Genomic DNA, 56,804 nt, shown 5'->3' with positions numbered 1-56,804 from the left:
GCAAGCTGGCCTCGCTGGGGCGGCTCACCGCCAGCATCGCCCATGAAATCCGCAATCCCCTGAGCGCCATCAACCACGCCAGCCAATTGCTGGAGGAATGTCCGGGCCTGGGCGGCAAGGACCGGCGCCTGGTCCAGATCATCATCGAACACGCCGCCCGCCTCAACTCGGTGATCGAAAACGTGCTGCAACTCTCCCGCCGCGGCGAGGCGCGGCGGGAAACCCTCCCCCTGGTGGAAACCCTGGCGGATTGGCTACGCGAGTTCGAGGCGCGGCAGGGGCTGGGACCGGCCCAATTCCTGCTGGATGTGAAAACCCGCCCGCCCCAAATCAGCGTCGATCCCACCCATTTCAAGCAAATCGTCGAAAACCTATGCTCGAATGCGCTGAAATACGGGCATCCCGAACTCGGCCCCATCGTCCTGCGCGTGGGCCGGGTCCAGGGCGAGCCCTATGTCGCGGTGCTGGACCACGGCGCTCCCCTGGACGCCGAGACGGTCCAGCACCTGTTCGAGCCGTTTTTCACCACCTCGTCCACCGGCACGGGCTTGGGGCTGTATATTTCCCGTGAACTGGCCGAACTCAACCAAGCCCGGCTGGAATACGGGGCGATCAACGGAGAAGCCCGTGGTTTCCGGCTATATTTGCCGGATGCAGAGAAAAACAGCGTTGCCCTATGAACAAATCGACCGCCCTAGTCATCGACGACGAACCCGCCATCCGCGAACTTTTGGAAATGACCCTCGAACGCATGGATATCGATGTCCGCGCGGTGGGCAGCCTGGCCCAGGCCAAGCAATCCTTGCAGTCCGGGAGCTTCGACATCTGCCTCACCGATATGAAGCTGCCCGACGGCAACGGCCTGGACCTGGTCGAATATATCCAGGCCCATTGCCCGGCCCTGCCGGTGGCGGTCATCACCGCCCATGGCAGCATGGAAGCCGCCATCCGCGCCATGAAAAGCGGTGCCTTCGATTTCGTCAGCAAGCCCCTGGACCTCGGGGTATTGCGCAACCTGGTCCATACCGCGCTCAAGCTGCGCGGCCAACCCCGCGAGCGCCGCTCGCGCCAGGTCCTGCTGGGCGAATCCGAGGCCATGCGCGAGATCCGCGCCAAGATCGCCAAGCTCGGGCGCAGCCAGGCCCCGGTGTTCGTCAGCGGCGAATCCGGCACCGGCAAGGAATTGGTGGCCCGCCTGATCCACGCCATGAGCCCCCGCGCCGACCAGCCCTTCGTGCCGGTCAACTGCGGGGCCATCCCCGAGGAACTGATGGAGAGCGAATTCTTCGGCCATAAGAAAGGCAGTTTCACCGGCGCGGTGGCGGACAAGCAGGGCCTGTTCCAGGCCGCCAACGGCGGCAGCCTGTTCCTGGACGAGGTGGCCGATTTGCCCCTGAGCCTGCAAGTCAAGCTGTTGCGGGCCATCCAGGAAAAATCCGTGCGCCCGGTGGGCGAGGCCAAGGAAATCCAGGTCGATACCCGCATCATCAGCGCGACCCACAAGAACCTGGCGAAACTGGTGGAGGAAGGCGCGTTCCGGCAGGATTTGTTCTACCGCATCAACGTGATCGGGGTGCATGTGCCCTCCCTGCGGGAACGGCGCGGCGATATCCCCATCCTGGTCGACCATGTCCTCGACAAGCTGGCCGCCATCAACCACGAACCCCGCGCCCAATTGGCCCCCGAGGCGCTCGACGCCCTGATGGGCTACCGCTTCCCCGGCAATGTGCGCGAATTGGAGAACATCCTGGAACGGGCCGTGGCCCTGTGCGAGGACTGGCGCATCATGGTGGGCGATTTGGACCTGCCGGAAAGCCTGTCCAGCCGCCCCGCGCCGGGCGGGGAGGACGCCCCGTCCCCGCCCCTGCCGGAAGAAGGCGTCTCGCTGGAAAACTATATGGACGAAATCGAAAAACAGGCCATCATCCGCGCCCTGGAGAAAACCCGCTGGAACCGGACGGCGGCGGCGAAACTCCTGGGAATCACCTTCCGCGCCCTGCGCTATAAACTGAAGAAACTGGATTTGGAATAATCGGCCAGGGTATCGCAATCCATAGAAAAGCCCCGTTCCAGGGGCTTTTTAGCGTTCGGGAAAACCCGGATCAGGCGTGGTATTTCTCGAGGTGGCGGAATTTCTCCAGGGCTTCCTTCACCACCACGGCACCCGCCCCGTCCAATTCGCTGGGCTTGTAGATATGGTCCAGCAAACCCTCCTCGACCAGGGCTTCCTTGAGCCATTTCTTGGCGAAACGGTAGTTGGTCGGGAAAGCCGCCGTCTCGCCGGTGGCGGGATTGCGGAGGTTCGGGCCGCGCTCGGGCAAACCGGCCTTGGCCGGAGCGGCGGGGGCGGGTTCGGCGGCGGAAGCCGGCCCGGTCGTGGGTTCGGCGATTTCGGGTTCGGCGGCGGCCTGGACCACGGGCGCGGGTTCGGCCACGGGCGTGGGCGCTTCGATGTCTTCCGCCACGGCGACCACCGCTTTTTCCTCGCGGGCGGCGGGTGCCGGATTTCCAGGACAAACCTGCCCGCTTTGGATTTCCGCGACGGTTTTGAATACCTCGCGGGCGACATATCCCAAGAATGCCAAAGTAAGCAAGAATAATAACTCGGTCATAACATCCCCTCTTCTTGTAATTATCGCGGCCGGTGCGCCAGCCGGGTATCGGACCGCGCAGCCGATAACCTTCGGCTCCGCGCCGGTCCCGCACAACATAGGCGGAATCACCCAAAACCGCAATATGGCGACCCGCCCGGCGCGACGGCCCGGAAGATTCAAACAGCCGGGCTGCCGAACTGCATCCGGTACAAATCGGCGTAATAGGAAGGCCCGGCCAACAATTCGGCGTGGGTGCCGGCTTCGACGATACCGCCATCGCGCATGACATAGATGCGGTCGGCGTTCTGGATGGTGGACAGGCGGTGGGCGATGACCAGGGTGGTGCGGCCCCGCATCAGGAGTTCCAGGGCATCCTGGACATTGCGCTCGGACTCGGCGTCCAGGGCCGAGGTGGCTTCGTCCAGGATCAGGATCGGCGCGTCCTTCAACAGGGCGCGGGCGATGGCGATGCGTTGGCGCTGGCCGCCCGACAGCACCACGCCTTGCTGGCCGACCTGGGTATCGAAGCCCTGGGGCAGGTTCTCGATGAAATCCAGGGCGAAGGCGGCGGCGGCGGCGCGGCGGATGTCCTCGCGGCCGGCGTCGCGCTTGCCATAGGCGATGTTGTTCGCCACCGTGTCGTTGAACAGGGTGACTTCCTGGCCGACATAGGCGATATGGCGGCGCAGGCTACTGAGGCTGAAATCGCGGATATCCAGGCCGTCGACCAGGATGCGCCCTTCGGTGGCCTCGTACAAGCGGGGCAACAGCCGCGCCAGCGAGGTCTTGCCGCTGCCGGAATGGCCGACCAGGGCGATGGTCCGGCCCGGCTCGATGGCGATGTCGATGTTGCGCAGGGCGTATTCGCCACCGTCGCGATAGGCGAGGCCGACGCCTTGGTATTCGATGCGGCCCTGGGTGGACAGGAGCTCCAGCTTGCCGGTGTCGCGTTCGCGGCCCGCGTCCAATACCTCGAAGAGGCTATCGCCCGCCGCGATCCCGCGTTGCAGGATGCTGACCAACTGGGTCACGCGCTTGATCGGGCTTTGCATCATCGCCATCGCCGCCACGAACGACACCAGGCTGCCGGGGGTCAGGCTGGAACGCACCGAATCCAGCGAGGCCACATAGAGGATGGTGGCGATGCCGCCGATGTAGATGAACTGGATGATCGCGCCGCTGATGGCGTCGGTGGCGATCAGGCGCAACTGGCGGCGCTGGTTGCTCTCGTTCTCGCGCTTGAACTTTCCGGTCTCGTAGTCCTTGCCGTTGAAGACCTTGACCACGCGCTGGGCATCGAGGACTTCCTGGGCCACATGGCCGACATTGCCCATGGACTCCTGGATGCGCATGGAAATCTTGCGGAAGCGCTTGCTCACCTGCCGGGTGCCGATGCCCAGCAACGGCCCCACCACCATCATCACCAGGGACAACAAGGGATTCTCGTACACCATCAGCGCGGTCAACCCGACGATGCTGAGGCTGTCCTTGAACACGGTGACGATGCCGGTGCTGAGCGAGGTCGCCACCTGCTCGGTGTTATAGAGCAGCTTGGACAGCAATTGGCCGGAGGAGGATTGGTCGTAATAGGCGCAGGGCAGGTTCAGGAATTGGTCGAACAGGTCGCGGCGCAAATCGGCGATGACCCGGCGGCTGACCCAGCCCGAGTAATAGTCGCTGAGGAACCCGGCCACGCCGCGCAACACCGACAGCCAGACCAAGGTCCAGGCCGCCTCGCGCAGCACCTCGGGACCGCTCTGGATGAAACTGCCATCGACCAGGGATTGGGTCAGTTTGGCGAAGGCAGGACCCATGCCGGCGTAGACGATCATCGCTACAATGGAGACGACGAACATCCGCCAGTGCGGCAAGGCATAAGCCCACAGCCTGCGATAGACCACCCTGCCATCGGCCAGCGTCTTGCGTTGGGGATCGGTTTCACTCATCGGCGGGTCTCGGTAGGGCTGGATACGCGGGCGGGCCGCCCGCGCTGGGCCGGGGGTTGGTCAGGTGGCGAATACTAGCAAACATAGGAGAACACCATGAACGTCCAAGAAGAACTCGGCAAATTCCGGGATGGCTTGCTGCAACAACGCGATGAGCTGGTCGTGCAATTGAACTTGGCGAAATTGGAAGCGCGGGAGGAATGGGAACGGGCCGAAGCCAAATTGGAGGAATTCTCGACCAGGCTGGAAGGGGCCGCCGCCGAGGCCAAGGACGCCTCGGACGACGTCTGGGCCAGCGCGAAGATGCTCGGGGAAGAACTGAAAAGCGCCTATGAGCGCATCAAAAGCCGCCTGTAAGGCCAGGAGGCATCCCGCCGCGACCGGCGGTGGGGTGCCCGGCTAACAGCAACGCTTGACGCCGCTCCAGCGGCGTTGGACTTCGGCCTCGTGGAACGCCTTGCGGCTCAGGGGTTCGCCGCCCTCGTGGGCGTGGCGGGAATGCCAGTGGGACAGATAACGCTCGTAGGCGTCGTCCCCGGTGGCCTCCCGCAGCCACCGCCAGCAGCGTTCGAGGCCCGGAAGGCGCGGCGGCATTCCGAAACCCAGGGATTACTTGATCTTCGCTTCCTTGTACATCACATGCTTGCGGACGACGGGATCGAATTTCTTGATCTCCATCTTCTCCGGCATGTTCTTCTTGTTCTTGGTGGTGGTGTAGAAATGGCCGGTGCCGGCGCTCGATACCAATTTGATTTTGTCGCGCATGATCTAAACTCCGAAACCCTTAGACGCTTTCGCCACGCTTGCGGATGTCCGCCAAGACCGCGTCGATGCCCTTCTTGTCGATGGTGCGCAGACCCTGGGTCGAAACCCGCAGCTTCACCCAACGGTTCTCGCTCTCCACCCAGAAGCGGCGGTCGTGCAAGTTGGGATTGAAGACCCGCTTGGTCTTGTTGTTAGCGTGGGAGACGTTCTGGCCTACAATACGGCCCTTGCCCGTCACCTGGCATATTCTGGACATGGTTAACCTCTGCTCGCCTTGGCTGACACGAAAAAACCACGCTTTATAAAGGATGGCCGCGCCCCAAGTCAAGCCGGAACCCGGCTTCCCCTTCCCTTCAGGAACCGCACCATGAGTATCAAGCTCGGGATCGTCATGGATCCCATCGGCAAAATCAAAATCCACAAGGACACCAGTTTCGCGCTGCTGCTGGAAGCCCAGGCGCGGGGCTATGAACTGTATTACATGGAATTGAACGACCTGTACCTGCGCGATGGCCGCACCCACGCCCGGATGCGCTCCCTGAGGGTCCAGCGCAACGAACTGTCCTGGTTCAGCCTGGGCGACGGCGAAGACCTGCCGCTGGACCGCCTCGACGTGGTATTGATGCGGAAAGACCCGCCGTTCGACCAGGAATATATCTACGCCACCTATCTCCTGGAATGCGCCGAGAGCCGGGGCGTATACGTGGTCAACAAGCCGCGTTCCCTGCGCGATGCCAACGAAAAGCTGTTCACCGCGTGGTTTTCCCACTGCTGCGCCCCGACCCTGGTGGCGCGGGAAGCCGGCAAATTCCGCGAATTCCTGCGCGAACAAAAGGAAATCGTCCTGAAACCGCTGGACGGCATGGGCGGGGCCTCGATCTTCCGGGTGGCGGAGAACGACCCCAACCTCAGCGTGATCCTGGAAACCATGACCCGCCACAACACCCGCTATGCCATGGCCCAGCGCTATCTCCCGGCAATCGTGGACGGCGACAAGCGCATCCTGGTGGTGAACGGCGAGGCCGTGCCCTATGCCCTGGCGCGGATTCCGGCCCAAGGCGAAAGCCGCGGCAACCTGGCGGCGGGAGGCCGGGCCGAGGGCCGCGAACTCACCGCCCGCGACCGCTGGATCGTCGAGCAAGTCGGGCCGACCTTGAAGGAACGCGGCCTGGTGTTCGTGGGCTTGGACGTCATCGGCGACTACCTCACCGAGGTCAACGTCACCAGCCCGACCTGCGTGCAGGAATTGGATAAATTCTTCAACCTCAACATCAGCGCCAAACTCATGGACCATATCGAAAGCGTGGTCCACCGCCCGGTTTGATCCGCCCCATGCACGACCGCACCGCCAACGACCGTTTCCTCATCGCGCTGCTGCTCGCGGGCTTGGTCCACGCCGTGGCGATCCTGGGCATCGGTTTCGAGCCGCCTAAATCCCCGCGGGCCAAACCGGCCTTGGCCGTCACCCTGGCCCGCAACCCGAGTTCGGCGGCCCCCAAAACCGCCGACGCCCTGGCCCCGGAACACCAGCTCGGCGATGGCGCGGCCCCCCGGAAAACCCTCCCGGACCCCGAAGCCGCCCATCCCGCCGCGACCGGCGAGCCCCAGGCCGAACAACCCCCCCTCCCCGCCCAGGACTCCAGCGCGGCGGCCCGGCGCAAACCGGTCCTGACCCAGGCCGAATCCGAAAAAGCCATTCCCAGCGCCGATGACGAACCCCGCCCGCCGCAACCCCAATCCGTCCAGGCCCAGGCCATCGAAATCAACCCGCCGCGGGATACCGAGGCCGAGGGCCTCCGCAAGGTGTTCATCAATTCGGTCAATGCCCAGAAATACAAGGCCGCCGCCTATGAACGGGCTTGGCAGCGGGAAATAGAGCGTATCGGCAACCTGCATTATCCCGACGAGGCCCGGCGGCAAAAACTGTCCGGGAGCTTGGTGATGGTGGTGGCGCTGCGCCAGGACGGCACGGTCCACGATATGAAGATCACCCATTCCTCCGGCCATGCCGTGCTGGACGACGCCGCCAAGCGCATCGTCGCCCTGGCCGCGCCGTTCAGCCCGTTTCCGGCGGAACTCCGGCAGGAGGCCGATGTGCTGGTCATCACCCGGACCTGGCGGTTCTACAATGATTCGCGGCTCCAAACCGAATAGGATGCCACGCGCGCGCAAACCTGCCCCATGAGCGGAGCCCTCAACCATCCCATCGGCCAAGGCTTGATCGTCCTGCTGGTGGTCGTCGTCCATGCCCTGGCGTTCCTGGAATTCACCCCCGAACCCCCGGGGCCTCTGAGGATCGCGCGCCCGCTGGATGTCGCCTTGATCCAAGCGCCCCGGCCCGCGATCCCGCCAAACCCGGCCCCGCCCCCCGAACCACCGCCCCCGCTGGAAGCCACCACGGCCCCCACGCCAAAAACGCCGCCCCAGCCCGCCCCACCCCGCCCGGTACCGCCCCAACGCGCCGGACACGCTCCACACGCTCCGGTCCCGGCTCCCGCCCCCGTGCCCGTGGCCAAGCCCAAACCCGCGCCCACACCGCAGCCGAAGCCCGTCCCCAAGCCCGAACCCAAGCCCACGCCCGCGCAGCCCAAAGCGCCCAAACCGACCGTGGAAGCCCACCACGAACCCGCCCCTTTGCAAGCCCCACCCAAGCGGCTCGACCTCGGCTCCCTGAGCCAGCAAATCACCGAAGTCAGCACCGACCTCAACCACAAGCGCACCGCCCAGGCCGATGGACTCCGCTTCCTGCACATCAACGCCACCAACGCCGCCCAGCACAAAGCCGCCGACTACCTCTACGGCTGGGAACGCAAGCTGAGGGATATCGGCAGGTTGGGTCCGGGTTCCGCCAAAACCGGCGGCGGGGACGGGTCGGGCAGCGTCCATTTGCGCATCGCCCTCCGCGCCGATGGCAGCCTCTACAAAATGGAAAAAATCCACTCCTCGGGCGATAGGGACCTGGACGCGGCGGCGGAGGGCATCGTCCAACGGGCGGTGCCCCTGCCACCATTCCCTAAGGGCTTGCGCGAAGAATGCGATGTGTTGGTCAACGACCGCGTATTCCAGTTCGAGAACGGCAACCTGTTGGAACAGGACCGTTGAGCGGAACCCCCGGAAGCCCCGTCCCACACCCTCCAGTCGGCCCGCCCGGTCCGGCCGGCCCGGCTTGCGCCCGTCCACCCCGAAGGCCGATACTATCCCCATGATCGAAACCACCGCCAACCTCACCAACCATTTCCTGATCGCGATGCCGGGCATGACCGACCCGCTTTTCGCCAGGACCGTGACCTACCTCTGCCAGCACAACGAGGAAGGGGCGTTAGGCATTATCGTCAACCGCCCTTCCGAACTGACCCTGGCCGATATCATGGAGCAAATGGAAATCGACGTGGCCGCGCCCACGGTCGGGCAAATCCCGGTCTATTACGGCGGTCCGGTCCAACCCGAGCGCGGTTTCGTGCTACACGGGCCCATGCCCGGCCAGCAATGGAGCTCCTCCCTCAAGGTCTCCGACCAAATCTCCCTCACCACCTCCCGCGACATCCTGGAAGCCATCGGCCAGGGCGAGGGACCGCACGACGTCCTGATCGCCCTGGGCTACGCCGGTTGGGGCAAGGGCCAATTGGAACGCGAGATCGTCGAGAACGCCTGGCTGAACGCCCACGCCGACCCTTCCATCCTGTTCCAGCGCCCGGCGGCGAGCCGCTGGAAAGCCGCGGCGGAACTGATGGGCGTGAACATCGCCCTGCTGACCACGCCCGCCGGGCACGGCTGATCCGATGCGCGAAGAATCCCAAGTCCCCGAACTCGGCGGCGGCACCTACCTCGGCTTCGATTACGGCGCGCTCAACATCGGCGTCGCGGTGGGCCAAAGGGTCACCGCCACCGCCACCGGGCTCGAAACCATCCGCGCCACCAGCGAACAAGCCCTCTGGGGCGCCGTGGCCCGCCTGGTCAAGACCTGGCAGCCCTCCGCCTTCGTGGTCGGGATGCCCTACCATCCCACCGGCGAGGTGAACCCCATCGTCCAGCCCATCCTGAAATTCTGCGAGCAACTGGAAAAGCGCTACCGCCGCCGGGTCTACATCATGGACGAAACCCTCTCGACCAAGGAATCCCAGGAAATCTTCTACCGCGAACGCTCCAAGCGCTCGGTGCAGTTCGCCGATATCAAGGACGAACTCGCCGCCCAGCTCATCCTGCAAACCTGGCTGAAACACACGGCCCAACGCGAAACCCCCGATGCCTGAACCCACCCTGGAAGTCGCCACCCTGCTGGACCGGCTGGAAGCCAGCCTGCGCCAAGAAATCGCCCGCCGCCCCCTTAGAGACCCCGCCATGATCGGCATCCACAGCGGCGGCACCTGGGTCGCCGAACAACTCCACGCCCGGCTCGGCCTCAAGGAACCCCTGGGCGTGCTCAACATCGCCTTCTACCGCGACGATTTCTCCCAGATCGGGATGCACCCCCAGGTCCGGCCCAGCCTGCTGCCGTTCCGGGTCGAGGGCCGCGACATCCTCTTGATCGACGATGTGTTCTACACGGGCCGCACCATCCGCGCCGCGCTCAACGAGATATTCGACTACGGGCGTCCGGCCCAGGTGGTGTTGGGCGTGCTGCTGGAACGCGATGGCCGCCAGATTCCCCTCCGGCCCGATTGCATAGGCGGCGAACTGGCCCTGGAACCCGGCCAGCGCATCAAGCTGACCGGACCCGATCCCCTGCGCTTCACCCTACACCGTGTGTAAACCATGCTCCCCAACCACGACGCGCTACAGTTGGACGCCCATGGACGCCTGCGGCATTTCCTGACCCTCGAAGGCTTGGGCCGTCCGCTGCTGGAAAACATCATGGACCGGGCGGAATCCTTTTCCAGCGTCACCGAACAGACGGTCAAGAAAGTCCCGCTGCTGCGCGGGAAGACCGTGGTGAACCTCTTTTTCGAGAACAGCACCCGCACCCGCACCACCTTCGAGCTAGCGGCCAAGCGCCTCTCCGCCGACGTACTGAACATCAATATCGCCACCTCGGCCACTTCCAAGGGCGAGAGCCTGCTCGACACCGTCCGCAACCTGGAAGCCATGCACGTCGATATGTTCGTGGTGCGCCACGCCGCGAGCGGCGCCCCGCATTTCATCGCCCGCCATGTCGCCCCGCATATCAGCGTCATCAACGCCGGCGATGGCCGCCATGCCCATCCCACCCAGGGGATGCTGGACGTGTTCACCATCCGCAAACTCAAGGGCGGTTTCGCGGGGCTCAAGATCGCCATCGTCGGCGATGTGCTGCATTCGCGGGTGGCGCGTTCGGAGATACAGGCGCTCAACATCCTGGGCGTCCGGGAAATCCGGGTGATCGGCCCGCGCACCCTCTTGCCCGCCGCCGTCGAAACCCTGGGCGTCAAGGTGTTCCACACCCTGGAACAGGGCTTGGAGGATGTGGACGTGGTGATGATGCTCCGGCTGCAAACGGAACGCATGAGCGGTGCGTTCATCCCCAGCGTGCATGATTATTTCGCCCGCTTCGGCCTGACCGAGAAGCGCCTGGAACGCGCCAAGCCCGACGCCATCGTCATGCATCCGGGTCCGGTCAACCGCGGCATCGAGATCGACCCCGAGGTGGCCGACGGCCCGCGCTCGGTGATCCTGCAACAAGTGACCCATGGCATCGCCATCCGCATGGCGGTCATGTCCATGGCCATGAGTCCCGACGGCGGAGACAAAACGGCATGAGCCCACGCATCCTCATCAGCGGCGGACGGGTGGTCGATCCCGCCTCCGGTGGCGACTCCATCCAGGATTTATATATCGCCGGGGGCCGCATCGTCGGCCTGGGCGCGAAACCGGACGGCTACGCGGCGGATTTGGAGATTCCCGCCCAGGGCCACATCGTCAGCCCCGGTTTCATCGACCTCTGCGCCCGGCTCCGGGAGCCCGGCCAGGAACACAAGGGCACCATCGCCAGCGAGGGCAAGGCCGCGTTCGCCGGGGGCATCACCACCCTGTGCTGTCCGCCCGATACCAGCCCGGCCATCGATTCCCCCGCCGTGGTCAACCTGATCCTGGAAAAAACCGAAGCGGCGGGCGGACCCCGCATCCTGCCCATCGGCGCCCTGACCCCCGAACTCAATGGCCGCGACCTCAGCGAGATGGGCGCCTTGAAAAACGCCGGCTGCCTCGCCGTCGGCAACGCCCACGCGCCCATGGCCAATACCCTGGTGCTGCGCCGGGCCATGGAATACGCCGCCAGCCACGACCTCCTGGTCGTCGTGCGCCCGGAAGACCCCTATCTGGCCGACTCGGGTTGCGTCCACGAAGGACCGGTCAGCACCCGGCTGGGGCTGCGCGGCATCCCCTACGCGGCGGAAACCGTGGCCGTGGCCCAGGTCTTGGCATTGCTGGAACCCACCGGCGCCCGCGTGCATTTCGCCCAGATCAGCTGCGCCCGCGCCGCCCGCGCCATCGCCAGGGCGCAGGACAAAGGCGAGCCGGTCAGCGCCGATGTCGCCGCCCATCAACTGCATCTGACCGAGGCCGATATCGACGGTTTCGACGCGCTCTGCCATGTGCGCCCGCCCCTGCGCGGCCTGGGCGACCGCGACGCCCTGCGCCTCGCGGTGCGGGATGGGACGCTCGCGGCGATCTGCTCCGACCACCAGCCCCACGAGCCCGACGCCAAGCTCGACGCCTTCCCTTCGACCGAACCCGGTATCTCCAGCCTGGAGACCCTGCTGCCACTGACTTTGGCCTTGGTGGAACAGGGCGCGATGGCGCTGCACCCCGCCCTGGCGGCCTTAACGTCGCGGCCTGCCACCCTGCTGGGGCTGGATGCGGGGAGTTTGCGGGTGGGCGCGGTGGCCGATATCTGCGTGTTCGATCCAGAGGCGGAATGGACCGTGGGGGAAGGGAATTGGCTGAGCCGGGGGCGGAATACGCCGTTCTGGGGGAAGAACCTGAAGGGGCGGGTGGGTTATACGCTGGCGGCGGGACGGGTGGTTTTCCAGCGCTGACACGCCCTGCTTGCGGGGAAGCGGAAGCAGGGCTTCCGCGCTTCCAAACCGCGCTGGGGAACGAGTGGGTCTCCTTTACTCGGGTCCGGCCTCCAGCGGCACCACCATCACCTTATCCACCCGGTTCTTGTCCATATCCACCACCTCGAAGCGGAACCCCTCCCACTCGAAATGATCGGAAGCACGGGGCACGCGGCCTAGCTGCACCATCACGAAACCGCCGATGGTGTGGAACCCGCCCGCAGCCTCGTCGGGCAACTCCTCCACATCGAAGATTTGCTTGAACTTCTCCACGCTGAGGACGCCATCCAGCAGCCAGGAACCATCCTCGCGGCGCACGGCCTCGGGTTCGTCCTCCGCCTCGCTGTCGGAGGGCAGGTCGCCGACGATGGCCTCCAACACATCCTTCAGCGTCACCAGCCCGGCGATTTCACCGTATTCGTCCACCACCAGGGCCAGCGCGGTCTTGGCACGCTTGAACTCCTCCAGCAATTGCACCGGACTCAGGGTCTTGGGCACCGAATAGGCGGGCCGCGCCGCCCCGGCCAGTTCCATGCGCTCGCCGCGCAAGGCCCGCCGCAGCAAATCCTTGGCCTGGATGAAGCCCAGCACGTTATCCAAGCCGCCCTTGCACACCGGGATGATCGAATAAGGACTCTCCACCAGCTTGTGGCGGTTCTCCTCGAAGCAATCCTCCACGTCCAGGTAATAGATATCCATGCGCGGCGTCATGATCGCGCCGATGCGGATATCGTCCAGCCGCAGCACATTCGACACCATCTCCTGCTCGCGCTTGTGGAACACGCCGGCCTCGGTGCCCTGGTCGATCATCAGCCGGATTTCCTTTTCCGTGATCTGCGGCTCGTCGGTCTTGTGGGCGCGGAACAGCCGCAGCACCACATCGGTGGAGAAGCTCAACATCTTGACCAAAGGGTAGGCCAGGATCGACAACCCGTTCATGGGCCGGGCCATCACCATGGCGATGGACTCGGGCCGGTGCAGGGCCAGCCGTTTGGGCACCAGTTCGCCGATGATGAGCGAGAAATAGGTGATGCCGAACACCACCACCGCCAGCGACAAGCCATGGCTATAGGGCGCGATTTCCGGGAACTGGGCCAGATAATCCGCCAGCTTGCCGGACAACGCGGCCTCGCCATAGGCGCCGCTGAGGATGCCGATCAAGGTGATGCCGACCTGGATGGTCGAGAGGAAGTTGCTGGGTTCGTTCGCCAGTTTGAGGGCGAGCTTGGCGCTTTTCACGCCATCCTCGACGGCTTGTTGCAGGCGGATTTTACGCGAGGAGACGATGGCGATTTCCGACATCGCGAACAGGCCGTTCAGGATGAACAAAAGGGCCAGGATCAGGATTTCCATTCAAGGGATGGGGGTAGTGGACTTTGGAAGCTAGGGTAGCGAATCCCCGGTGTCGATGCAAAAACATCGCGTGGGGCGCGAGCCCGTCCACGATGAAAGACAGGCGCGAAATACGGATAGGCCAGTAAAACCAAGATGATACGGTGCACCACCCCACCCAGGCACCTGGGCGGAGACGGCGCGCCGCGACACTTCAACGGGCCAGGCCACCGACCAGCTTGGCCTCGCGTCCAACCGCTTCCCGTGCCAGCCGATAACGCCGGTCCGCCGCCGAGCACAAGCCCCCGGCCATCATCAGCACACCGCCCAACCAAATCCAGCGGATGAACGGCTTGTAATAGGCCCGGACGCTCCAGGCCCCGGCCTCCATCGGCTCGCCCAGGGCGACATAGAGATCGCGGGTCAGGCCGGGATCGATGGCGGCCTCGGTCATCATATTGCGCTGGACCTTGTACACGCGCTTCTGCGGCGACAACCGGGCGGCTTCCACGCCCTCGCGCAGCACTTGGAAATCGCCTTCCCGCGCCACGAAATTCGGCCCCTGCACATCGGTCACGCCCTGGAACACGATGCGGTAGCCGCCCACTTCCACGGTCTCGCCCGGTGCCAGCTTGACGATTTTTTCCTCGCTATAACCATTCGACAGCACCACGCCGACCAGGAACACCGCGATACCACAATGGGCCAGGGTCATGCCGTATACGCTGCGCGATTGCGAGCGCCAACCCTCCGCCAAGCCGCCGCGCAGCCGGAGCCGGTTCCACAGGGTAAAACCCGCGCTGCCCGCCAGCCAGAACGCCATCGTCAATCCCGCCAGCGCCTTGATATCGGCGATATTCCAGAACACGGCGGTGAAGACTATGCCGAGCAGCAAACTCGCCAGGGCCAGATAACGCACCCGGAACAACAACTGGCCGATCCTCGCCTCGCGCCAGGCCAGCATCGGCCCGATCCCGGCCAGCAGGCAAATCGGGGTCATCAAGGGCGCGAACACGCTGGCGAAATAGGGCGAACCCACCGAAATCTTGCCCAGTTTCAAGGCGTCCAGCACCAGCGGATACAAAGTGCCCAGCAGGATGCTGGCACTGGCCGTGACCAACAGGATGTTGTTCAACAGCAAGAGGTTTTCCTTGGAGACGAAACCGAATTGGGCGGTATCGCGGATGGCCGGGGCGCGCAGGCCGTACAGCAGCAAGGAACCGCCCACCACCAGCGCCAGCAACATCAGGATGAATAAGCCCCGCGCCGGGTCCGAGGCGAAGGCGTGGACCGAAGTCAGCACCCCCGAACGGACCAGGAACGTCCCGAGCAAGCTCAGGGAAAAGGCGAAGATCGCCAGCAACACCGTCCAGGCTTTGAACGCGCCGCGCTTCTCGGTCACGGCCAGCGAATGCAGCAAGGCCGTCGCCACCAGCCAGGGCATGAACGAGGCGTTCTCGACCGGGTCCCAGAACCACCAACCGCCCCAGCCCAGTTCGTAATACGCCCACCACGAACCCAGCACGATCCCCGCCGTCAGGAACACCCAGGCGATCAAGGTCCAGGGCCGCGACCACCGCGCCCAGGCCGAATCCAGGGAACCACCCAGCAAGGCCGCGATGGCGAAGGCGAAGGCCACCGACAAGCCCACATAGCCCATGTACAGCATGGGCGGATGGATGGTCATGCCGAAATCCTGCAACAAGGGATTGAGGTCGTTGCCGTCGGCGGGAGCCGGGACGATGCGCTCGAAGGGATTCGAGGTCAGCAGGATGAACAGCAAAATCCCGACGCTCACCAGCCCCATCACGCCCAAAACCCGCGCTTGGAATTCCAGCGACAAGCCCCGGCTGAACGCCGTCACCATCACCGTCCACAGCCCCAGGATCAAGGCCCATAGCAGCATGGAACCTTCGTGCGCCCCCCAGGTGGCCGAGATGCGGTAATACAGCGGCAGGCTGCTATTGGAATGCTGGGCCACGTACATGACCGAGAAATCATGGTTGACGAACGCCGCCACCAGACAGCCGAAGGACACCGCCAGGAACAGGAATTGCGCCCGCCCGGCGGCGGGTCCCACCGCCATCCAGGCGGGCATGCGCCGCGCCGCGCCCAGCAAGGGATAGGTCGCTTGCATCAAGGCGGTCAGCAAGGCCAGGATCAAAGCCAGATGTCCGAGTTCGGGACTCATTTCTTCCACCCTTGGTAATCGATGGGCGCTTGCCCATTCTGTTTGAGGGAATCGGCGACTTCGGGCGGCATGTAGTTCTCGTCGTGCTTGGCGAGGACTTCGCTGGCCTCGAACACGCCGGCCGGGTTGAGCTGGCCGATGGAGATGATGCCCTGCCCTTCGCGGAACAGGTCCGGCAGGATGCCGGTATAGACCACCTTCACCGTGGCCGGGCCGCCGTCGCTCAGGGTGAAATGGACGGTCGTGCCGTTGGCTTCCCGCTGCACCGTGCCCGGCACCACCAGCCCGCCGACCCGGAACGGATAACCCTTCGGCGCTTCCCCGGCGGCGACCTGGCTGGGGGTGTAGAAATACAGCAGGTTCTTCTGGAACGCGGTGAGGGCCAGGAAGGCCGCGACGCTGACCCCCAGAAGGATCAGCCCCACCACGGTCATGCGTTTTTGGCGTGGAGTCATCATGACGGCTTCCGTTGCTCTTGCTTGAGGCGGCGGGCGATGGTTTTCAGCACCCCGGCATGGCGCTTGAGGGGTGCCAGCAGATTGAGGATCAGGATCACGGCCATCAGGCCATAGGAAGTCCAGACATAGAGGGCGTAGCCGCCCATGGAGAAGAATTCGTTCCAGTTCATTGCGATAGCGGATGTGGATGGAAGGAGAGACCGGCGCGGAGCGCTTGGGGAACCGCCCCATCGGGGGTTGGGATGCGAGGCGGGATATTCTAGCGGTTTGGCGGGGGGTTGGCTGTGAAATGCTGGGCGATCCGTGGCTGGATGCGGCACGGCGGAACATCCCACCGCCCCCGCATCCGACCCGTTGGAGCCGCTTATCCACCCGCCTTCTCGAACCCCAGCACCCTATACCGCAACACCCCCCACCGGCTCGCCCATTCGGCGAACAGGGTCTCCGCCGCCGCCGACACGCTGGGCAGGGTGAACTCTTTGGCCAGTTTGCGGATGAAATCGTAGGTCGGCAGGGTCTCCTGGGTAATATCCCGCTCACAGCGCACGGCGAACCCGGTACTTTGCGCCAGACGGCGGTAATCCTCCAAACCATGGCGGAAATCGCAACGCCCATAAAACCCCAAGGTCGCGGGCCACATCCCCGCCAGGCCGATGAACGGCTTCAAACCCACCGTCGGCAGGAAATCCGACAAGGCCAGCCGTCCGCCCGGCTTCAACACCCGGAAAGCCTCCCGGAAGAATCGCTCCCGGCTGGGGAAATGGAAAATACATTCCACCGCCAGCACCGCATCCAAACTGGCGTCCTCGAACGGCAGGGCGCAGGCATCGCCCTCGATCCATTCCAGGGTATTGCCGGGCCGGGCTTGGATGCGGCTCCCGGCCCTTTCGAGTTGGCGCGGATCGATATTCAGCCCGGCCAGGGCCATGCGTTCGAAATTCGCATTCAAGCTGGCCGTGGTGCCGCCGAAACCGCAGCCCGCATCCAACACCCGCATCCCATCGGCCACGCCCGCCGCTTGGTACACCAGCCGCGACAAGGCTTCGGCGGCTTGCGCGAAATCCTCCGGCGTGCCGGTCGCGCGCTTGGGTTCGGGCCAATAGCCCCAATGCACATGGTGGCCGAACACTTGTTCCAGGACGGGATGCCCCTCGTCCAACAGCTTGAGCAAGGCATCGAAATACGGCAGGCGGATCGGGCTGGACATGGGTTTAGGCTCCTTTGGATGGCGTCGGCACCGGGTGGCCTGTCAGAATACCGGAAAAACCCCTGTCATCCCCATCGCCCGAGTACCCGTATCCCATGGCTTCCCCGCACGATCCCCGCGCCGCCGCGCTCGCCAGTTTCATCGACCGCCACCCCGGAATCCTGGCGGGCGGCGGTCCCGCCGCCGTGTTCCGCGCCCTGCCCGGCGATTATCTGGACGCGCTCGCGCCGCGCCCCGTCCATTATTACCAAACCGACAAGCCCGGCGCCGACGCCCTGGCCCGGCGCGGCCTCGAAGTCCGCACCGACGAACCCGCGGCCCCCGCCGCCCTCTGCCTCGTGTTCGCCACCAAGCACAAGGAAGAAGTCCTCTACCACTACGCCCGCGCCGCCGGATTGCTGGACGAAGGCGGCAGCTTGGTCGTCAGCGCCGCCAACGACCTGGGCGCGCCCTCGCTGGAACGCCGCTGCGCCGAGCTGATGGGCGGCGTCGAAACCTATAGCAAGCACAAATGCCGGGTGTTCCTGGCCCGGAAGGATTCGGCCAAGCTGGATCGCGGCCTGTTGGATGCTTGGTTGCAAGGCGGGGATTGGCATGGTATCGCGGACACCGGCTTGATGAGCCGGCCCGGCTTGTTCAGTTGGAAGGCGCTGGACCTGGGTTCGCGCCTCCTGGCCCGCCACCTGCCGGACGATCTGGCCGGGCGCGGGGCCGACCTGGGCGCGGGCTATGGCTATCTGAGCCGGGAAATCCTGGCCCGCCCGCGCCGCATCGCCGAATTGCACCTGTTCGAATCCGAACACAAGGCGCTGGACGCCGCCCGCCGCAACCTGGAAGGACACCCGGCGGCGCAATTCCATTGGGCCGATGTGACCCTGGGCCTGCCGGTGTCGCGGCTGGATTTCGTGGTGACGAACCCGCCGTTCCACACGGGGCGGGCGGCGGTGTCGGCGCTGGGCCGGGCCTTCGTGCGGGCGGGACTTGCGGCGCTCAAACCGGGCGGCCGCTTGTTCCTGGTCGCCAACCGGCATCTGCCCTACGAGCCGGAAATCGAAACACTGGGAGCGCGGGCGGCAACCCTGGCGGAGGCCGAGGGCTTCAAGGTGATCCTGGCCCTAAAGCATTGATTGCGCGATGGAAACCGGCCCCGCCGCCCCACCCGGCGCGGCTAGAAAAGAGTTGCAAGATCATCGGCTCTTTGGCACTCTCTCAAGCCCAGGCCGGGGGTCCAAGATAATCGCGATGAAACCACCCCGGCGACCTTTTATCCAGGGTGCCTTCCGACCTTGGCAAACCCCGTACGCCGGGGTTTCGGAAAAAGGCGTTTATGGACGGCGACGACAAAACCCATCGGACCGCGAATATGCCGGACCCCGTTTATCGAAACCCTCCGTAATCACCGGAAACTGGCCGCTGGCAAGGCGTCCCAACCCCGCCGCCGCCAAGCATTGGTTTACTCCATGCGGGATTCCGCCCTTACAACAACCACCTAATAATGATTATATGCTAACCGCCATAGCCGTTTTATTAGTCCTAGCGCTGGTTTATCTCATATATAGGCTCGCATGGTCCCCCCAATCCACCCGCCACCACGCGGTGGACCAGCCGCGCCCCGATATTCCGCCCCGGCCCCAAACCCAGGCCGAACCCGCCCCGGAAACCCCGGCAACCGCCCCCCAACTCCGCGCCACCGAACCGCCGCCACCGGCCAGCGAACCCGCTCCCGCAGCGGCGCAAGTGGCCGAGCCTCCCGCCGTGGCGGCGGTGCCGGTCGAGGCCGCCCCCGCGCCGACCCCGGCACCGCGCCCGGCCTGGGTGCCGGAGGATTCGGTGCTGCGCCGCCATTTCCTGCACCACACGGCCCTGATGGCGCAGACCGTCGCCGGTCCACGCCCCAGCGATAGCGTCCTGGTCCGCCATCATGGGCAATTGATCCAGAGCCTCGTCGACGCTTGCCTGCGCGATGAAGCCAGCCTGCTCAAGCTGCGGGCCGACTACGCGGCGCGTTTGGCGGCGTTGGCCGCGCCGCCAGTCCCGGTCGCGCCAGCCGCCACCGTCACCGAAGCGCCGACGCCGGTCGAGGAACCCCTTGTTGCCAACACCGCCGCTCCGATCCCGGTCGAAACCGCGCCGGTCGCCGCCCCGCCCGTCCGTGCCCCACGCCCGGCCTGGGTGCCGGAGGATTCGGTGTTGCGCCGCCACTTCATGCAGCACACGGCCCTGATGGCGCAGACCGTTGCCGGGCCGCGCCCCAGCGATAGCGTCCTGGTCCGCCATCATGGGCAATTGATCCAGAGCCTCGTCGACGCTTGCCTGCGCGATGAAGCCAGCCTGCTCAAATTGCGGGCCGGGTACGCGGCCCGGATCGCAGCGCTGGCCGTGACCGCGCCTCCGGCCCCGGTCGGGGAACCCGCCCACCTTGTCGCCGCAGCGGACGCGGCCCCGATCCCGGAAGAACCGCCACCGGCCGCGCCGGAACCCGCCGCCGCCCCGGCACCGCGCCCGCCGCTGATTCCCCAGGATTCCGTACTCCGCAGGCATTTCCTGCACCACGTCCTGTATATGCTGAAATCGGTCGCCCCGCCCCGCCCCACCGACAGCGTGTTGATCCGCCATTACGAGCAATACCTCGATAGCGAATTCAACGCCTGCCTGCGCGACCCGGCACGGCTGGAACGGCTGATCGCCCGCTATGGGGCCAGCAGGACGGCCAGAACCGCGTAAACCCAGCACCGGGCAGGGACGCCCGGCCCCTTCCGCGCCAGGGCGGACCCAACCCGGACGGCCCCGGTCTCAAGCCCAGACATCGAGGTTATGGCCGAGCGGCCCGGAAGGCGTGGCCGAGGCGATGAGCTGGAGCGCGTCCTGCCCCTCCCGCTTGGCTTGGTCGTTCGCCATCTTCATCACCGAAGCGCCGATCTTCTCTTGCAGCTTGCTGTCGTTCATGGCCTGGGCCAGGGCCATCAGGCCCGAATCGGAAAGACCCGAAATATCCATGGATGCCCCCTTGGGGTTGGTTCATAGGCTAAGGCTAGCGGAAATCCCGGCACTCCACCGGCCCCGCTCATTCGCCATCCGCCGCGCTCAGTATCGGGAGCCGCCAGCGGCGGGGGACGAGTCCCGCCACCACGTACAGGACCGCCATCAGCACATACACCAGATAGCTGGCATGGGGGCTGTGGAAGGCGATGGCTATGCCCAGGGCGTAGAACGGCGGCCCGACCAGCAAGCGGCGGTTGGCCTGGCGGATGACCTCGGGACCGAGGTCGGGTTTGACCAGCCGGTGGTTGCGGACGGCGTAGAGCCAACTGGCATGCAGGGTCAGCGAAGCCAGGATCATATTGCAGCCGTAGATGATGCTGGCCACGGCGTATTGGTGATGCTCGCCGAGCATGGCCGCGGAGAACGGCAGCAGCGAAATCCAGAACAGGAAGAAGATATTGATCCACAAGAAGCGGTTGTCGGTGTGGGTCAGGTGGTGGAGGTCGGCGTGCTGGTGGACCCAGAATACCGCCGCCACCGCGAAGCTGATAGCGTAGCTCAGCACCTTGGGCCACAGTTCCAACAGCGCCTTATGGAGTTCGGCGGCGGAAGCGGCCCCCGTGACCTCGTCGGCGATGATTTCCAGCACGAGGAGGGTCATCACGATGGCGAACACGCCATCGCTCAGGGATTGCAAGCGGCCTTTCTCGAAACCACGGCCATTGTGTTCGGACATCGGAGGTTGCTCCTGGGAGATTGAAAGAAATATAGGGAGGTGGCGGCGGGACCGATCCGGGCGGGCGGACGCCTCCGCCACGATCACGGAAGCAATTTCAAAGCGATGGCTTTGGAGAGCCTCATGCTCATTGTTTCCACCGCGAGCAGATACCGGCTGATTACCAAGCATATCATGGCGGTCGTGACCAATATCATACCCGCCGTCATGGCTTTTCCCAGGCCCAATCCCGGCAATGCGATAAGCAAAAAGGACGACCACGAGCATATGACAACGATCTGTATCAGATAGAGGGGGAACGATATTTTCCCCAGGAAAAGCGACCAACCGGAGGAAAGCAGCGCTTTGAGGCGCGGGGATAGGGCCACCGCCAGCACGATACTATCGCCATGAGGCACATCACTTTCGGGTGATTCTCGAACCCCCTATGCCAAGTCGATATATACCCATCGATGGCGATGATCGCGAATGCCAATATATCCGATCCGATGGAATCAAGATCGCGCTTATCGAAGTGCGATTTATTGAGCTCGCAGAGGAGATAGCCCAGCCAGAAGCAAGCCAGCTTTTGGCTTTTCAGATAGAGGAAGGCCAGCAAAATAAGAGCGATGGGCCAGTTGGCTTTGCCATGGCTCCTATAAATGGCGATGAACGAATAAAGCATATACGAACCCAGCAGTTCGGTCTGCATAGTCCATAAACTTGAGTTATAGCTGGTTTTCGGCTGATATTCGAAAAAGCACTCGTAGAAGGCAAACGTCAGCATTCCGCCCAAACTGGGCTTGGTATGGAAGTGGTCGCCGATCCAATTATAGGTAGTGGTATCCCACCCCCTCACGGTGGCCAAATATCGGGCCGCGTCCTGGTTGAAGATCAAATGCGCCTTCATCAACAAAAACGCGATCAGGGAGGCGACGGATACCGGAATAGCCAGCCTGAAATATCTCGATGTGGTGGCCACGAGCAAATCGCCGCCGTCCCCATAAACCCCTTTCACGCTCAGGGCGAAGCCGGAAATCACGAAAAAGACATATACCGCGAGGCCGCCATCGGTGATGAACAGACTCCATGGGCCGTTGTATTCTGGAATATATTCCAGTAGGAAAGCGCCGACCAAGTGGTGTAGGAATACCACGACACAGGCCCATCCCCTCAGCCCGTCCAGCCATTCCAGTCTTGTTTTGATGGGCATGGATTGCATTAGGTTGTCGGATTCTATAAATATCGGTTTGGAAACCACTGCGCGCTTTATGGTTCGTAGCTTGTGATTTGTAGTTTGATCAGGTTTTTATCCAAGGATATTGAAAGCCATGGCACGGGGAAATTTCAACGGCATAATCCCATCGCTCCCACGGTCCCCGTGGGAATGCGGCCCGCGCCACGGGAGCGGATTCGGCCCGGTGCCCATCCACACCACGGAATCAGGGGCATTGGCTGGTCAAGAGCGTGCCGTTTTGACCCGCGGCCACCCATTGGCGATGGCCCCAGGCGGCGGTGACCAATCGGTTCACCGTCCCCGAAAGTTGGCCGGTCCAGTTGGTGCCGTCCGGGCTGGTCAGGATCGTGCCCCCTTCGCCCACGGCCACGAACCCGCCATGGCCCCGTGATACGCCGAAAAGCGCGTTCGAGATTCCCGAGTCGCGCCGGGTCCAGGTCGTCCCATCCGGGCTGGTGAGGACGATCCCGCCCTCGCCGACCGCGACGAAGGTGGTTCCCCCCCAGGCGATAGCGCTCAAGGCGGAGGTCGTACCGGAAGAATGCGCTATCCAATGGCGTCCATCCAGGCTGGATAGGATCGCACCGCCGCCCCCCACAGCGACGAACCGATGCCGACCCCAAGCGATGTCCGCGACGGAACCGACACCGTTCAGTGGATATTGCCGCCAGCGTCGGCCATTCCGGCCGATCAATACGAAGGCGGTTTCGGTCGTGCTGTTGCTCCCAACCGCGACGAACTTGCCGCCCCCCCAGGCAATGCCGGTGGCTTGGCCGATGGATGGATCGGAAAACACCTGCCGCCACTTGAGTCCGTTGGGGCTGGCAAGCAGGACGACGTCCTGCGGGGAATTTTCCCCATTGGCACCTATGGCAACAAAACCATGGACGCCCCGGGCGCTGCGGTAGAGATGGGAAGCCGGGGCCGGGGTGCGCGATGCCCAAGCGATACCGTCGGGGCTGGACAGGATCGCACCATTGTCGCCGAGGGCGACGAAGCGCCGCGCACCCCAGGACACATTGTTCAACGCATAGGTCGGGCCGGTGGAACGCGGGCTCCAAGCGATGCCGTCCGGGCTGCTCAGGAGGGTGCCGCCGTCTCCGACGGCGACGAACCGGCCACCTCCCCGAGCCACCCCGTTGAGCCGGGCCTGGGTACCGGAAACACGCTGGGTCCAGGCAACGCCGTCCGGGCTGTCCAGGATCGTCCCGTTCTCCCCCACGGCCAGGAAGCCGCCGCCGTTCGCGATCACCCGGTACAAAGGATTGTATCCAGACGGGGGAATATCGTAGCCAAAGGTTCCAATAGCGATGTACCAATCGGGTAGACCGGAAGTCCGCTGGGTCCAGGTCGCCGCGTCCGGGCTGGTCAGGATGGCGGCGAAATAATCCGTGGCATAGGGATCGAAACCATTGGTGGTGTATCCCATGCCAACCATCGCCAATTGCTGGCCGTTCCAGGCCACGCCATAGGGGAAGATCGATGTGTTATTAGTTGGATGGAGCGCTGTAGGCTGTTCGGTCCAAGTGATTCCGTCCGGGCTGGTCAGCACCGTCCCACCCACCGCGACAAATTGGCCGCCGTCCCAAGTCACGTCGGCGAGGGCGTTCCCGGTATTTTGGAGGCGCGTGGTCCAGTCAAGTCCATCCGGGCTGGTCAGGATCACGGTGGATTGTGTGGTTTGGTCATAGCCCACGGCGACGAAGCGGTCACCGCCCCAGGCCACCCCGTTCAGCACGGCCTGGGTGGGCAGGGCGGTCCAGGACGTGCCGTCTTGGCTCGCCAAGATCGCCTGCACACCCACGGCGACCATGCGGCTACCGTTCCCAGCGATGGCGTTCAATGTGGCTTTCGAGTTGGAAGATCGCGGGGTCCAGGCCGTGGCATCCGGGCTGGTCAGGATGGTACCGCCCTCCCCCACGGCGACGAACTGGGTGCCGCTCCAAACCACGCTGTTCAGTGGGTTGCCCTGGGGCAATGGGTTGCGCCAAGTCCAGTCTGCCCCGCATCCGGCACCGAGGGCGGGCAGGGATAGCAATAGCCAAGCCAGCCGCCAGACCAGCCATAAAGCGATAGGCCTGTTCCGGGGGTTTGTGGGGTATGCAAATGGGGAAAGCGGCGAGGGTGGGGCGATGGGTTGGGACATGGCTTTGCTCCGGTTTCAAGCGGGTGGCCTATGTTCAACCTATTTGTCGATGACCGTGCATGACCAGCAGCCGGGGTTATGTGCCTGCCCCAACAAGTTCGAGATTCATAGCGCCGCGGGGCGGGAATCGGCATGAAGCCAAAACATAGGCGGTGACTGTCCCTCAGTCTAGCACGCGGTTCAGTCCGGTTTGGCCGCAGGGGTGGCGGGAGCAGGCAGGAAGATCGTATTTGGTGTGGCGGGTAAATACAGCACGCATCCACCCGCCAAAGCCTATTTCCTACTACTCCGAATACCTCTCATACAACCGCATCAACATCCCCAACTCCCCTTCCTGCGGCACGCACCAGCCCTCCAACTGGATATCCTTGAGGATTTGCCGGCCCTGGTCGTCCTCCGCCATATTCAAGAAAGTCTGGGTGATGCCGTCCTTCTGCGCCGCGATGGCCGGATCGATGCACAGCAAATGGAAGGCGAACTGGGTGTCGCTCTCGTCCACCACGCGGGTATTGCCACGGGTCAGCCCGGACAGCCCGTAATAGGTCTTCTTGAGCATGAACAACACATCCGCCTGCTGCTTCAACAGCATTTGCAGCGCCTTGATCTCGTTGCCCGCGAAATGCTGCTGGAAACGCGAGGAATCCAGCCCGTTCTCGTCGCACAGGAACCGCCCCAGCACATAGACGAAACTCCCCTGCGAAGCCGTCACCGCCTGCGCCTCGGGAAGATCGGCCAGCGCCCTGGGATCGTCGGCCCGCATCACGATCACCACCTCGTCGGCCTCGCCGACCGGCCGCAGCAGCGGGATGAAACCCCGCTTCTGCATCATCGCGCACGCCTCGAACGGCTTGGCGAACAACAAATCCACCACTTCCTGGCCCAGTTCGCGCCCGGCGGGCAATTGCTCGAAATGGATCGGCTGCTGCAAGCGCCGTTGCAGATAGGTGTTCAGCAGATACCAGCCGCTCAATTGCGCCCCCACTTGCAGGCTGGCGACGAAATTCAGCTTGCCGCCGGCGGGCGCGGCCTCGGCGGGTTTCGCCGCCGCCCGCACCGCGCTCACCACCGCGGGCTGGGCACCGCCGCCGCGCTCGGACGGCAGTTTCACGTCCGAAGTCAGGAACCGCCCCAGCCCGGTGATCTTGAACAGCATCGCCACCATGCGGTTGGGGTTCTCCACCTCGATCTTGATGCCGCGCTTCTCCCATTCCTCGAACAGCTTCAAGAGCAAGGACAAACCCATCGAGTTGACCCGCTCCACCTTGACGAAATCCAGCTTCACACGGATGTTGGACTCGACCCCGCGCAATTGGCTGAGCGAGGGGGCCGAATGGGCGTCCACCGAACCGATCAGCTCGTAGCAACGCAGTCCCGCTTCGCTGGCGGGCAAGGGATTAATGGAAAGTGAATCTGCTAGCGTCATGGCTGACGACCTCATCGTGTTCGCTGTGGTAAAGGAACTGGAACCCGGTACGCAGGCCGATCTGCGGCGACCTGTTCAAGTCCCAAAGCGTGGTGATCTGGGTGCTGCGGTGCGGGGTGACGCGCACCTGCAGGTAATCCGACATACGCCACATCAGATACAAGCCCGCGCCGCCGATGCCGGCCTCGACGCCCTCGGCCAGGGTGTGGGTGAGATGGTCGAGGAAGATCGCCGGGGTCAGGGTGCCCCAGTTGTCGGTGACGGACAGGCCCACGGTTTCCGGGCCGACCGCGACATTGATCCTGACCAGCTCGTTCTCGGCCAGGGCGCGTTCGGTGCCCTTGATGAAGAACGGGCGGCTCTGGCCGTCGCGGGGGGCGCCGTACAGCGAATTCTCGACCATTTCGTCCAGCACGATGGGGATGAAGTCCAGATGCTCCTGCGGCAAGACGCCGAGTTCCGCCAGCCAGGCGCGGATTTCCTCCATGAAGAACAGCTTGTCGTCGCTATGGGTCAGGAGGAAGGAACGCTCCATCATCCGGTCGGGGACCAGTTGGTAGATATCGTCGTCGGGCGTGGTTTGGTGCTGGGCCAAGAGGTGTTCCCAACCCAGGCGGTGGTAGAACTCGTCGTCGCGCGGCAACACCCGGCGGATGCCGTCGGCGCTGAGGCGGGGCAGGAGGTCGTGGAACTCGCCCTCGCTCATGAACACCACCAATTGCCGCGAGGTCGGCGAGGTGAAATGGTCGGACTGCGAGCGGTAGAACCCTTCGGTGACGCGCACCAGCTGGTTGGATTCGCCCGCCCCGGCCTGGGCTTCCACCCGGTCGGAATGCTCGATCACGGCCAGGGTCACGTCGTCGTCGAAATGCTCGCGGCCACAATGGGCGCGGAGGGTGGTCAGGATTTGATCCTGCAACACCTCGGGCGGGGCGTCGGCATATTCGCTCAGCACGGCTTCCAGCCTATCGAAGCCGAAGGGCTGGCCGCGGGGCGATTCCTGCTCGACCAAGCCGTCGGTGAACAAGAACAAACGGTCGCCGATCTCCAGTTGCAACTCCCGCTCGACCGCCAGATAGTCGGTGTCCAGGGTCTTGCCCAAAGGCAGGCCGAAGCCTTCGATCATGCGCCATTCCTGTTCGCCACGGCGGCGTAGATAAGGCAGCACATGGCCGGCGTTGGCGAAGCGCAAATGCCCGGTGCGGCTGTCGAGGCTGAAACAGCCCATGGTCATCAGCAAGGATTGGTGCGCGGTCGCCACCATGGTTTCGTTCAAGGAGCGGAGGATTTCGGCGGGACGGGTCACGCCTTCGTTCACCAGCGGATAAAGGCCGGCCTTGGCCGCCGACACCATGGTGCCCGCCGCCACGCCGTGGCCGCTGACGTCGCCGATCAACAGCACCGAATAATAGCCACCCACCTTGTAATAGTCGTAGTAGTCGCCGCCGACCTCGCTCGAAGTCAACAGCGTGGCCTTGCCCTGCACGCCGGGGAGGACGATGTCCGGGCTGGGCAGGATCGAGTGCTGCAAGGTGGCGGCGAGGTTGATTTCCTCCTGCAAGCGGCCACTGAGGGCTTCGAGTTCGACCAGGGTGGCCTGCAAGCGGTCCTCGGCGCGTTTGCGCTCGGTGATGTCGTCGCCGGTGATGAGGAACAGCGTCGGCAGCTTGGTCGCGGGATCGCGCACCACGGTGGCGTGCCAGATGATGTCCACCAATTCCTGGGTGCGGATCATCAGGGGGATTTCCGCGCCGCCCTCGCCGGCGTGGCCGCCCTCCATGACCTCCAGGAACAAGGCCCGGATGGTGTCCTGCTGCTCGGGCGCGAACAAGGTGTCGAAGAAATCGATCCCGCGCACCTCGTCCTCGGCCCAGCCCGAGATTTCCTGGGCGTAGCGGTTGAACAGGTTGATGCGGCCGAAGGGATCGAGACCGATGATGAGCGCCTGGGCGGTGTTGATGATGTTGTCGTTGAAGTCGCGCTGCTCGGCGAGGCTGGCCATGCTGTCCTTGAGCCGGTTCACCAAGGGATTCAACAGGAAGGTGCCGGAAAACACGATGGCGCCCAAGAAGAACACCAGCGACACGGCCTGGAGGTTCTGGGTGTTTTGCAGGCGGAAGTCGGAATCCTTCTGGTAGAACGCCACCACCTTGTCGATGCCTTCCACGGCCTTTTCCGGCGCGGTGGACAAGAGGTATTGCAGGCCGGGGTTGTCGAGATCGATTTGATCCACCGGCTGCGACAGGAGCTTCTTGACGGCGGAGATGTAGCTCTGGACCTGCTGGTCGAGGTTGATGGGATCGGCGAAATAGATGGTCCTGAGTTCCGGAGACAACTCGCCCGGCTCCGCCAAGAGGCGCGGACCCTGGCGGATGAGGCGGTCGCCGTTGCGGAGATAGCTGTGCATGTTGTCGAACAAGGTCACGGTTTCCACCATTTGCTGGCGGATCTTCTGGCGTTCGGCGTGGGTCTCGGCGTGCTGCATCTTGAGCGCGAGCAAGACGCCGCGCTCGATCAACATGCGTTGATGGCCGGCGAGGTTGAGGGCGGCGGCGCTACCTTCCTGGCTGCGCAGGTCGGCGATCAAGATGGCGTAGGTCACAAGGGCGGTCATGGCGAGCAAGGCCAACACCGTGACGTACTGGTCCAAGGCCCAGGCCAAGGCTTCCCGGAAAAAGCCCTGCGACCCGGCACCCGCTGCTTGGGCAGGATGCGGTTGTGGTTGCATATGTTCTCCTCATAAAGTGTGTTTTTTCATCTCGTTTTTTATCGTGCAGGGAGAGGAATAAGGTGTTTCGTGCTTGTATTGGGAAGTCTACAAGAAAGCCGGGGACTCGATGGGAAAAAAACAGATGGACGGGGTAGCCTGCGACATGGACTGTGTGGCCTTGAGGCAAGGTGCGGCCAAGCTCCCCAGGCGCGCCAGGAAACCGGCCCCGCGCCGGGAGGGGGATGGACAGGATGGGAAAGAGCGGACCGGAAAGAAGACCGGCCCGGACGGGATCAGCGGGTACGCAGCAGGTGCAACTGCACCACGCAACTGGCGGCCATCAGGGCGATGGCGGCGACGAGCAAGGTGAGGCTTTCCAAGCCCATCAGGTGGCGGACGCCCAGCAAGCGCCCCACCCCGGCGACACAGGCCAGCGCGATCCCGCCGCCCCCGGCCGCCACCGCGAATAGCTCCAAGGCCTTGGACATCGTTATCCCCCCGGACGTGGATTGAACTTGGTAAAAGCCATATCGGCATCGGCCGGTTTGGCCGGGCTTGGCACCGCGCCGGTCGCCGCCACCGTGGTCCATTCCAAACACCGTCTGCGCCGATCCCCGGCGCGGCGGTCATAGAACAGGCGGGCGGTTGCCTGGCTTTGGCCGTGCCGCCGGTCGTTGGCGGGCGAACGCTCCCGGTAGCGCCGGACCACCACCCGGCGTCCGCCGAACACCCTGAGGTTCAAGCGCTTGACGACCAAATCGGCGGCGAGTTCGGATTCCACCTCGACCAGGCCGTGATATTCGGCCAGCCGGGTCTCGACGTCCAGCAAGGCCATGATCTTGATCGCCAAGATACCGCCCTTGCGCCGCCAGGGTAGGAAACCGGGCCGGGGATCGAGGCCGTCCGCGACGAACCGCCCGAGCCGCTTGGGGTCGGTATCCGCCGGGATATTCCTGATGAACACGGTCGCCGTCACCCTAGCCCGCCCCCCGCCGGACCTGGGGACAACGCCGCGCCCTGGCCGGGCTTGGCCCGTCCCGGAAGCCCACGCCCCGTGTCCGGGCGGGATAGGCCACGATCTTCCCGCGCCACGGCGACAAGCCGCTACCGGATTTCAATCCCTCAGACCGTAAAGCAGGACGCTGAGCTGGCAACCGCACCATTCCACCTCGCGGTGCGTCTGGCTCGCGATGGCCAAGGCGCAACCCTGGGTTTGCGCGGGATCGTCGAAATACGCGATCACAAAACCTGCGGCCTCGTGGATCCGCCCATGGAATTTCCGGATCAGGGTTTCGATAATGGCTAACATGGCTGGTCTCCTTGCCTAGGGTGTGGCCGAAGGGTGGGTGTGCCTCCAATCAAGCACGGTTTATGCCCGCAAGCATTATCCCAAGCTTTTCATAGGCTTGACTGGATGGCACCGGACAGGGTGACGGGGAATGTCAATTTTTCCGACAAATCCTGTGGATTCGGCGATCCCGGCCCCTTGATCGATATATCGGCGGCTCAGCCCGGATTTCCAGGGTCCGGTGCCGCGCCTAGGGCCGCTGTCCAGCGTACTCCGCCGCGTGCCGGTACAGGATGCGGCGGATTTCCTCGATCACCTCGGGCTGGCCCTGGCAGGAATGGTCCCAGCGCACCACCTTTTCCGAAACCGCCTCGTCGATATGGGCGCTGCGGTAGGACACGACGCCGTCGTCGCCCGCCGCTTCGGGACCATCGCCCCGCACCGCGATGATGGAATGGGCCTTGATCCTGGGATCGACCGGGATCGTCTGGAGGATACGCAGGGCGGGATTGTCGGGGTTCATGTTATCCACCGCCGTCGGCGGGCTGAGGATGGCCTTCATCAGCTTTTCCTCGCCGCTGAGGGCCACGGCCTGGGCGGCGCGGCTGAACAAATCCACCGGCAGGCTCACCAAAGCAGCGGCGAAGGCCCCGATCCGGCCCGCCGCCAGCAAGGCTCCATGATGCGGGGTCGCGACGAACACCACCCGCGCCACGAACGGCAGGGGCGTGTAGAAGGTATAGCCCTTGAGCATGGCCCGCGCTTCCGGGTCCATCGGGACGGCATCGAAAGGCTGGTCGCTGATGCGCCGCCAGAAACGGTCGCCGCTGTCGATGGCGGTGAGCTTGGTCAACAAACCGCCCTGGCTGTGGCCGATCACCACCATCCGCCGCAGATCGGCGTCCCGGCCCGCCGGGTCGAATTCCCCGACGGCGGCGGCCAAGGCCGAGCGCAGGCGCGAGGCCGAAAAGCCGATGGGATTGCCGCTGTCGTAGAAGAACACCCAGATTTGGAAACGCTCGCGGATCTGGGGATCGCCTTCGAGTTCGTTGACCAACTCGGCCCAGCGGGCGGGGCTGGACCCCGTGCCATGCACCAACACCACCGGAATCCGGCCCGGCTTGTAGGGATGCAGGGTGAACAAGCCGTCCTGGGCGCGATCCTTCGGCAGCCAGCTCTTGAACAGGCCGCCGCGCAGGAAGCCGGTCAATTCCAGATCATAGAGGGGGCTGTGTTCGAGTTGGTAGGCCAGCGCCGCCGTGGGGTCGGATTCCAGCGGCAGGGTGCGTCCGGCGATAGCGACCGTGGTGGCTTGGTCGGCGGCGTAGATTTCGATCCGCCCCTCGATACGGCCATCGGCCAGATGGGCGCGGGCTTGGTCCAACCGCAACAGGACGGTGACCGGAACTTGGGTGCCGGATGCCAGCCGCTCCGCGCCGACGGTTTTTTCCAACGAGCGCTGGGTGTCGATGGCGGCGGTCAAGGGAGCGCCGATACCGTGGCGGTTGTAGCGGTTGCGGAAGCCCCGCACCCGCAGGGTCGTGGTCGGCATGAAATGATCCAGCCGGTAGCCGCCCCAGGCCGGCCCGGCGGGGTCCGCGCCCAGCCGCAGCGTGCCGAACGGTAGCGGATACAGGCCGGGCCGCAGCATCACTTCTTCCCGGTCCCCGCCCCGCGCTTGGCCCAGGCCCTTGGCGACGGCTTGGTTATAAAGATCGTAGGCCAACCGGTAGCGGGGGTCGGACGGGGAAAACCGGGGCGGGTCGCCGTCCGGGAACAGCAAGGCCCAGGCGTACACGGCGGAAGCCAGAAAATAGCGGCGGTCCCGCGTCCGGTCGGCATGGAGGAACGCAAGTTCCGCCAGCGCGAACAAACGCTCATCGTCATCCACCGGGTTCAGCCCCCGGTGTAATTCGGCCAGCACCCGGGCCGGTTCGACCTCGAAGCGGTCCAGCAGCCCCAAGCGCCGCAGCACGGTCTTGGAAGGCTCCGAAGCTTGTTCCGCCGAGAGGGCGCTGATGTTCTGGAGGGCGTAGGCGGTCTGGATATCGACCGGCCGCACACCGACCGGGGTCGAGCAGCCCGCGATGGCAAGGACGAGGACCGGCAACGCGATGGCTCGCCGATGCGGTTTTGGCGGTGTTTTGGGTTGCATTCCTGGCTTTTATGCTATCGGTGTTCGGGGCGTTCGGATTCGCCGGATAGCGGGGGATTATCGCAGGATCGGTGGGGGCTTTGCCGCCGGACCAAGGGGTCAGTTCAGCGACAACATGTGGTTTTGGGCTACGCCCCTGGGTCTTTCAAGCCCTGCTATGGGTTTTTCTGGTCGGCGGCGACTTGCTGACCCTACAGCGCATCCTGGGGCATCACTCGATCACCGTGACATGCACTACGCCCACCTTGCCCCCGACTATTTGGAGCAAGCCCGCAAGTTCAATCCTTTGGCCGCGTTGACACTTGGTTGACACCGGAAAAAACAAAAGCCCTACGGTTTCCCGTAAGGCTTTGTTTTTATTGGCTGGGGGACTAGGATTCGAACCTAGGTTGACGGAGTCAGAGTCCGTAGTCCTGCCGCTAGACGATCCCCCAATATACCTTTGGCAGCGATTAACGCTTGGAGTACTGCGGACGGCGCCGCGCTTTGTGCAGACCGACCTTCTTACGTTCGACCTCACGGGCGTCGCGGGTCACGTAGCCGGCTTTGCGCAGCGGGGAACGCAGGTTTTCATCGTAAACGATCAGGGCGCGGGTCAAGCCATGGCGGATGGCACCGGCTTGTCCGGTGGGACCGCCGCCCGCGACGGTCACGATCACATCGAGTTTTTCGGTCAAGGATACCAGTTCCAGCGGTTGGCGAACCACCATCTGGTCGGTCTTCCTGCCGAAGTATTCGTCCAACTGCTTGTTGTTGATGACGATGCGTCCGGTGCCGGTCTTGGTGTAAACACGCGCCACCGCGCTCTTGCGGCGACCCGTTCCGTAATACTGCGATTGTGCCATGGCTAGCTCGACTCGTTTTTAGATGTCCAGCACTTTCGGCTGCTGGGCCTGATGATTGTGGGTGGAACCCTTGTAAATCTTGAGCTTGCGGTACATGGCCCGGCCCAGCGGATTCTTGGGGAGCATCCCCTGAACGGCGGTTTCGATGATGCGCTCGGGGTGCGTCTGGCGCAGCTTGCCGAGGGTCACCGATTTCATATTGCCGATGTAACCGGTGTGCTTGTAGTAAACCTTGTTCAGTTCCTTGGTGCCCGTGACATGGACCTTTTCGGCGTTGATTACGATGATGTAATCGCCCGTGTCCACGTGGGGCGTGTATTCGGCTTTGTGTTTACCGCGCAGACGACGCGCGATTTCGGTGGAAAGGCGTCCGAGCGTCTTTCCTTCGGCGTCGATGACGTACCAGTCGCGTTTGACTTCGGCTGGTTTTGCGCTAAAGGTCTTCATTGCTGCGCGCTCCAAACTATGGCGTTGCACGAAAAGAGGCGGATTTTAGCGGCATCCCGTTCATAAGACAAGCTTTCTTCGCACGGCCAGATCGTTTCCCCCCGTGGACGCCGCCGCGCCATCTTCCTGGGCGTGGGTTTGGTGGTACTCGGGCACCAGGGCTTTGAGCTTCCTAACGATGGCGTCCTCGTCGAACACGCGGCAGGACTCGGCCAGTTCGCTCACGCTTTTGCGGATCACCCGGTGGTCCAACACCATGGGGCGGGCCAGCAAGAGCTTGGTATGCCCGGTGGGCGTGGGCCGCTCGTGGTCGAGGAAGAGTTCCTCGGTCACTTTTTCGCCGGGGCGCAGGCCGATGTATTCGATGCGGATATCCTGTCCCGGACGCTTCCCGCTGAGCTGGATCATCTGCTCGGCCAGATAGCTGATCTTGATCGGCTCGCCCATGTCCAGCACGAACACCTCGCCGCCCTGCCCCACCGCCGCCGCCTGCATGATGAGCTGGCAAGCCTCGGGGATGGTCATGAAATAACGGGTCACCTCGGGATGGGTGACGGTGACGGGGCCGCCGGTTTTAATCTGCTCGCGGAACAAGGGCACCACGCTGCCCGCCGAATCCAGCACATTGCCGAAGCGCACGGTGATGAAGCGGGTTTCGGTCACGCCGTTCAGGCTTTGCACCAGCATTTCCGCCGCCCGCTTGGTCGCGCCCATGATGTTGGTGGGGCGCACGGCCTTGTCGGTGGAAATCAGCACGAATTCCCCGACCCCCGCCGCCATCGCGGCCTCGGCCACGATGCGGGTGCCGACCACGTTGTTCCTGACCGCCTGCCGCGCCTGATGCTGCAACAAGGGCACATGCTTGTAGGCCGCCGCGTGGAAAATCACCTGGGGCCGGTAGCGGGCGATGGCCCATTCCACCGAGGACAGATCGGTGACATCGCCCAACAAGGCGACGAAATTCAGCCCGGGGAAAACCTTCAGCAAATCCTGTTCGATCTTGTAGAGGTTGTACTCGCAGCGCTCGAACACCACCAATTCGGCCACCTCGAAGCGGGCGATCTGTTTGCATAGTTCCGAGCCGATGGAACCGCCGCCGCCCGTCACCAACACCCGCTTCCCGGCCAGATGGCTGCGGACGGCCTTGCGGTCGAGCCGGATCGGGGCGCGGCCCAGCAAATCCTCGATGGACACCTCCCGCAACGCCCCCGCCTGCCCGGCCAGCATGTCCTGCACCGAGGGCAGGGTCAGGAAGGGCACGCCCGCGCCCTCGCAGATTTCGACGATGCGGCGCATCTCCTTGTCCGAGGCCGAGGGCACGGCCAGCAGGACGGCGTCGATGCCGAGCTTGTCCACCAGGTTGGGAATGCGTTCGCAGCCGCCCTTGACCCGGACGCCCTGGATTTCGCTGCCGCGCTTGCCCGGATCGTCGTCGACGAAGGCCACCGGCACGAACTGGGCATAATGGGTACGCAAGAGGTCGCGCACCAGCATTTCGCCCGCCTTGCCCGCGCCGACGATCAAGGCCCGCTTGCCCACCGACAGCACGGCGCGGCGGTCCTTCCAAATCCGGTAGAGCAGCCGGGGCGCGGACAGCAACACGGGCAACAACAGCGCGTAGAGCGGAATCGCCGTGCGCGGCACGCCATCCAAGCGGTTGACCACGAACAGCGTCAGCGCCGCCGCCACGATGCCCACCCCCGACGCCTGGACGATGCGGACCAAATCGGGAATGGAGGCGAACCGCCAAATGCCCCGGTACAGCCCCACGCGCCAGAACACCACGGCCTGGACCGCCATGACCCAGGGCAGGCAAACCAGGGCGGAATGGACCTCGTACTTGGGCGGCAGCGACAGGTTGAAGCGCAGCCAATAAGCGCCCAGCCAAGCCAAGGCCACCATGACCAGATCATGCAGGAAAATCACCGTGCGCGAGCGCAGCTTGGAAACCATCTTCACCTCGTCCCGTGCGATAAGCCAGCCCCGAACCGGAGCGCCAGGGCCAACAAGGGCGCATAGGCCACGCCCAGCCACGCCCATTCCAGGGCGGGCCACCGCGCCGCCGCCCAGGCCAGCGGTCCCAGCCAAAACAAATTGATGGCGAGTACCGCCAGGGTCACGGGCCGATGGCCGTAGCGTTGCGCCGCGTGTTGATAGGCGTGGCTGCGATGGGCCTCGTACCAGCGCTGCCCGTCCGCCATCCGCCGCAGCAGGGTGAAGCTGGCATCGACGAAGAACACGCCCAGCGCGATCAACCAGACCGCGAGGCTAGGCCCGCCGGTCGCCGCCGTCCGCAGCGCCAGCACGCCCAGCAGGAAGCCGACGAAGCCGCTGCCCACATCGCCCATGAAGATTTTGGCGGGGGGCCAATTCCACAGCAAGAACCCGCCCGCCGCCGCCGCCAAGGCCGCCGCCACCTCGGCGCTGCCCGGCAACACCGGGGCCGGGTCCAGCCCGATCAGCGCCGCCACGGTGAGGCCCACGGTGATGGTCTCGACGCCCGCGATGCCGTCGATGCCATCCATGAAATTGAATAGGTTCAACACCCAGACGATGAACAACAAACCCAAAGGCAGTCCCCAGCCGCCCAGGGCGTAGGCTTCCCCGGCCAGGCGCAGCGTCCCGCAGCCGCCCAGCCAGTACAAGGCCCAGCCCGCGGCGGCGACCTGGGCCAGCAAGCGCCAGCGGGCGGGCACATGGCCGTGGTCGTCCCAGAACCCGAACGCGGCCACCGGCACCGCCCCCGCGAGGGCCAGCAGCCAATCGGAGGACACCAGCCCCAGGCCATGGAGTTGGAGCGTGGCGAGGACCAGGGCGGCGACGATCCCCAAGCCACCGCCGCGCGGAGTCGGGACGCTATGGGAACTGCGGGCGTTGGGCAGGTCCAGCAACCGTTTCAGGGCATAGCCCCGCACGGCGCAAGTCGCGAAGGCGGCGACCAGGAACGGGAAAAACAGGAGTAAAAGATAGGAAAATAGGCTCATCTGGCGACTCGCAGCGCCTCCTGGGGCTGGAAACAGGCTGCATCATACCCGCAAAGGGCGGGGGGATCACGCTGGCGCTAGGGATGGGATTTAGGAGCTGTCTGGCAAGGATTCAGACGCATTTTGCAAGGGTGGTCCTTGGCATGGCGATGCGGACGATGTTCTCGGCGGTGCCATTTGATGCCGCCCTCCACCACGTACAGGATGGCGCCCACCACCCGCTTGCGCGGATGTCCGCTGGCGTTGCCCCGCCCGGTCCTAGCGGAAGTGGTGTTCGATCAACGCCCATTCGGTGTCGCTGAGATCGCTTGGATAGCTCATTCCGGGAATCCTGGAAGTCAATGGGGGGCTTGACTCTACATGAATTCCTTTTTGCCAGACAGCTTCTTGGCCTCGTCCAGGCTATTTCGGGGGCAGGAACCGGCCCGGCCCGACCCGCGCCGCCTTGCGCTGGCCGCGTATCTCCACCCAGGCCCGTTCGTATCCGCCCGGCGGCAAGCGGGCGAAAGCCACCGACCGCCCCAGCGTCGGCGCATAAATGCCGCTGGTCACCACGCCTTCGCCAAACTCCGGCACGACTACCCGCTGTCCGCCGCGCATCACCCCCGGTTCTTCCAACACCAAGCCCACGAAGCGCCGCAATCCCCCCCGCCGACGCTGGTCTTCCAGCGCGGCCCGTCCGATGAAATCCCGGTCTTCCGGCATGAATGCCACGGTCCAGGCCAAACCGCTTTCCAAGGGCGTCACGGTTTCATCCATATCCGCGCCGTAGAGCCGGAGGCCCGCTTCCAGCCGCAAGGTGTCGCGGGCACCCAGGCCGCAAGGCGCGACGCCAGCCGCCGCCAACGCCCGCCACAGATCGGGCGCGGCCTCCAGCGGCAACTGGATTTCATAGCCGTCCTCGCCGGTATAGCCGGTGCGGGACACCAACCAATCCCCGGCTTCGGCGCAGCCGAAAGACGGGAGCGCGGCGGCGGCGGTCCGTAGCGGTCCTGGCAGGCAAGCCTCGACCCGCGCGCGGGCTTCCGGCCCTTGCGCGGCGATCATGGCGAGGTCGGGCCGGGCCGCGATGCGCAGCGCCGGATGGGCCGTGGCTTGCCGTTCCAGCCAAGCCGCGATCTTGTCCCGCGTGGCGGCATTGGCGACCAGACGGAACCGCGTGTTCCCGGTGCGGTAGACAATGGCGTCGTCGAGGATGCCGCCCGCCTCGTTCAACAAACAGGTATAAAGCCCCAGTCCGGGCCGGGCCAGCCGTCCGGTGTCGTTGGCGCACAGCCGCCGCAGGAAGGCCGGGGCTTCCGCGCCGTCGAGGTCGAACAAGCCCATATGCGACACATCGAACATCCCGGCCTCCCGGCGCACCCGGTGATGCTCCTCGACCTGCGAGCCGAAATGCAGGGGCAGTGCCCAGCCCGCGAAGTCCACCATGCGTCCGCCATATTCGAGATGCAGGCTGTTCAAAACCGTTTTGCGCGACATCGCGTGTTCCTCCCGTTGAAGCTGGATGGGACCGGGCCACCCGATCCGCTGGATGGCGCGGATCATGGGCGTCCGGGGTGGGGCCGCCAGTCTAGCCGATGGCGGACGGGGCGAATATCCGGCCCTATCCCCGCTGGGCCGATCCGGGGAAAATAGCCCGGCGTCTCCCCCAGCCCCACAGGTGCCTAGCCGTGAAACTCCGTATCGCCATCGCCCAACTCGACTTCCTGGTCGGCGACGTGCAGGGCAACGCCCGCCGCGTCCTCGCCACCGCGCTCGACGCCCGCGACCGCCTCAAGGCCCACGCCGTCGTGTTCCCCGAACTCACCCTGTCCGGCTATCCGCCCGAGGATTTGATCTTGAGGCCCGATTTCCTCGCCGCCGCCGGGCGCGAGTTGCAAGCCCTGGCCGGGCAAATCCACGGTATCACCGCCCTCGTCGGCTTTCCCGAACAAAGGATCGGGATGCCCTACAACAGCGCCGCCGTGCTGCGCGATGGCGCGGTCCACGCCGTCTACCGCAAGCAGGCCTTGCCCAATTACGGGGTGTTCGACGAGAAGCGCTATTTCCTGGCCGGGCACGAGCCTTGTGTATTCGACCTGGAAGGCGTGCCGGTCGGCGTCACCATCTGCGAGGACGTGTGGGTACCCGGCGCGGTGGAGCGCGCGGCGGCGGCGGGGGCCAAGCTGGTGTTGAACATCAACGCCTCGCCCTATCAGGCCGGCAAGACCCATCAGCGCGAGGCCGTGGTGCGGGAGCGTTTGGCCGTGGCCCAGGTGCCGCTGGTCTACGCCAACCTGGTGGGCGGGCAGGACGAACTGGTGTTCGATGGGGCTTCCTTCGTGATGGACGCGGCGGGGAACGTGACCTACCGGGCACCGGAATTCGCGGAGGCGTTGGCGGCGGTGGATTTCGTCTGCCGCGACACGGTGGAACCCTTGCCCGCCGCCATCGCCGAGCCTTTGTCGGAGGAGGCCAGCGTTTACCAAGCCCTGGTGCTGGGCATCCGCGACTATGTGGACAAAAACCGCTTCAAGGGCGCGGTGCTGGGTTTGTCGGGCGGGATCGACTCGGCGCTGACCCTGGCCCTGGCCGCCGATGCCCTGGGCGCGGAACGGGTGGAAGCGGTCGCCATGCCCTCGCGCTACACCGCCGACATGAGCAACGAGGACGCCCGCTTGGAAGCCGAGGCGCTGGGCTGCCGCTTCCACACCATCCCCATCGAACCGGCTTTCAACACCTTCCTGGAGATGCTGGCCCCGAGCTTCGCCGGGTTGCCGCCCGACACCACCGAGGAAAATATCCAGGCCCGTTGCCGCGGCATCCTGCTGATGGCCTTCTCCAACAAGACCGGCAAAATCCTCCTGACCACCGGCAACAAGAGCGAAATGAGCGTGGGCTATGCCACCTTGTACGGCGATATGGCCGGGGGCTTCGCGCCCTTGAAGGATGTGCCCAAGATGCTGGTCTACCGCCTGTGCGAATACCGCAACACCCTGTCGCCGGTGATTCCGCAACGGGTGATCGACCGGCCGCCCTCGGCGGAACTCCGGCCCGACCAGAAGGACGAGGATTCCCTGCCGCCCTATCCGGTGCTGGATGCCATCCTGGAGCTTTATGTGGAGCAGGATAAATCGGTGGCCGAGATCGTCGCCCTGGGTTTCCCGGAACCCATCGTGCTCCGGGTGGCGGGTATGGTGGACCGCAACGAATACAAGCGCCGCCAAGCCCCGCCCGGCGTCAAGATCAGCAAGCGGGCGTTCGGGCGGGACCGGCGCTATCCGATGACCTGTGGGTTTGGGCGGTAATCATGGGCGGTATTGGCAACGTCTTCGCCTACGGCACCCTGCAACTCCCCGAAGTCATGCAAGCCGTGACCCGCGCCGTATTCCCGGCCCAGCCCGCCACCCTGCCGGGTTACGCCCGCTACGCCCTGCGCGGGCTGGCCTATCCCGGCCTGCGCGCCCAGGCCGGGACCGCCACCGACGGCATCCTCTATGGCGGTATCGACGCCGCGGCGCTCCGGCGTCTGGATGATTTCGAGGACGGGTTCTACCGGCGCGAAAATTTGCGGGTCCGGCTGGCCTCCGGGGCTTGGACCCGCGCCGAAGTTTACGTGGTGCCACCCGAGCATTATGGCTTGCTGCTGCCCGCAGCTTGGGATATGGAGGCGTTCCAGGCCACCGCGCTGGACGGTTTCATGGCCCGTTGCCACGCGGGCGCTTGAGAGGCTGCCCCGGCCCGCGGCCGGGGCAACGCCGCCCTCATTTACAGCGGATTTTCAGCGAATTGATGTTGCGGTGGAAATCCAGTTCGCCGAGATGATGCGCCTGCTTGCCCGGACCGAACGAGATTTCCAATTCCTGGTAGGCCGGGATTTCCTGCTTGCCCCAGCGGGCGAAGGCTTCGGGATGGTTGACCGGCCCTTTCGGCTCCTCGCGGAAGTTTTCCTGGCGGAACGCGGTGACTTCGGCGGCCTTGCCCACCTTCAGGCTCTCGATCCGGTGGCCCCAATCCTCCCCGCCCAAGTCCTTGAGGCTGGGCAGTTCCACCGGCCCCTCGATGCGCCGGTGCGCCCCCTGGTAATCGCCCTGGTCGTAGATATCCAGCCAACATTCCCCGCCCACCGCCGCGCCGGAAAAAACCCATAACATACCGGCCATCAGCGTGGCGAAATGGCCGGATTCGCGAAGATAACACTGATACATGACTAACTCCTTTTACTTGACCGTCCGCCGGTGAATCCCGCCCAGGGTTTGCGGTGTCCATTATGTCGGCTCTAAATTCCGGGTATCCCAGGGTGAAAATCATGGGGCTGACACGACGGTGAGACCATTTTGCAACATCCACCCGCCAGGGAAGACCGGGCTCGATAACTTGGAGGGGAATGGGAGGGACCGGGTTCCGGCATCCGTGGACTTGGCCGACCCTCTCCGGGCGGTGGTGCTGGGCAGACGGAGGGAAGGTTGCGGGCCGTTTTGAATAAAATTAAGAAAAATATGAACCTATCTTGAACGGCACACCAAGATAAAAGGCCCCGTTTGTATGGATGCGATAGAGGTGTAGACTGCACCTATGGAACGCTTATAGCGCTATGGTTACTTTGGATATTTCCACCGCGGTGGGGTGGGTACCGATGCGGTCGGAGGATAGGACGAAAACCCATCCATGACTGACCGCCGCGGCGTCGGGCGCATCTGGAGTGAAACATGTCCCGGATTTCCGGGGGGTCCCGATGTTTGCGTATGGCCTGGGAGGCAGCTTAAAAGGTTTAATAAAGAAGGGGCAAATGAGCGCTGATAACGAAAGAAATTATTTGACGCCCTACGAAGTGGCCGAGTTGTTGATGGTTGCTCCGGTGACGGTGCGGGCCTGGGCGCAAAAAGGGTTGTTGCATTCCATGACCACGCCCGGCGGGCACCGACGCTTCCTCCGCGAGGAAGTGGAACGCTTCGCCCGCGAGAACGGCGTGAACCTGGAGTCCCGGCAGGTCCGCGGCTTGCGTGTGCTGGTGGTGGACGACGACCGCCAGTTCGCGGGCTATCTCAACGAATTCCTGGAGGGTTTGCCGGAGCCGGTGGCGGTGGCGGTGGCGAACGATGGCTTCGAGGCCGGCTGCAAGGTCCACACCTTCAGGCCGGACGTGATCCTGTTGGATTTGATGATGCCCGACCTCGATGGCTTCAAGGTCTGCCGCCAGATCAAGCAAGACCCGGCCACCGCCGCGATCCGGGTGGTCGCCATCACCGGCTATCCCACCCCGGAAAACTTCCGCCGCAGCTTGGACGAGGGCGCGGTGCATTGCCTGCGCAAACCCGTGGACACCGCCGAATTGCTGTCCGCGTTGGGACTCCCGGCGGTGTCCGGCTAGTCCGGGGCGCGTCCCGCCGGGGTGGGTGGTTTGAAGCAGAAGGGGACGCTCTGGCGTTGGCGGGCGCGCCGTTATATCCAGGCGGCCTGGGTGACGCTGGGATTGGCGGCGGTCCTGGGCCTGGTCGAGCCTTTTTTCGGCGATATCCCGCCGGTCAGCCCCTTCCTGCTCGGAGTGATGTTCGCCGCCTGGCAAGGCGGATTCCGTGTCGGCCTGTTCGCCACCTTGCTGAGCGTCCTGGCGCATTGGCTGTTCTTCCACCCACCGGGCCGGTTTCCCGCAATCCTCGACGCCTACGAAGGGCCGCGCATCCTGATGCTCCTGGTCATGGGGGGCGCGTTGAGCCGGGCCATCGCGCACTTGCGGATGGCGGAGCGGCGGGCCTTGGCCCTGAGCCTGCGGCAGGCGCGGCGGCTGGAACGGGAATTGGCCGAACGTGGGCGGGTGGCGGAAGCCCTGAGCCAGAGCGAGGAACGCTACCGGGCGGTGGTCGAGGACCAGACCGAGGTCATCGCCCGCTTCACCCCCGATGGCACGCTGACCTTCGTCAACGAGGTCTATTGCCGCTTCTTCGGCAAATCCTATGGCGAATTGGTCGGCCACAAATGGCATCCCAGGGCGGTGGCGGAGGATGTGCCGCTGATCGAGGCCAAACTGGCCACCCTTTCGACCGCCCAGCCGGTGGTGTCCCTCGAAAACCGGGTCTATTCGGGCGCGGGGCGGATCCATTGGATGCAGTTCATCAACCGGGGCTTGTTCGACGCGGAGGGGGGGTTGTTGGGGGTGCAATGCGTGGGGCGGGATATCACCGGGCTCAAACAGGCCGAGGCCGAGTTGCGCGAAAGCCAGGAGCGGCTCACCCTGGCCCTGGAGGCGGCGGAAATGGGGGTGTGGTCCTGGGACGTGTTGACCGACGCCGTGTACTGGTCGCCGGAGTGCTTCCGGATTTATGGATACCCCGAATTCGACGGGACGGCCGCCGCCTTCGGCCGCCTGTTGCACCCGGACGATGCCGGGGCGGTGTGGCGGGCGGTCGAGCGGGCCTTGGCCGGCATCGACGGCTATGCGGTGGAGTTCCGCGCCATCCGCCCCGATGGCCGGGTGGTTTGGCTGTCCAAACGCGCCCAGATCGGCCGCGACCCGGAAGGGCGGCCCCTACGCATGGTCGGCACCGTCCAGGATATCACCCGGCGCAAGGAGGCCGAGGCCGAGCGGGAAAGCTTGCAGCGCCAGTTGCAGCAGGCCCAGCATATGGAGGCCATTGGCCGGCTCACCGGCGGCATCGCCCACGATTTCAACAACATCCTCGCCAGCATCCTGGGCTATACCGGGCTGGCGCTGGACCGCCACGTCCCCGATCCCCACGGCAAGCTGGCCGACTACCTGCGGCAGATCAAGACCGCCGGCGAACGCGCCCGCGACCTCGTCGCCAAGATGCTGGCGTATTCCCGCGATGGCGAGGCGCGGGCCTTGCCGCCGCTCGCGCCCGGACCCTTGGTGGCCGAGGTGATCGGGATGTTGGAATCGGTCATGCCGCCAGGGGTCGAGGTCCATGCCGACCTGGACCCGACGGTACCGGATATCCTGATCGAGCCGGTGGATTTCCATCAGGTGCTGACCAACTTGGCGCTCAACGCCCGCGATGCCATCGGGAAGGCCGGGCGGATCGATATCGTCCTGCGGCGGGCCTGGGTGGACGCCGGTTGCGCCGCCTGCCACCGGCGGGTGCGGGGCGGCTTCGTGGAACTGAGCGTGGCCGACAGCGGCGCGGGGATTCCGGACGAGGTGTTATCGCGCATCTTCGAGCCGTTCTTCACCACCAAGCCCCTGGGCAAGGGCACGGGGATGGGGCTGCCGGTGGTGCTGGGCATCGTCCACCACGCGGGGGGGCATATCCTGGTGGAATCGCCGCCCGATGCCGGGGCCGTGTTCCGCCTGTTGTTCCCGCCCACCCCCAGGGAAGCCGCAGCTTAGAAGCTGTTTGGTAAAAGCGCGGACGCACTTGCCGCCCCCGGTCCTGTCGGGGAACCCTGGAAACCAACGGGGGCTTGACTCCACACAAGTCCTTTTTGCCAAACAGCTTCTAAACTCTACGAATCCCTCCGCCCCACCCCACGAGGCACCCCATGAACCCCGACATGATCGCCGAACTCGGCCGCCAAGCCATGACCGTCACCGTCGAAATCAGCGCTCCCCTGCTGATCGCCACCCTGGCCGTGGGCCTCGTCATCGCGGTGTTCCAGGCCGCCACCCAGATCAACGAAATGACCCTCTCCTTCGTGCCCAAGCTCATCGTCATGGCCCTCATCCTCATGTTCGCCGGGACGTGGATGCTGCAATTGCTGATCGACTATACCCGCGGCCTCATCCGCGCCATTCCCCACCTCATCGGCTAATCCATGCGCTTCGACGAAGCCCAAATCCTGGCTTCCATCGCCGGATTCGCCTGGGTCTTGCTGCGCTCGGCGGCGATGTTCGTGTCCATGCCGCTGTTCATCGGCCATACCGTGCCCATGCCGGTGCGGGTCATGCTCGCCACGGGCGTGGCCTTCGCCGTCCTGCCCAACCTGCCGCCCATGCCCGAGGTCGAGCTGTTCAGCCTGCCCGGCCTCTTCGTTTCCGTCCAGCAATGCCTGATCGGCGCGGCCATGGGTTTCGTGCTGCATATGGTGTTCGCCGCCATCGTGTTCGGCGGGCAGAGCGTGGCCTATAGCATGGGGCTGGGCTTCGCCTCCCTGGTCGATCCCCTGACCGGGGTGCAGGTGCCCGCCATCGCCCAGGTCTACCAACTGCTGGCGACCCTGTTGTTCCTGTCGATGGATGGGCATTTGGTGATGATTAGGCTGCTGGCGGACAGCTTCCAGGAGGTGCCGGTGGGTTTCGAGGGGCTCGGCCGCAACGCCCTGTGGGAACTGTCGCGCTGGACCGGCAAGCTGATGGCGGCGGGTTTGCTGTTTTCCCTGCCCATGGTGGCGGCGTTGCTGCTCATCAACCTGGGGTTCGGCGTGGCGAGCCGGGCCGCGCCGCAGCTCAATATCTTCTCGGTGGGCTTCCCGATCAGCCTGCTGTTGGGTTTGATACTGATGCGGCTAACCCTGCCCGATGTGTTGGCCTTGTTCGCCGGTTTCCTCGACGAGGGCTACCGTTTGATCGACCATCTCCTGGGCTGAGCCATGGCCGAAGACAACGACCAGGAACGCACCGAGGAACCCACCGCCAAACGGCTGGAAGATTCGCGCAAGCAAGGCCAGATTCCCCGTTCCCGCGAACTCAACACCCTCGCCGTGCTGATGGCCGGGGCGGCGGGGATGCTGATGTTCGGGTCCGGGCTATTGCACGATCTGCGCGAGGTGATGCTGCACGATATCCGCCTGACCCAGCGCGACGCCTTCGACCCGGAAGCGCCTTTGGCCCATTTGGCCTACGACCTGGGGCTGATGCTGGAGATGCTGTGGCCCTTGCTGGCGCTGGCGGTGTTGGCGGCCTTGCTCGGTCCCCTGGCCCTGGGCGGCTGGAACTTCACCTCCGAAAACCTGGGGGTGAAGCTGGACAAGCTCAATCCGCTGCCCGGCATCGCCCGCATGTTCTCGGCGCAGGCGGCGGTGGAGGCGATCAAGGCGGTCATTAAATTCCTACTGGTGGGGTTTGTGACCGCCGGTTTGTTCATGCACCACCTGGACGATTTCGTCGGGCTGGGGCGGCTGGATTTCCTGCCCGCCGCCAGCCGGGCCATGGATTTGGTCTTGACTTGCCTGTTGTGGCTGTGCGCCTCGCTGGTGTTGATCGCGGCGGTGGATGTGCCGTTCCAACTGTGGTCGTGGAAGCGCAAGCTGCGGATGACCCTGCAAGAGATCAAGGACGAGATGCGCGACGCCGAGGGCAAGCCCGAGGTCAAGAGCCGCATCCGTGGCTTGCAGATGGAGATGGCGCGGCGGCGCATGATGGAGGAGGTGCCCAAGGCCGATGTGGTCATCACCAACCCGAGCCATTACGCCGTGGCCCTCAAGTACGACGCGGCGGGCATGGGCGCGCCCAAGGTGGTCGCCAAGGGCGTGGATTTGATCGCGGCGCAAATCCGCAACCTGGCCCTGGGCGCGGAAGTACCCTTGGTGGCCGCGCCGCCACTGGCCCGCGCCCTCCACGCCAGCACCGAACTGGACCAGGAGATTCCGCAGGCGCTTTATCTCGCCGTGGCGCAGGTCTTGGCCTATGTCTACCAATTACGCGATGCCCGGCACCATGGGGGGAAGATGCCCGGACCTTTGGGGGATATCGAGGTGCCGGAGGAGTATGCTCGGAGTTAGGAAGGGGTTATGCTAAACCCCGTGATGGGTTTTAAGCCAATAATCGAACTCTTCGGCCAACTCGTCGAAGGAAACCACCGAGATGGCGTTCGAGTCGATCAAGGTGCGGTCCATCCGCCAGCGGAGCCGGTCTATTTCGCGCTGAGCGAGCTTCATATCTTTGCCGATGACAATCAACCCCTGGAATCTGGCGCGGTGGCTACCGAATTCACAAAAGAAATCGTTGGTGCTCCTCATATCTTCCAGCTTCCATAGCCAATCTACCAGCTGCGAATAAGCGCACTCGATCCTGGGCGACCAATCCGGGGTGGATTTCTTGCCTTTGTATTTGAAAATGCTGTCCGGTGTCGCGTCCTCGAATTCCACCAGGAGATACTGATGGGCTGCCGAATCGCCGACCACTAGGTCGGCGACGAAATCTCCATAGATTTCATATTCATGGGCAAGAACATCGGGATTTTTGGCTTTGGGGAAATATTTGCAGATCAGCAAGGATAGGTCCGGGCACTGTTTGAAAAATGGCAGGATATCTCCTGTTTCGGAGAGCTTGGGTTTCGAGGCGAGGAGTTGGATGAAATCCTGCCATTCGGTTCTGCATTTCGCGGCGTCGAAGCGATGTTTCACCAAATTTTTCATTGTGGCCTGGGCTGCTTCAAAAGCGGCATGATTCGATCATGGTGCGCCACTTCCTCGACTGTGCAGGTATCGGCATTTACACTGAGTATCAGCCTTAGGCCGCGATTGCCTTTGTATGAATAAAGCGCATCGCCGGAAGCCGCGATAAATCTATGCACTTTAGGGCTTCTATAAAACTCCTGTGGATCGGTCGCCCTGATTTCATCCATGGCACGGGAAAGCTGCTTCTGCTCGGTGGGGCTTAATGACCGCAATGCGATTTCCGCCCGGCGTTCTAATACCAATTGCATTATTCTCCCTCGCTGGGTTGTGGCTGGGAATCTCTTTCAGAGAGCGGGCAATCTAGGCCCGGCTCACCCGCTTGTCGAACCGATGGCTTGGCTTGCTGATAGCGTTTCAAGGCCATGAATTCATCCGGCATCATATATAAATCCACCGGATAGAATAATTGTTCGGGCTCGGCCAGCACGGCTTGGATGAACCATTCCGGCGCGTTGAGGAGATAAGCCCGCAGCGATTGCCGGAAAAACCAATCCTGTACCTGCGGGGCGGGGCAATGGGCGCAGATCGAGTGGGAGGGTTTGGGCGGCGTGGGGAAACTGGCGCGGGCGTCCAGGTATTTGGGGTTGTTCCAGAGCGCCCGATAATCCAGGCCGGGGCCGCGCTGGCCAAAATCGGTGTCGGAATTCCCCAAGACGCAACACGGCCCGACGCTGCCGTCGGGATAGAACATCGAGCCGAAATACAGCCAATCGCATTTCCGGCCCAATAAGCCCGGTCCCGGCTCGCCCGGATTGATCGATAACTCCGGGAGATGCCGCCGTAATAGGGTATCGCGCCGCCGCAATCCCGCCTCGACCGCCGGGCCGGAAATGGCCGGACTGAGCAGCGCGCCGGTCATGGCCGCGACCGCGCCCTCGGGAGCTTGGGCGGGGGCGGAGCCTTGGAATAATTCCAGGATATCGACGCCCTTGCTATGGGCCATGCGCCGGGTTTCCGCTTGCAGGTCTTGGTTGTGCCGGAATACCAGATAGCGCCATTCGATCAAGGGGTATTGCAAACCCAGTTCGCGCTTGCGGGCGATAAGCCGTTCCAGGTTGCGCTGCACTAGATTGAAATCGCCGCCGATGCGGTAGCGGTTATAGGTCGCGGCATCGGGTCCGTCGATGGAACAGGAAATCAAATCCAGCCCGGAATAGAGGATTTCGTCGATCCGGGTATCGGATAGGGGCACGCTCAGCGAGGTGGAAATCACCGTGAAGATACCGTAGCGCTTGGCGTCGGCCACGATTCGGTGCAGGCGTTTGTTCAGCAAGGGTTCGCCATTGCTGAAATACCAGATGGTGAAAAGCTGTTCGCCGCAGAAATCCAGGATGCGGCGGTGTTCTTCGAGGTCCAAGACCTGCGCCCTGCGGTCCAGGACCCCGCTGCCGGTCGCGCAATAAGGACAGCGCAAATGGCAGGCGGTACACATATCGACCGTGATATCCAGCGGTGTATGGTCGAGCCGGGCCGCGTTCAACCGCCGGTTGCGGAGGGCGCGGAGCAGGTTTTGGTATTTGGTGGTTTCCAGCGCCGTGTCTTGGACCTTGGGCAGTACGAGCGGGAAGGAGGAGGCTGACATCGGGCGGGAATCCTTGGGGCGCTGTTGGGAGGGGGGCGCCAGGGTCCGGTGCTACGGGCCGGAGGTTTCTTGGTAGGTGGCGCTGATGCGCATGATGTCCGCTTCCAGCCCCAGGAACAAGCCGGTCAGCTTGGGATCGAAATGCCGCCCCGCCTGCTCTTGGAGGAAGGCGAACGCCTCGGCGGTCGGCCAGGCCTGCTTGTAGGGACGTTGGCTGGTCAGGGCGTCGTAGACATCGGCCAGGGCCACGATGCGGCCTTCCAGCGGGATATCTTCCCCGGCCAGCCCGTGCGGATAGCCCGAGCCATCCCATTTCTCGTGGTGGGTGAGGGCCACCAGCCGGGCGGTGCGCAGCAGCGGCGAATCGTGCTGGCCGATGATCTCGGCCCCGATCAGGGTGTGGCGTTTCATGATTTCCCATTCGTCCGGGTCGAGCTTGCCCGGCTTGAGCAGGATGCGGTCGGGAATGCCGATCTTGCCGATATCGTGCATCGGCGCGGCTTGGTATAGCACCTCGGCCTGCCGTTCCGGCACGCCCGCCGCCAGGGCCAACAGCCGCGCGGTATGGCTCATACGGACGATGTGCATCCCGGTTTCGTTGTCGCGGTATTCGCCGGCCATGCTCAGGCGGCGCACGATCTCGATGCGGGTTTCCTCTAGCTGCCGGGTCCGCTCGCGCACCTTGGCTTCCAGCGCCAGGTTTTGGTTGTGTAGGTCCAGGTGGATGCGGACCCGCTGTAGCACCAAGGGCGGATTGAGCGGCTTGTGCAGGTAGTCCACCGCGCCCAGCTCCAGGCCCAGTTGTTCGTCGGCGGCGGCGTCGCTGGCGGTGATGAAGATCACCGGCACGTCGCGGGTGCGCGGGTCGGCCTTGAGGCGGCGGCAGACTTCGTGGCCGCCGATGCCTTGCATCATCACGTCGAGGAGGATCAGGCTGGGCGGGGCTTTCCGGGCCAGGGCGAGGGCGTCGGGCCCGTTGGTGGCGAATTTGACCCGGTAGCGGGGGCGCAGGATTTCTCCCAGCACATCGATGATTTGCGGGGAATCGTCCACCAAGAGCAAGGTTTCCAGGGAGGGCTTGTTCATAGGATGTTTCCAGGACCGGGGAGGAGGGGGATGAGGCGCGTCAGCCGTTCCCGTGCCTCCATGAAAGCATAGCGTGCGATCAAGTGGGCGATGGCGGCGATCTCGGTTTGGAAGCCGCTGCCGCGCATGGCTTGTTCGAGCGCGGCCACGGTTTCGAGGGCCGCCGTGTCATGCTCTTCCAGCAGGTGTTCCAATTCCCGGCAGAGCCCCGCCCATTCCGCCGGGTTGGTGGTGGCGGGAGGGGGCGGCCCGGCCTCTTTCCAGTCTTCGAGCCGGGCCAGCCCGGCCAGCGCGGTTTCCAGGCTCTGTTCCAACGGGTCCAGGCATTGCGCGGCCAGTTCCGCCTGGCCGGCCCGGATGGCTTTCTCCAGGCGGGCCGCCCAGCCGCCCAGTTCCGTGATGCCCAGGGTCAGGGCCGCGCCCTTGAGGGTGTGGGCCAAACGGCCCAGTTCCGTCCAATCGCCCCGCCGCCGCGCCGCCTGGAAGTCGGCGCGGAATTCCGGGCCGTGCTGGTCGCGGAAGCGCCGCAACAGCTTGACGTAGACCACCAGGCGGCCCGCTATCCGCGCCAAGCCCCGCCCGGTGTCGATGCCCGGCAACTCCGGCAGGGGTGGCCCCCCCGGCGCGGCGGGAGACTGGGCGGGCGGCGGCGCGGCGCGCGGTTTCACCCAGCGGACCAGGGTGTCCAGCAGTTCGGCCAGGTTGACCGGCTTGGTCACGAAGCCATTCATCCCGGCGGCGATGCAGCGCTCGCGGTCGCCCGCCATGGCGTTGGCGGTCAGCGCGACGATGGGCAGGTCCGCGTAGCCTTCCGCCCGCAGCCGCCGGGTGGCCTCGAAGCCGTCCATCACCGGCATCTGGCAATCCATCAGCACGCAATCCGGCACCGCTTCCGCCACGGCCCGCAAGGCTTCCTTGCCGTTGACGGCCAGCCGCACCTTGAAACCGGCCCGCTCCAAGAGCTCGCGCATGACTTCCTGGTTCAGTTCGGCGTCCTCCACCACCAGGATGTCCGCGCCGCGTCTTTGATCCAGGGCCGCGCCTTCCGGGGTTTGGGCGAACAAGGGCGGCGGGAGGCGGGCGGGGACCGGGCCACCCAGCAGGAAACAGGCGGTGAAGCGGAACAGGCTGCCCCGGCGCGGTGCGCTTTCGACCTCGATCCCGCCGCCCATCATCTCCACCAGCCGCTTGCTGATGGCCAGCCCCAGCCCGGTGCCGCCGAAGCCGCGGGTGGTCGAGGCGTCGGCCTGGCTGAACGGCTGGAACAGCCGGGCCTGGGTTGCGGCGGCAATGCCGATGCCCTGGTCGCGCACCGCGAAGGCCAGGGTGATACGCCCGTCCCCGCGGGCCACCTCGTCCACATCCACCCGCACCTGGCCCTGGCGGGAGAATTTGATGGCGTTGCCCACCAGGTTGACCAGCACTTGGTTGAGCCGGTGGGCATCGCCGACCAGGGTTTGATCGAATCCGGGGGCGATGTGGAACACCAATTCCAAGCCCCGTTCCTGGGCCTTGGCCCCCAGCATCGAGGCCAGCCCCTCGAATACGGCGGCGAGGATGAAAGGTTCCTCCACCATGTCCAGCTTGCCCGCCTCGATCTTCGAGAAATCCAGGATGTCGTTGATGACATGCAGCAGGGATTCGGAGGCGCTGCCGATCTTGGTGAGGTAGTTGCGCTGTTGCTCGCTGGGATTGGCCGCGAGGCAGAGCGCCGTCATGCCCATGATGGCGTTCATGGGGGTGCGGATTTCGTGGCTCATGTTGGCGAGGAACAGCGACTTGGCCCGGTTGGCCTGCTCGGCTTCCTCCTTGGCCTGGGCCAGGGCGGCCAGCATGGCCTTGCGCTCGGTGATATCGCGCAGGACGCCGGTGAAATAGCGCTCGCCGCCCATGTGGAACTCGCTGATCGCGAGGTCGCAGGGCAGTTCGTGGCCGTCCCGGTGCCGGGCCAGCACCTCGCGGCCCAGGCCGATGATGCGGGCCTCGCCGGTGTCCAGGTAGCGCTTGAGATAGCCATCATGGGCGTCGGCCTGTGCTTCCGGCATCAACAGGCCGACGTTGCGGCCCAGGACTTCCCCGGCGCGGTAGCCGAAAATCCGCTCGGCGGCGGGGTTGAAGGAATGGATCAGGCCATGCGAATCGATGGTGATGATGGCGTCCACCACATGCTCGAACACGGTGCGGATGCGTTCCTCCTGGTTGCGGAGCGCTTCCTCGGCCTGTTTGCGCTCGGAGATGTCGATATGGCTGAGGATGAGTCCGGGACGGCCATACAGCAGCCGCCGGGCTTGCAGCAGGAACCATTGCTCGCGCTCCGGTCCGACGCAGGGATATTCCAGCACGCAGCGTTCGCGCCGCCCGGCCAGCAGGTCTTGCAGGGCGTCCAGGGCTTCCTGGGCGTAGGCGTCGCCCTCGGCGGCGGCGCGGCGGCATACCTCGAGGTAGTTCACGCCCGTCGACACGGCGCTTTCCGGGGTACCATGGGCATTGGCGAAATCGAGCCAAGGTTCGTTGACGGCGCGGACCTCGCCGGTTTCGTCCAGCACCACCACCTGTTGCGGCAGGGAGTCCAGCACGCCGCGCACAAAAGCCTCGCTCGCGGCCACGGCGGCGGTGGCGGCTTTTTCCACCGTCACGTCCAGCACCGCCAACATGGCCCGGACCGGCTTGCGGGCCGCGCCCTCGTCCGCGAAGAACACCTGCTTGCGCACCCTGAGCCAGCGCACCGAGCCATCGGGCCAGACCACCCGGTGTTCCATGGCGAACCAGCCCGGTCCGCCGGGATCGAGGCAGGCCGCGATATGGTCCATCAGTTCGGCCTGGTCGTCGGAATGGAACACCGTGTGTAGCGCCGCACGCGACAGGATGGTGGGTTCCAGGCCCAGGCCGAACAGGTGCGCGGCCTCGGCGGAGAGATGGCACAGGCCGGTGGCGTAGTCGATCTCGGCCAGCGCCACGCCCGCCACTTCCATGCCGAGTTTCAGCCGTTCCTCGCTCAGGCGCAGTTCGCGCTCGGCGCGTTTGCGCCCGCTGATATCCTCGCTGGAAACCACGAGGCCGGCCGGGGTGTCGCCGCCGTCGTACCAGGGCTGGATTTCCCAGCGCAACCACAGCACCTCCCCGTTCCAACGCTCGAAGCGGTCCTCCTCCGAACGCAGCACCTCGCCCGCCAGGCCGCGGCGGTGGATATCCTTCCAGCGCTCGGGGATGTCGGGGAAGACCTCGTAGTAGGAGAGTCCGGTAATATCGCGGTCGCCCAGGCCGTAGTCGGTCATCCAGCGGCGGCTGGTCGCCAGATAGCGCATCTTGCGGTCGAACATGGCGATGGAAGCGGGCGCGTGTTCGAGGAACAGCCGCAACCGTGCCTCGCTGGCCTGGAGCGCCGCCTCGGCCATTTTGCGCTCGGTGATATCGGTGGCGAGGCCACCCACGGCGTAGATTTGGCCTTGCTCGTCCCGCAAGGGGAATTTGATGCTGATGTAGATGCGCGGCACGCCGTCCGGGGTGGGCACGGTCTCCTCGAATTCCATCGGCACCCCGTTCCGCGCCACCGCCAGGTCGTTGGCCTGGACATGGGCGGTGGTGGCCGTGGGGAACAAATCTTGGTCGGTTTTGCCCAGCACTTGGTCCGGGGCCAGTTGGAACAGCTTCAGGTAGCGCCGGTTGGCGAGCAGGTAGCGCCCATTCAAATCCTTGAGGAAGACCACGGTGCGGGTGTTGTCGAGGATGGCCTGCAAGCGGGCCTCGCTGACGCGCAGGGCGGCGTTGACCGCCGCCAGTTCGGCGGTGCGTTTCACCACGCGCCGTTCCAGGTTCTCGTTGAGGCGGCGGATATCGTCCTCCGCCCGCTTTTGCTCGGTGATATCGCGGGCCACGGCGTAGCAGATGCCTTCTTCAGGCAGCGGCAGCGAATGCCAGCTGAGCCAGCGGTAGCCGCCCTCGCGGGTGCGGTAGCGGTTCTCGAAGGCGTGTACCCGTCGCCCTTTCACCAGGCGCAGCCGGGCGTTCTCGGAGGCGGCGCGGTCGTCCGGGTGGACGAAGTCCAGCCAGGGCCGGGCGCGGAGGTCCTCCGCCGTCCAGCCCAGGGTGCTGTTCCAGGAGGCGCTGAGTTCGCGGAAATAGCCGTCCAGGCCGGCGATGCAAAGGAGATCGGGCGATAGCGCGAAGAAATGTTCGTGCCAGATTTGCATGTGGCGGGATTCGGTGATTTCGGTGCAGGTGCCGATATAGCCGGCCACCGCGCCGGTGTCGTCGCGCTCGGGGCGGGCCTCGGCGATGACCCAGGCGATGCCGCCATCGGCCCGCAGCAAGCGGTATTCCTCCCGGAACTCGCCGTCCGCCGCCAACGCCCCGGCCCAATTCGCCAGCACCCGCCCGCAGTCCTCGGGGTGGGGGTCGCCCAGCCAATCCAGCCCCGCGGGCGGGGTGTCGCCGGCCCGGCCCGTCATCTGCGCCAGCCGCTCGTTGACATAGACGCAATCCCCTCCGGCATCGCAACGGAAAATGCCGACCGGGGAGAATTGGGCCAGGTGGCGGAAGGTGCGCGCGCTCTCGGCGAGGCGCTGGGCGGAATTCCGCAGGTTCTCGGCCAGTTGCGCCGAGCGTTGCTGGGACCGCGCCAGCGAGAAGCCCCCCAGGAGGAAGGCGGGCAGGAAGCCGAGTCCCGCCGCGATCAAGGTGCCCAGGCGGTCCAGGCTGTGGGCCAGCTTGGCATCCTGGCGGGTGGCTTGGTCGTCCATGTGGGTTTGGAGCCGGGCGATGGCCGCGCCGAGCGGGTCCCGGTCCGGCACGCCCACCCGCTGGGCGAGTTCGGGCGGCGGGAGTCCGCGGTTTTCCGGCAGGCCCGAGCGGCGGTGGCGGGCGGCGTACTGGTCCACGCCGATGCGGAGTTGGTCCAGGTCGGCGCGTTCCTCCGCATCGGGCTTGAGCCGGTCGTAGCCGTCGATGGCGGCGTAGAGCGCTTGCAAGGCGGCCCCGGCCCGGTCGTAATCGCCGGGATCGCGGTGGAGGATCCACTCCTTGAAGTGGTGGACGAACCCCCCGTAATCCCAGGCGGTGCGGATTTTCTCCAACTGCCGGGCGGCGCGCAGGGCGTTGTGGTGATAGTCGTACCAATCCTGGCCGAGCCGGGAAACCCAGGTGTGGCTCAGCAGGGCGAAGACGGCGAAGGCCAGCGCGATGACCAGGGCGATGCCCAGGGTCGGGCGGCAAGTCTCCAAGGTTGGGGGATGGGGTGGGGGTGGCATGGCGGGTGAGCGGGCTATTGGCATGGGAAGCGGGTGGACCTGCGCGGCGGAACGGCCATCGGCCTGGGCCGGTAGCCGCGAGCTTATAACCAAAGGGGTCGGTTTTATATATATTAGCGGTTTAAGCGGATTTGGCTTTTGATATTCCTCGGATCGAAGCGCGGCACTGGTTTTGGAAGTTTTGAATATGAAACAGTTCCCACGGGGGTTTTGTATTATTGCTCGGCACAGTAAGCTGAAACTTGCTGCCGATACGCCCCGTCCGTCCCCCGAACTTTGGAGATCAACCCCATGGACCCACAATTCTGGCTAGACCGCTGGCAAAACCAGGAAATCGGCTTCCATCTCGACGGCGTCAACCCCTTGTTGGAACGCCATTGGTCCGCCCTGGACGCCCCGGCGGGGTGTGCCGTGTTCGTGCCCCTGTGCGGCAAGAGCCTGGACCTCGTGTATCTGCGGCGCTTGGGCCATCCCGTGGTGGGGGTGGAACTCAGCGCCCTGGCGGTCGGGCAGTTCTTCGCCGAGAACGGCCTGGAACCCCGCGTCGCCGAGCGCGGCCCGCTGCGGGTGTTCGAGGCCGGGGGCATCACTTTGTACCAGGGCGATTTGTTCGCGCTCACCCCCGCCGACCTGCCCGCCATCGGCGCGGTGTACGACCGCGCCTCGCTGATCGCCCTGCCGCCCGAGCGCCAGCCCGCCTACGCCGAGCATCTACTGGCCCTGGTCCCGGCGGCCGCGCCCATCCTGCTGATCGCCTTGGACTATCCCGCCGGGGAAATGCAGGGACCGCCATTCTCCACCCCGGCGGCGCAGGTCGAACGCCTGTACGGTCCGCGCCGCGCCATCGACGCGCTCGAAGTCCTCGATGCCCTGGCCGATAGTCCGGCGCTCCGGGCGCGGGGCTTGACCGCCCTGGGCGAGACCGCATGGCGCCTGCGCGCCCCCGGTTGAGGCTGTGTCCCGGAACGGGACCGTTCATATTGATTGACAGCCGGCCCATATTTGTTGGAGCCTCCCGCTGTCTGTGTCCACCCCGAGGCCCAAGGCGGCGGAGATGAAAACCCCCGAAGCGTTCCTGCCCGATTTCTGTTCCCTGACCACGGCCTTCATGCTGATCCTGGGCAGTTTGTTGCTGGCCTTCGTGCTGGCCCTGGCCGATTTTTCGCCGCGCTACGATTTCCTCACCGAGGTGGGGCTGCGCGGTTTGTTCATCGCCTGGATCGCCTGGCTGAGCGCGGCCTTGTTGTGCGCGATGCGGCGCTGGCTGGGGGCGTGGCGGGCGTTCCGGGCGGGGGCCGCGGCCTTCGCCACGGTATTGCTGGTGACGCTGGCGGTCGGCGGCGTGGCCCAGGCCGGGCTGGCGCGGATCGGCTATCCCGAGGGCACCGGGCTGGAACCCTGGGCGTTCTATGGGCGCATCCTCGCCATCAGCGCCCTGGTCACCCTGGCTTGGTTGCGCCACCAATATGTGCAATCGCGCTGGCGCTCGCAAATCCGGGCCGAATCCATCGCCCGGCTCGACGCCCTGCAAGCGCGGGTCCAGCCGCATTTTTTGTTCAACAGCCTCAATACCATCGCCAGCCTGATCCGCAAGGAACCGGCCACCGCCGAGGAATTGCTGTTGGATTTGGCCGAGGTGTTCCGGGCCATCCTCAAGAAAACCGGCAAGCTGGTGCCGCTGTCGGAGGAAATCGCCCTGACCCGCCAGTATCTAGGGATAGAACAATACCGGCTGGGACCGAGGCTCAAGGTCGCCTGGGATATGCGGCAGGCGCCGGGCGACGCCTTGCTGCCGCCCCTGAGCCTGCAACCCTTGGTCGAGAACGCCATCCGCTACGGTATCGAACCCGCCCTGAATGGCGGCAAAATCGAAATCCAGGGCCGTTTGGCCCGTGGCAGCTTGGTGCTGAGCATCCTCAACAGCTTGCCGGAAGAGGTGGTCCGCCGCTCCCGGCCCGGCAACGGCGTGGCCCTGGAGAACCTACAGGCCCGTTTGGAAAGCTGTTTCCCCAACCGCGCCCGTTTGTATACCAGCCAAGCCGATGGCCGGTATCAAGTGCGCATCGTCATTCCCTACCAAGGTGCGGGACATGAAAATCCTC

The 56,804-nt window shown here is 64.7% G+C and carries 54 protein-coding genes and 1 tRNA gene (3 of these 55 running past the window's edge); 23 read left to right on the top strand and 32 right to left on the bottom strand.

The window, feature by feature from the left end; translation table 11 throughout:
* Together K5658_RS02985 and K5658_RS02980 are read left to right on the top strand one after the other, a co-directional pair.
* A protein-coding gene (locus K5658_RS02985) for a sensor histidine kinase (RefSeq protein ID WP_221065512.1) crosses the window boundary here: on the top strand, positions 1-680 show its final stretch. It extends 943 nt beyond the left edge of the window; 680 of the gene's 1,623 nt are visible here — the last part of the coding sequence; its start codon lies off the left edge, out of view; it ends in the stop codon at positions 678-680.
* Positions 677-2,032, top strand: coding sequence for a sigma-54-dependent transcriptional regulator (locus K5658_RS02980; RefSeq protein WP_221065511.1), 1,356 nt, complete (start codon positions 677-679; stop codon positions 2,030-2,032). The genes K5658_RS02985 and K5658_RS02980 overlap by 4 nt, the downstream gene beginning before the upstream one ends.
* Before the next feature lie 70 nt (positions 2,033-2,102).
* Here the strand turns inward: K5658_RS02980 and K5658_RS02975 are convergent, their stop codons facing one another.
* Both K5658_RS02975 and msbA read right to left on the bottom strand, forming a co-directional pair.
* Positions 2,103-2,612, bottom strand: coding sequence for a hypothetical protein (locus K5658_RS02975; protein ID WP_221065510.1), 510 nt, complete (start codon positions 2,610-2,612; stop codon positions 2,103-2,105).
* 158 nt (positions 2,613-2,770) lie between these two features.
* Positions 2,771-4,540, bottom strand: coding sequence for a lipid A export permease/ATP-binding protein MsbA (msbA, locus tag K5658_RS02970; protein ID WP_221065509.1), 1,770 nt, complete (start codon positions 4,538-4,540; stop codon positions 2,771-2,773).
* 96 nt (positions 4,541-4,636) lie between these two features.
* Between msbA and K5658_RS02965 the strand changes: the two genes are divergently transcribed.
* A complete protein-coding gene (locus K5658_RS02965; protein ID WP_221065508.1) occupies positions 4,637-4,897 on the top strand; it encodes a hypothetical protein in 261 nt (86 codons plus the stop codon).
* A gap of 42 nt (positions 4,898-4,939) precedes the next feature.
* On the opposite strand, the gene K5658_RS02960 is transcribed toward K5658_RS02965, so the two are convergent.
* The 3 genes from K5658_RS02960 to rpmB are packed head-to-tail and all read right to left on the bottom strand — an operon-like array spanning position 4,940 to position 5,561.
* The gene (locus K5658_RS02960) at positions 4,940-5,134 is read right to left on the bottom strand and encodes a CstA-like transporter-associated (seleno)protein (RefSeq protein ID WP_221065507.1); all 195 of its coding nucleotides are present in this window, start codon (positions 5,132-5,134) and stop codon (positions 4,940-4,942) included.
* A gap of 15 nt (positions 5,135-5,149) precedes the next feature.
* Positions 5,150-5,305, bottom strand: coding sequence for a 50S ribosomal protein L33 (rpmG, locus tag K5658_RS02955; protein WP_221065506.1), 156 nt, complete (start codon positions 5,303-5,305; stop codon positions 5,150-5,152).
* A gap of 19 nt (positions 5,306-5,324) precedes the next feature.
* Positions 5,325-5,561: a 50S ribosomal protein L28 gene (gene rpmB / locus K5658_RS02950; RefSeq protein ID WP_221065505.1), complete on the bottom strand. Its 237-nt coding sequence runs from the start codon at positions 5,559-5,561 to the stop codon at positions 5,325-5,327.
* Between the two features lie 111 nt (positions 5,562-5,672).
* On the opposite strand from rpmB, the gene gshB reads away from it, so the two are divergent.
* The 8 genes from gshB (at position 5,673) to K5658_RS02910 (ending at position 12,315) form a co-directional block, all read left to right on the top strand.
* On the top strand, positions 5,673-6,629 hold the full coding sequence (gshB, locus tag K5658_RS02945; RefSeq protein ID WP_221065504.1) for a glutathione synthase: 957 nt from the start codon (positions 5,673-5,675) through the stop codon (positions 6,627-6,629).
* Between the two features lie 8 nt (positions 6,630-6,637).
* The gene (locus K5658_RS02940) at positions 6,638-7,459 is read left to right on the top strand and encodes an energy transducer TonB (protein ID WP_221065503.1); all 822 of its coding nucleotides are present in this window, start codon (positions 6,638-6,640) and stop codon (positions 7,457-7,459) included.
* Between the two features lie 27 nt (positions 7,460-7,486).
* A complete protein-coding gene (locus K5658_RS02935; RefSeq protein ID WP_221065502.1) occupies positions 7,487-8,407 on the top strand; it encodes an energy transducer TonB in 921 nt (306 codons plus the stop codon).
* Between the two features lie 100 nt (positions 8,408-8,507).
* Positions 8,508-9,080, top strand: a complete 573-nt coding sequence (locus K5658_RS02930) for a YqgE/AlgH family protein (protein ID WP_221065501.1) — start codon at positions 8,508-8,510, stop codon at positions 9,078-9,080.
* Between the two features lie 4 nt (positions 9,081-9,084).
* Positions 9,085-9,555 (top strand): Holliday junction resolvase RuvX, encoded by a 471-nt coding sequence (gene ruvX / locus K5658_RS02925; protein ID WP_221065500.1) that lies wholly within the window; start codon positions 9,085-9,087, stop codon positions 9,553-9,555.
* The gene (pyrR, locus tag K5658_RS02920; RefSeq protein WP_221065499.1) at positions 9,548-10,054 is read left to right on the top strand and encodes a bifunctional pyr operon transcriptional regulator/uracil phosphoribosyltransferase PyrR; all 507 of its coding nucleotides are present in this window, start codon (positions 9,548-9,550) and stop codon (positions 10,052-10,054) included. Before ruvX ends, pyrR begins: the two co-directional genes overlap by 8 nt.
* 3 nt (positions 10,055-10,057) lie before the next feature.
* A complete protein-coding gene (locus tag K5658_RS02915; RefSeq protein WP_221065498.1) occupies positions 10,058-11,038 on the top strand; it encodes an aspartate carbamoyltransferase catalytic subunit in 981 nt (326 codons plus the stop codon).
* Entirely contained in the window at positions 11,035-12,315 is a 1,281-nt protein-coding gene (locus K5658_RS02910) for a dihydroorotase (RefSeq protein ID WP_221065497.1), read from the top strand. The genes K5658_RS02915 and K5658_RS02910 overlap by 4 nt, the downstream gene beginning before the upstream one ends.
* Positions 12,316-12,390: 75 nt before the next feature.
* Here the strand turns inward: K5658_RS02910 and K5658_RS02905 are convergent, their stop codons facing one another.
* The 5 genes from K5658_RS02905 to K5658_RS02885 all read right to left on the bottom strand — a co-directional run bounded on the left by K5658_RS02905 (position 12,391) and on the right by K5658_RS02885 (position 17,524).
* Complete coding sequence (locus tag K5658_RS02905) at positions 12,391-13,689, bottom strand: hemolysin family protein (RefSeq protein ID WP_221065496.1); 1,299 nt, start codon at positions 13,687-13,689, stop codon at positions 12,391-12,393.
* A 193-nt stretch (positions 13,690-13,882) separates the two neighbouring features.
* On the bottom strand, positions 13,883-15,859 hold the full coding sequence (locus K5658_RS02900; RefSeq protein WP_221065495.1) for a heme lyase CcmF/NrfE family subunit: 1,977 nt from the start codon (positions 15,857-15,859) through the stop codon (positions 13,883-13,885).
* Entirely contained in the window at positions 15,856-16,317 is a 462-nt protein-coding gene (gene ccmE, locus K5658_RS02895) for a cytochrome c maturation protein CcmE (protein ID WP_221065494.1), read from the bottom strand. Before ccmE ends, K5658_RS02900 begins: the two co-directional genes overlap by 4 nt.
* Positions 16,314-16,487, bottom strand: a complete 174-nt coding sequence (ccmD, locus tag K5658_RS02890; protein ID WP_221065493.1) for a heme exporter protein CcmD — start codon at positions 16,485-16,487, stop codon at positions 16,314-16,316. Before ccmD ends, ccmE begins: the two co-directional genes overlap by 4 nt.
* Positions 16,488-16,681: 194 nt before the next feature.
* A complete protein-coding gene (locus K5658_RS02885; protein ID WP_221065492.1) occupies positions 16,682-17,524 on the bottom strand; it encodes a class I SAM-dependent methyltransferase in 843 nt (280 codons plus the stop codon).
* 95 nt (positions 17,525-17,619) lie between these two features.
* Between K5658_RS02885 and K5658_RS02880 the strand changes: the two genes are divergently transcribed.
* Together K5658_RS02880 and K5658_RS02875 are read left to right on the top strand one after the other, a co-directional pair.
* Positions 17,620-18,651: a class I SAM-dependent methyltransferase gene (locus K5658_RS02880; protein WP_221065491.1), complete on the top strand. Its 1,032-nt coding sequence runs from the start codon at positions 17,620-17,622 to the stop codon at positions 18,649-18,651.
* 469 nt (positions 18,652-19,120) lie between these two features.
* Positions 19,121-20,248: a hypothetical protein gene (locus tag K5658_RS02875; protein ID WP_221065490.1), complete on the top strand. Its 1,128-nt coding sequence runs from the start codon at positions 19,121-19,123 to the stop codon at positions 20,246-20,248.
* A 69-nt stretch (positions 20,249-20,317) separates the two neighbouring features.
* On the opposite strand, the gene K5658_RS02870 is transcribed toward K5658_RS02875, so the two are convergent.
* From K5658_RS02870 to gcvT, 16 genes are all read right to left on the bottom strand, one after another.
* On the bottom strand, positions 20,318-20,521 hold the full coding sequence (locus tag K5658_RS02870) for a YjfB family protein (RefSeq protein WP_221065489.1): 204 nt from the start codon (positions 20,519-20,521) through the stop codon (positions 20,318-20,320).
* A 67-nt stretch (positions 20,522-20,588) separates the two neighbouring features.
* Positions 20,589-21,242 (bottom strand): TMEM175 family protein, encoded by a 654-nt coding sequence (locus K5658_RS02865; RefSeq protein ID WP_221065488.1) that lies wholly within the window; start codon positions 21,240-21,242, stop codon positions 20,589-20,591.
* Positions 21,243-21,525: 283 nt separating this feature from the next.
* Positions 21,526-22,443, bottom strand: a complete 918-nt coding sequence (locus K5658_RS02860; protein WP_221065487.1) for an acyltransferase family protein — start codon at positions 22,441-22,443, stop codon at positions 21,526-21,528.
* A 220-nt stretch (positions 22,444-22,663) separates the two neighbouring features.
* Positions 22,664-24,496, bottom strand: a complete 1,833-nt coding sequence (locus K5658_RS02855) for a WD40/YVTN/BNR-like repeat-containing protein (RefSeq protein ID WP_221065486.1) — start codon at positions 24,494-24,496, stop codon at positions 22,664-22,666.
* A gap of 391 nt (positions 24,497-24,887) precedes the next feature.
* Complete coding sequence (locus tag K5658_RS02850) at positions 24,888-26,027, bottom strand: PhnD/SsuA/transferrin family substrate-binding protein (RefSeq protein WP_221065485.1); 1,140 nt, start codon at positions 26,025-26,027, stop codon at positions 24,888-24,890.
* The gene (locus K5658_RS02845; protein WP_221065484.1) at positions 25,999-28,755 is read right to left on the bottom strand and encodes a SpoIIE family protein phosphatase; all 2,757 of its coding nucleotides are present in this window, start codon (positions 28,753-28,755) and stop codon (positions 25,999-26,001) included. Before K5658_RS02845 ends, K5658_RS02850 begins: the two co-directional genes overlap by 29 nt.
* A gap of 275 nt (positions 28,756-29,030) precedes the next feature.
* Entirely contained in the window at positions 29,031-29,225 is a 195-nt protein-coding gene (locus K5658_RS02840; protein ID WP_221065483.1) for a hypothetical protein, read from the bottom strand.
* 2 nt (positions 29,226-29,227) lie between these two features.
* On the bottom strand, positions 29,228-29,713 hold the full coding sequence (locus K5658_RS02835; RefSeq protein WP_221065482.1) for a hypothetical protein: 486 nt from the start codon (positions 29,711-29,713) through the stop codon (positions 29,228-29,230).
* A 138-nt stretch (positions 29,714-29,851) separates the two neighbouring features.
* Complete coding sequence (locus K5658_RS02830; RefSeq protein ID WP_221065481.1) at positions 29,852-30,046, bottom strand: hypothetical protein; 195 nt, start codon at positions 30,044-30,046, stop codon at positions 29,852-29,854.
* 229 nt (positions 30,047-30,275) lie between these two features.
* A complete protein-coding gene (locus tag K5658_RS02825; RefSeq protein ID WP_221065480.1) occupies positions 30,276-32,135 on the bottom strand; it encodes an esterase/lipase family protein in 1,860 nt (619 codons plus the stop codon).
* Between the two features lie 405 nt (positions 32,136-32,540).
* Positions 32,541-32,614 (bottom strand) — tRNA-Gln (locus tag K5658_RS02820).
* A gap of 18 nt (positions 32,615-32,632) precedes the next feature.
* Positions 32,633-33,025: a 30S ribosomal protein S9 gene (gene rpsI / locus K5658_RS02815; protein ID WP_221065479.1), complete on the bottom strand. Its 393-nt coding sequence runs from the start codon at positions 33,023-33,025 to the stop codon at positions 32,633-32,635.
* Positions 33,026-33,043: 18 nt separating this feature from the next.
* A complete protein-coding gene (gene rplM / locus K5658_RS02810; RefSeq protein ID WP_085216050.1) occupies positions 33,044-33,472 on the bottom strand; it encodes a 50S ribosomal protein L13 in 429 nt (142 codons plus the stop codon).
* A 60-nt stretch (positions 33,473-33,532) separates the two neighbouring features.
* Entirely contained in the window at positions 33,533-35,425 is a 1,893-nt protein-coding gene (locus K5658_RS02805) for a polysaccharide biosynthesis protein (RefSeq protein WP_221065478.1), read from the bottom strand.
* Positions 35,426-35,427: 2 nt separating this feature from the next.
* Positions 35,428-36,456, bottom strand: a complete 1,029-nt coding sequence (locus K5658_RS02800) for an MraY family glycosyltransferase (protein WP_221065477.1) — start codon at positions 36,454-36,456, stop codon at positions 35,428-35,430.
* 402 nt (positions 36,457-36,858) lie between these two features.
* Positions 36,859-37,935, bottom strand: a complete 1,077-nt coding sequence (gene gcvT / locus K5658_RS02795; RefSeq protein ID WP_221065476.1) for a glycine cleavage system aminomethyltransferase GcvT — start codon at positions 37,933-37,935, stop codon at positions 36,859-36,861.
* Between the two features lie 191 nt (positions 37,936-38,126).
* Between gcvT and K5658_RS02790 the strand changes: the two genes are divergently transcribed.
* Both K5658_RS02790 and K5658_RS02785 read left to right on the top strand, forming a co-directional pair.
* Entirely contained in the window at positions 38,127-39,743 is a 1,617-nt protein-coding gene (locus K5658_RS02790) for an NAD+ synthase (protein ID WP_221065475.1), read from the top strand.
* Positions 39,744-39,745: 2 nt separating this feature from the next.
* Positions 39,746-40,162, top strand: coding sequence for a gamma-glutamylcyclotransferase family protein (locus tag K5658_RS02785; protein ID WP_221065474.1), 417 nt, complete (start codon positions 39,746-39,748; stop codon positions 40,160-40,162).
* A gap of 37 nt (positions 40,163-40,199) precedes the next feature.
* Here the strand turns inward: K5658_RS02785 and K5658_RS02780 are convergent, their stop codons facing one another.
* A complete protein-coding gene (locus K5658_RS02780; protein ID WP_221065473.1) occupies positions 40,200-40,643 on the bottom strand; it encodes a hypothetical protein in 444 nt (147 codons plus the stop codon).
* Positions 40,644-41,224: 581 nt separating this feature from the next.
* On the opposite strand from K5658_RS02780, the gene K5658_RS02775 reads away from it, so the two are divergent.
* The 5 genes from K5658_RS02775 (at position 41,225) to flhB (ending at position 46,110) form a co-directional block, all read left to right on the top strand.
* The gene (locus K5658_RS02775; protein ID WP_221065472.1) at positions 41,225-41,806 is read left to right on the top strand and encodes a response regulator; all 582 of its coding nucleotides are present in this window, start codon (positions 41,225-41,227) and stop codon (positions 41,804-41,806) included.
* Positions 41,807-41,836: 30 nt separating this feature from the next.
* Positions 41,837-43,780: a PAS domain S-box protein gene (locus tag K5658_RS02770; protein WP_221065471.1), complete on the top strand. Its 1,944-nt coding sequence runs from the start codon at positions 41,837-41,839 to the stop codon at positions 43,778-43,780.
* A 152-nt stretch (positions 43,781-43,932) separates the two neighbouring features.
* Positions 43,933-44,202 (top strand): flagellar biosynthesis protein FliQ, encoded by a 270-nt coding sequence (gene fliQ / locus K5658_RS02765; protein ID WP_221065470.1) that lies wholly within the window; start codon positions 43,933-43,935, stop codon positions 44,200-44,202.
* A gap of 3 nt (positions 44,203-44,205) precedes the next feature.
* Positions 44,206-44,976 carry a flagellar biosynthetic protein FliR gene (gene fliR, locus K5658_RS02760; RefSeq protein WP_221065469.1) on the top strand — a complete coding sequence of 257 codons (771 nt, stop codon included), beginning with the start codon at positions 44,206-44,208 and terminating at the stop codon, positions 44,974-44,976.
* 3 nt (positions 44,977-44,979) lie between these two features.
* On the top strand, positions 44,980-46,110 hold the full coding sequence (gene flhB / locus K5658_RS02755) for a flagellar biosynthesis protein FlhB (protein WP_221065468.1): 1,131 nt from the start codon (positions 44,980-44,982) through the stop codon (positions 46,108-46,110).
* Between the two features lie 12 nt (positions 46,111-46,122).
* On the opposite strand, the gene K5658_RS02750 is transcribed toward flhB, so the two are convergent.
* From K5658_RS02750 to K5658_RS02730, 5 genes are read right to left on the bottom strand one after another with little or no spacing between them, the layout of a single operon-like run.
* A complete protein-coding gene (locus tag K5658_RS02750; protein ID WP_221065467.1) occupies positions 46,123-46,734 on the bottom strand; it encodes a Shedu immune nuclease family protein in 612 nt (203 codons plus the stop codon).
* An 8-nt stretch (positions 46,735-46,742) separates the two neighbouring features.
* A complete protein-coding gene (locus K5658_RS02745) occupies positions 46,743-47,036 on the bottom strand; it encodes a hypothetical protein (RefSeq protein ID WP_221065466.1) in 294 nt (97 codons plus the stop codon).
* Positions 47,036-48,370 carry a radical SAM/SPASM domain-containing protein gene (locus K5658_RS02740; RefSeq protein WP_221065465.1) on the bottom strand — a complete coding sequence of 445 codons (1,335 nt, stop codon included), beginning with the start codon at positions 48,368-48,370 and terminating at the stop codon, positions 47,036-47,038. The genes K5658_RS02745 and K5658_RS02740 overlap by 1 nt, the downstream gene beginning before the upstream one ends.
* Before the next feature lie 51 nt (positions 48,371-48,421).
* Positions 48,422-49,456: an HD-GYP domain-containing protein gene (locus K5658_RS02735; protein ID WP_221065464.1), complete on the bottom strand. Its 1,035-nt coding sequence runs from the start codon at positions 49,454-49,456 to the stop codon at positions 48,422-48,424.
* Positions 49,453-54,702 carry a PAS domain S-box protein gene (locus tag K5658_RS02730; RefSeq protein ID WP_221065463.1) on the bottom strand — a complete coding sequence of 1,750 codons (5,250 nt, stop codon included), beginning with the start codon at positions 54,700-54,702 and terminating at the stop codon, positions 49,453-49,455. Before K5658_RS02730 ends, K5658_RS02735 begins: the two co-directional genes overlap by 4 nt.
* Positions 54,703-54,993: 291 nt before the next feature.
* On the opposite strand from K5658_RS02730, the gene K5658_RS02725 reads away from it, so the two are divergent.
* Positions 54,994-55,653, top strand: coding sequence for a thiopurine S-methyltransferase (locus K5658_RS02725; protein ID WP_221065462.1), 660 nt, complete (start codon positions 54,994-54,996; stop codon positions 55,651-55,653).
* Between the two features lie 103 nt (positions 55,654-55,756).
* On the top strand, positions 55,757-56,804 hold the 5' portion of the coding sequence (locus K5658_RS02720) for a sensor histidine kinase (RefSeq protein WP_221065461.1). 8 nt of this gene lie beyond the right edge of the window; only the first 1,048 of its 1,056 coding nucleotides appear in the window; the start codon lies at positions 55,757-55,759; its stop codon lies beyond the right edge, outside the window.
* Positions 56,793-56,804: the beginning of a LytR/AlgR family response regulator transcription factor gene (locus K5658_RS02715; protein WP_221065460.1), read on the top strand. 747 nt of this gene lie beyond the right edge of the window; the window shows 12 of its 759 coding nt (coding positions 1-12); its start codon is at positions 56,793-56,795; its stop codon lies off the right edge, out of view. The genes K5658_RS02720 and K5658_RS02715 overlap by 20 nt, the downstream gene beginning before the upstream one ends.

The sequence above is a fragment of the Methylomagnum ishizawai genome, assembly GCF_019670005.1.
GTDB lineage: Bacteria > Pseudomonadota > Gammaproteobacteria > Methylococcales > Methylococcaceae > Methylomagnum > Methylomagnum ishizawai.
The sequence above is the reverse complement of the archived record's forward strand: the minus strand, read 5'-3'. Positions and strand labels throughout refer to the sequence as shown.

Excerpts from the sequence above, each read along its gene's own strand:
- K5658_RS02980 (WP_221065511.1), top strand. The coding sequence starts at position 677 with ATGAACAAATCGACCGCCCTAGTCATCGACGACGAACCCGCCATCCGC.
- K5658_RS02975 (WP_221065510.1), bottom strand. The coding sequence starts at position 2,612 with ATGACCGAGTTATTATTCTTGCTTACTTTGGCATTCTTGGGATATGTC.
- msbA (WP_221065509.1), bottom strand. The coding sequence starts at position 4,540 with ATGAGTGAAACCGATCCCCAACGCAAGACGCTGGCCGATGGCAGGGTG.
- K5658_RS02965 (WP_221065508.1), top strand. The coding sequence starts at position 4,637 with ATGAACGTCCAAGAAGAACTCGGCAAATTCCGGGATGGCTTGCTGCAA.
- K5658_RS02960 (WP_221065507.1), bottom strand. The coding sequence starts at position 5,134 with ATGCCGCCGCGCCTTCCGGGCCTCGAACGCTGCTGGCGGTGGCTGCGG.
- rpmG (WP_221065506.1), bottom strand. The coding sequence starts at position 5,305 with ATGCGCGACAAAATCAAATTGGTATCGAGCGCCGGCACCGGCCATTTC.
- rpmB (WP_221065505.1), bottom strand. The coding sequence starts at position 5,561 with ATGTCCAGAATATGCCAGGTGACGGGCAAGGGCCGTATTGTAGGCCAG.
- gshB (WP_221065504.1), top strand. The coding sequence starts at position 5,673 with ATGAGTATCAAGCTCGGGATCGTCATGGATCCCATCGGCAAAATCAAA.
- K5658_RS02940 (WP_221065503.1), top strand. The coding sequence starts at position 6,638 with ATGCACGACCGCACCGCCAACGACCGTTTCCTCATCGCGCTGCTGCTC.
- K5658_RS02935 (WP_221065502.1), top strand. The coding sequence starts at position 7,487 with ATGAGCGGAGCCCTCAACCATCCCATCGGCCAAGGCTTGATCGTCCTG.
- K5658_RS02930 (WP_221065501.1), top strand. The coding sequence starts at position 8,508 with ATGATCGAAACCACCGCCAACCTCACCAACCATTTCCTGATCGCGATG.
- ruvX (WP_221065500.1), top strand. The coding sequence starts at position 9,085 with ATGCGCGAAGAATCCCAAGTCCCCGAACTCGGCGGCGGCACCTACCTC.
- pyrR (WP_221065499.1), top strand. The coding sequence starts at position 9,548 with ATGCCTGAACCCACCCTGGAAGTCGCCACCCTGCTGGACCGGCTGGAA.
- K5658_RS02915 (WP_221065498.1), top strand. The coding sequence starts at position 10,058 with ATGCTCCCCAACCACGACGCGCTACAGTTGGACGCCCATGGACGCCTG.
- K5658_RS02910 (WP_221065497.1), top strand. The coding sequence starts at position 11,035 with ATGAGCCCACGCATCCTCATCAGCGGCGGACGGGTGGTCGATCCCGCC.
- K5658_RS02905 (WP_221065496.1), bottom strand. The coding sequence starts at position 13,689 with ATGGAAATCCTGATCCTGGCCCTTTTGTTCATCCTGAACGGCCTGTTC.
- K5658_RS02900 (WP_221065495.1), bottom strand. The coding sequence starts at position 15,859 with ATGAGTCCCGAACTCGGACATCTGGCTTTGATCCTGGCCTTGCTGACC.
- ccmE (WP_221065494.1), bottom strand. The coding sequence starts at position 16,317 with ATGATGACTCCACGCCAAAAACGCATGACCGTGGTGGGGCTGATCCTT.
- ccmD (WP_221065493.1), bottom strand. The coding sequence starts at position 16,487 with ATGAACTGGAACGAATTCTTCTCCATGGGCGGCTACGCCCTCTATGTC.
- K5658_RS02885 (WP_221065492.1), bottom strand. The coding sequence starts at position 17,524 with ATGTCCAGCCCGATCCGCCTGCCGTATTTCGATGCCTTGCTCAAGCTG.
- K5658_RS02880 (WP_221065491.1), top strand. The coding sequence starts at position 17,620 with ATGGCTTCCCCGCACGATCCCCGCGCCGCCGCGCTCGCCAGTTTCATC.
- K5658_RS02870 (WP_221065489.1), bottom strand. The coding sequence starts at position 20,521 with ATGGATATTTCGGGTCTTTCCGATTCGGGCCTGATGGCCCTGGCCCAG.
- K5658_RS02865 (WP_221065488.1), bottom strand. The coding sequence starts at position 21,242 with ATGTCCGAACACAATGGCCGTGGTTTCGAGAAAGGCCGCTTGCAATCC.
- K5658_RS02860 (WP_221065487.1), bottom strand. The coding sequence starts at position 22,443 with ATGCAATCCATGCCCATCAAAACAAGACTGGAATGGCTGGACGGGCTG.
- K5658_RS02850 (WP_221065485.1), bottom strand. The coding sequence starts at position 26,027 with ATGACGCTAGCAGATTCACTTTCCATTAATCCCTTGCCCGCCAGCGAA.
- K5658_RS02845 (WP_221065484.1), bottom strand. The coding sequence starts at position 28,755 with ATGCAACCACAACCGCATCCTGCCCAAGCAGCGGGTGCCGGGTCGCAG.
- K5658_RS02840 (WP_221065483.1), bottom strand. The coding sequence starts at position 29,225 with ATGTCCAAGGCCTTGGAGCTATTCGCGGTGGCGGCCGGGGGCGGCGGG.
- K5658_RS02830 (WP_221065481.1), bottom strand. The coding sequence starts at position 30,046 with ATGTTAGCCATTATCGAAACCCTGATCCGGAAATTCCATGGGCGGATC.
- rpsI (WP_221065479.1), bottom strand. The coding sequence starts at position 33,025 with ATGGCACAATCGCAGTATTACGGAACGGGTCGCCGCAAGAGCGCGGTG.
- rplM (WP_085216050.1), bottom strand. The coding sequence starts at position 33,472 with ATGAAGACCTTTAGCGCAAAACCAGCCGAAGTCAAACGCGACTGGTAC.
- K5658_RS02805 (WP_221065478.1), bottom strand. The coding sequence starts at position 35,425 with ATGGTTTCCAAGCTGCGCTCGCGCACGGTGATTTTCCTGCATGATCTG.
- K5658_RS02800 (WP_221065477.1), bottom strand. The coding sequence starts at position 36,456 with ATGAGCCTATTTTCCTATCTTTTACTCCTGTTTTTCCCGTTCCTGGTC.
- gcvT (WP_221065476.1), bottom strand. The coding sequence starts at position 37,935 with ATGTCGCGCAAAACGGTTTTGAACAGCCTGCATCTCGAATATGGCGGA.
- K5658_RS02785 (WP_221065474.1), top strand. The coding sequence starts at position 39,746 with ATGGGCGGTATTGGCAACGTCTTCGCCTACGGCACCCTGCAACTCCCC.
- K5658_RS02780 (WP_221065473.1), bottom strand. The coding sequence starts at position 40,643 with ATGTATCAGTGTTATCTTCGCGAATCCGGCCATTTCGCCACGCTGATG.
- K5658_RS02775 (WP_221065472.1), top strand. The coding sequence starts at position 41,225 with ATGAGCGCTGATAACGAAAGAAATTATTTGACGCCCTACGAAGTGGCC.
- fliQ (WP_221065470.1), top strand. The coding sequence starts at position 43,933 with ATGAACCCCGACATGATCGCCGAACTCGGCCGCCAAGCCATGACCGTC.
- fliR (WP_221065469.1), top strand. The coding sequence starts at position 44,206 with ATGCGCTTCGACGAAGCCCAAATCCTGGCTTCCATCGCCGGATTCGCC.
- flhB (WP_221065468.1), top strand. The coding sequence starts at position 44,980 with ATGGCCGAAGACAACGACCAGGAACGCACCGAGGAACCCACCGCCAAA.
- K5658_RS02745 (WP_221065466.1), bottom strand. The coding sequence starts at position 47,036 with ATGCAATTGGTATTAGAACGCCGGGCGGAAATCGCATTGCGGTCATTA.
- K5658_RS02740 (WP_221065465.1), bottom strand. The coding sequence starts at position 48,370 with ATGTCAGCCTCCTCCTTCCCGCTCGTACTGCCCAAGGTCCAAGACACG.
- K5658_RS02735 (WP_221065464.1), bottom strand. The coding sequence starts at position 49,456 with ATGAACAAGCCCTCCCTGGAAACCTTGCTCTTGGTGGACGATTCCCCG.
- K5658_RS02730 (WP_221065463.1), bottom strand. The coding sequence starts at position 54,702 with ATGCCACCCCCACCCCATCCCCCAACCTTGGAGACTTGCCGCCCGACC.
- K5658_RS02725 (WP_221065462.1), top strand. The coding sequence starts at position 54,994 with ATGGACCCACAATTCTGGCTAGACCGCTGGCAAAACCAGGAAATCGGC.